Origin of the sequence: Streptomyces sp. DH12 (genome assembly GCF_020873895.1) — a bacterium.
Lineage (GTDB): Bacteria > Actinomycetota > Actinomycetes > Streptomycetales > Streptomycetaceae > Streptomyces.
Window position 1 is genome coordinate 1 of record NZ_JAHWGT010000034.1, and the last position, 56,775, is coordinate 56,775.

47 protein-coding genes, 1 pseudogene and 1 riboswitch (1 of these 49 only partly in view) are annotated in these 56,775 nt (G+C 75.3%); of the genes and pseudogenes, 25 read left to right on the forward strand and 23 right to left on the reverse strand.

All coding sequences use genetic code 11. The annotated features are described in order from the left end of the window. Positions 1–121 precede the first annotated feature (121 nt). The 4 genes from LPA54_RS25990 to LPA54_RS26005 all read left to right on the forward strand — a co-directional run bounded on the left by LPA54_RS25990 (position 122) and on the right by LPA54_RS26005 (position 4,275). Entirely contained in the window at positions 122–376 is a 255-nt protein-coding gene (locus LPA54_RS25990) for a lasso peptide biosynthesis PqqD family chaperone (protein WP_228982007.1), read from the forward strand. Next, a complete protein-coding gene (locus LPA54_RS25995) occupies positions 373–810 on the forward strand; it encodes a lasso peptide biosynthesis B2 protein (protein WP_228982008.1) in 438 nt (145 codons plus the stop codon). The genes LPA54_RS25990 and LPA54_RS25995 overlap by 4 nt, the downstream gene beginning before the upstream one ends. A 29-nt stretch (positions 811–839) precedes the next feature. Further along, positions 840–2,699 carry an ABC transporter ATP-binding protein gene (locus LPA54_RS26000; protein WP_228982112.1) on the forward strand — a complete coding sequence of 620 codons (1,860 nt, stop codon included), beginning with the start codon at positions 840–842 and terminating at the stop codon, positions 2,697–2,699. A 130-nt stretch (positions 2,700–2,829) separates the two neighbouring features. Then, positions 2,830–4,275 (forward strand): glyceraldehyde-3-phosphate dehydrogenase, encoded by a 1,446-nt coding sequence (locus LPA54_RS26005; protein WP_228982009.1) that lies wholly within the window; start codon positions 2,830–2,832, stop codon positions 4,273–4,275. A 127-nt stretch (positions 4,276–4,402) separates the two neighbouring features. Here LPA54_RS26005 and LPA54_RS26010 read toward each other — a convergent pair whose 3' ends face one another. Continuing rightward, positions 4,403–5,143, reverse strand: a complete 741-nt coding sequence (locus tag LPA54_RS26010) for a restriction endonuclease (protein WP_228982011.1) — start codon at positions 5,141–5,143, stop codon at positions 4,403–4,405. Positions 5,144–5,509: 366 nt separating this feature from the next. After that, positions 5,510–5,691: riboswitch (cobalamin riboswitch) on the forward strand. Between the two features lie 29 nt (positions 5,692–5,720). On the opposite strand from LPA54_RS26010, the gene LPA54_RS26015 reads away from it, so the two are divergent. The 5 genes from LPA54_RS26015 (at position 5,721) to LPA54_RS26035 (ending at position 10,790) form a co-directional block, all read left to right on the forward strand. Then, on the forward strand, positions 5,721–6,767 hold the full coding sequence (locus LPA54_RS26015) for an ABC transporter substrate-binding protein (protein ID WP_228982012.1): 1,047 nt from the start codon (positions 5,721–5,723) through the stop codon (positions 6,765–6,767). After that, the gene (locus LPA54_RS26020; protein ID WP_228982014.1) at positions 6,764–7,885 is read left to right on the forward strand and encodes an iron ABC transporter permease; all 1,122 of its coding nucleotides are present in this window, start codon (positions 6,764–6,766) and stop codon (positions 7,883–7,885) included. The genes LPA54_RS26015 and LPA54_RS26020 overlap by 4 nt, the downstream gene beginning before the upstream one ends. Next, positions 7,882–8,688, forward strand: a complete 807-nt coding sequence (locus tag LPA54_RS26025; RefSeq protein WP_228982015.1) for an ABC transporter ATP-binding protein — start codon at positions 7,882–7,884, stop codon at positions 8,686–8,688. The genes LPA54_RS26020 and LPA54_RS26025 overlap by 4 nt, the downstream gene beginning before the upstream one ends. Positions 8,689–8,790: 102 nt before the next feature. After that, positions 8,791–9,885, forward strand: a complete 1,095-nt coding sequence (locus LPA54_RS26030; RefSeq protein WP_228982016.1) for a magnesium and cobalt transport protein CorA — start codon at positions 8,791–8,793, stop codon at positions 9,883–9,885. A 65-nt stretch (positions 9,886–9,950) separates the two neighbouring features. Beyond that, on the forward strand, positions 9,951–10,790 hold the full coding sequence (locus LPA54_RS26035) for a DUF1206 domain-containing protein (RefSeq protein ID WP_228982017.1): 840 nt from the start codon (positions 9,951–9,953) through the stop codon (positions 10,788–10,790). A gap of 116 nt (positions 10,791–10,906) precedes the next feature. On the opposite strand, the gene LPA54_RS26040 is transcribed toward LPA54_RS26035, so the two are convergent. The 5 genes from LPA54_RS26040 to LPA54_RS26060 form a co-directional block, all read right to left on the reverse strand. Then, positions 10,907–11,407 carry a DUF1360 domain-containing protein gene (locus tag LPA54_RS26040; RefSeq protein ID WP_228982018.1) on the reverse strand — a complete coding sequence of 167 codons (501 nt, stop codon included), beginning with the start codon at positions 11,405–11,407 and terminating at the stop codon, positions 10,907–10,909. Positions 11,408–11,651: 244 nt separating this feature from the next. After that, positions 11,652–11,984, reverse strand: coding sequence for a hypothetical protein (locus LPA54_RS26045; RefSeq protein WP_228982020.1), 333 nt, complete (start codon positions 11,982–11,984; stop codon positions 11,652–11,654). Next, the gene (ctaD, locus tag LPA54_RS26050) at positions 11,981–13,744 is read right to left on the reverse strand and encodes a cytochrome c oxidase subunit I (protein WP_228982021.1); all 1,764 of its coding nucleotides are present in this window, start codon (positions 13,742–13,744) and stop codon (positions 11,981–11,983) included. Before ctaD ends, LPA54_RS26045 begins: the two co-directional genes overlap by 4 nt. A 168-nt stretch (positions 13,745–13,912) precedes the next feature. Beyond that, entirely contained in the window at positions 13,913–14,749 is an 837-nt protein-coding gene (locus LPA54_RS26055) for a cytochrome c oxidase assembly protein (protein ID WP_228982023.1), read from the reverse strand. Then, positions 14,746–15,321: a DUF2243 domain-containing protein gene (locus LPA54_RS26060; protein ID WP_267487638.1), complete on the reverse strand. Its 576-nt coding sequence runs from the start codon at positions 15,319–15,321 to the stop codon at positions 14,746–14,748. Before LPA54_RS26060 ends, LPA54_RS26055 begins: the two co-directional genes overlap by 4 nt. 269 nt (positions 15,322–15,590) lie before the next feature. On the opposite strand from LPA54_RS26060, the gene LPA54_RS26065 reads away from it, so the two are divergent. Both LPA54_RS26065 and LPA54_RS26070 read left to right on the forward strand, forming a co-directional pair. Then, positions 15,591–16,790, forward strand: a complete 1,200-nt coding sequence (locus tag LPA54_RS26065; protein ID WP_228982025.1) for a hypothetical protein — start codon at positions 15,591–15,593, stop codon at positions 16,788–16,790. 9 nt (positions 16,791–16,799) lie between these two features. Further along, complete coding sequence (locus tag LPA54_RS26070) at positions 16,800–17,393, forward strand: hemerythrin domain-containing protein (RefSeq protein WP_228982026.1); 594 nt, start codon at positions 16,800–16,802, stop codon at positions 17,391–17,393. Positions 17,394–17,544: 151 nt separating this feature from the next. Here LPA54_RS26070 and LPA54_RS26075 read toward each other — a convergent pair whose 3' ends face one another. From LPA54_RS26075 to LPA54_RS26095, 5 genes are all read right to left on the reverse strand, one after another. After that, positions 17,545–18,054 carry an SPW repeat protein gene (locus tag LPA54_RS26075; protein ID WP_228982027.1) on the reverse strand — a complete coding sequence of 170 codons (510 nt, stop codon included), beginning with the start codon at positions 18,052–18,054 and terminating at the stop codon, positions 17,545–17,547. A gap of 71 nt (positions 18,055–18,125) precedes the next feature. Beyond that, entirely contained in the window at positions 18,126–18,863 is a 738-nt protein-coding gene (locus tag LPA54_RS26080) for a phosphodiesterase (protein ID WP_228982028.1), read from the reverse strand. Between the two features lie 10 nt (positions 18,864–18,873). Beyond that, positions 18,874–19,407, reverse strand: coding sequence for a hypothetical protein (locus tag LPA54_RS26085; RefSeq protein ID WP_228982029.1), 534 nt, complete (start codon positions 19,405–19,407; stop codon positions 18,874–18,876). Positions 19,408–19,456: 49 nt separating this feature from the next. Beyond that, positions 19,457–21,487 carry an NAD(P)/FAD-dependent oxidoreductase gene (locus LPA54_RS26090; RefSeq protein WP_228982030.1) on the reverse strand — a complete coding sequence of 677 codons (2,031 nt, stop codon included), beginning with the start codon at positions 21,485–21,487 and terminating at the stop codon, positions 19,457–19,459. Between the two features lie 180 nt (positions 21,488–21,667). Further along, positions 21,668–23,524, reverse strand: a complete 1,857-nt coding sequence (locus LPA54_RS26095) for an NAD-binding lipoprotein (protein ID WP_228982031.1) — start codon at positions 23,522–23,524, stop codon at positions 21,668–21,670. Positions 23,525–23,901: 377 nt separating this feature from the next. Between LPA54_RS26095 and LPA54_RS26100 the strand changes: the two genes are divergently transcribed. Further along, a complete protein-coding gene (locus LPA54_RS26100) occupies positions 23,902–24,162 on the forward strand; it encodes a GlsB/YeaQ/YmgE family stress response membrane protein (protein ID WP_228982032.1) in 261 nt (86 codons plus the stop codon). Positions 24,163–24,319: 157 nt separating this feature from the next. On the opposite strand, the gene LPA54_RS26105 is transcribed toward LPA54_RS26100, so the two are convergent. The 4 genes from LPA54_RS26105 to LPA54_RS26120 all read right to left on the reverse strand — a co-directional run bounded on the left by LPA54_RS26105 (position 24,320) and on the right by LPA54_RS26120 (position 30,642). Continuing rightward, positions 24,320–25,273: a sensor histidine kinase gene (locus tag LPA54_RS26105; RefSeq protein ID WP_228982033.1), complete on the reverse strand. Its 954-nt coding sequence runs from the start codon at positions 25,271–25,273 to the stop codon at positions 24,320–24,322. Beyond that, positions 25,270–26,127 carry an MEDS domain-containing protein gene (locus tag LPA54_RS26110; RefSeq protein ID WP_228982035.1) on the reverse strand — a complete coding sequence of 286 codons (858 nt, stop codon included), beginning with the start codon at positions 26,125–26,127 and terminating at the stop codon, positions 25,270–25,272. The genes LPA54_RS26105 and LPA54_RS26110 overlap by 4 nt, the downstream gene beginning before the upstream one ends. A 100-nt stretch (positions 26,128–26,227) precedes the next feature. Continuing rightward, the gene (locus LPA54_RS26115; RefSeq protein WP_228982037.1) at positions 26,228–26,578 is read right to left on the reverse strand and encodes an STAS domain-containing protein; all 351 of its coding nucleotides are present in this window, start codon (positions 26,576–26,578) and stop codon (positions 26,228–26,230) included. Next, entirely contained in the window at positions 26,578–30,642 is a 4,065-nt protein-coding gene (locus LPA54_RS26120) for a SpoIIE family protein phosphatase (protein WP_228982116.1), read from the reverse strand. The genes LPA54_RS26115 and LPA54_RS26120 overlap by 1 nt, the downstream gene beginning before the upstream one ends. A gap of 453 nt (positions 30,643–31,095) precedes the next feature. On the opposite strand from LPA54_RS26120, the gene LPA54_RS26125 reads away from it, so the two are divergent. Next, entirely contained in the window at positions 31,096–31,452 is a 357-nt protein-coding gene (locus LPA54_RS26125) for an STAS domain-containing protein (RefSeq protein ID WP_228982039.1), read from the forward strand. Positions 31,453–31,616: 164 nt separating this feature from the next. Here the strand turns inward: LPA54_RS26125 and LPA54_RS26130 are convergent, their stop codons facing one another. The 4 genes and pseudogenes from LPA54_RS26130 to LPA54_RS26150 form a co-directional block, all read right to left on the reverse strand. Then, positions 31,617–32,732: a S1 family peptidase gene (locus LPA54_RS26130; protein WP_228982119.1), complete on the reverse strand. Its 1,116-nt coding sequence runs from the start codon at positions 32,730–32,732 to the stop codon at positions 31,617–31,619. Positions 32,733–33,201: 469 nt separating this feature from the next. Next, the gene (locus tag LPA54_RS26135) at positions 33,202–34,272 is read right to left on the reverse strand and encodes a glycoside hydrolase family 43 protein (RefSeq protein WP_228982041.1); all 1,071 of its coding nucleotides are present in this window, start codon (positions 34,270–34,272) and stop codon (positions 33,202–33,204) included. A gap of 396 nt (positions 34,273–34,668) precedes the next feature. Next, a pseudogene (locus tag LPA54_RS26145) lies at positions 34,669–35,550 on the reverse strand (family 16 glycosylhydrolase). Positions 35,551–35,688: 138 nt separating this feature from the next. Further along, positions 35,689–37,113: a DEAD/DEAH box helicase gene (locus LPA54_RS26150; RefSeq protein ID WP_228982044.1), complete on the reverse strand. Its 1,425-nt coding sequence runs from the start codon at positions 37,111–37,113 to the stop codon at positions 35,689–35,691. 545 nt (positions 37,114–37,658) lie between these two features. Here LPA54_RS26150 and rox point away from each other — a divergent pair. From rox to LPA54_RS26170, 4 genes are all read left to right on the forward strand, one after another. Then, positions 37,659–39,140 carry a rifampin monooxygenase gene (gene rox / locus LPA54_RS26155; protein WP_228982046.1) on the forward strand — a complete coding sequence of 494 codons (1,482 nt, stop codon included), beginning with the start codon at positions 37,659–37,661 and terminating at the stop codon, positions 39,138–39,140. Positions 39,141–39,278: 138 nt separating this feature from the next. Continuing rightward, positions 39,279–40,034, forward strand: coding sequence for a (Fe-S)-binding protein (locus LPA54_RS26160; RefSeq protein WP_228982048.1), 756 nt, complete (start codon positions 39,279–39,281; stop codon positions 40,032–40,034). Further along, positions 40,031–41,500 (forward strand): lactate utilization protein B, encoded by a 1,470-nt coding sequence (locus LPA54_RS26165; RefSeq protein WP_228982050.1) that lies wholly within the window; start codon positions 40,031–40,033, stop codon positions 41,498–41,500. The genes LPA54_RS26160 and LPA54_RS26165 overlap by 4 nt, the downstream gene beginning before the upstream one ends. Beyond that, positions 41,497–42,171, forward strand: a complete 675-nt coding sequence (locus LPA54_RS26170) for an LUD domain-containing protein (protein WP_228982052.1) — start codon at positions 41,497–41,499, stop codon at positions 42,169–42,171. Before LPA54_RS26165 ends, LPA54_RS26170 begins: the two co-directional genes overlap by 4 nt. Positions 42,172–42,254: 83 nt before the next feature. Here the strand turns inward: LPA54_RS26170 and LPA54_RS26175 are convergent, their stop codons facing one another. After that, entirely contained in the window at positions 42,255–43,160 is a 906-nt protein-coding gene (locus LPA54_RS26175; RefSeq protein ID WP_228982054.1) for a universal stress protein, read from the reverse strand. A 290-nt stretch (positions 43,161–43,450) separates the two neighbouring features. On the opposite strand from LPA54_RS26175, the gene LPA54_RS26180 reads away from it, so the two are divergent. Together LPA54_RS26180 and LPA54_RS26185 are read left to right on the forward strand one after the other, a co-directional pair. Continuing rightward, entirely contained in the window at positions 43,451–44,329 is an 879-nt protein-coding gene (locus tag LPA54_RS26180) for a universal stress protein (protein WP_228982056.1), read from the forward strand. Between the two features lie 225 nt (positions 44,330–44,554). Further along, positions 44,555–45,019 carry a pyridoxamine 5'-phosphate oxidase family protein gene (locus tag LPA54_RS26185; RefSeq protein ID WP_228982057.1) on the forward strand — a complete coding sequence of 155 codons (465 nt, stop codon included), beginning with the start codon at positions 44,555–44,557 and terminating at the stop codon, positions 45,017–45,019. 103 nt (positions 45,020–45,122) lie between these two features. Here the strand turns inward: LPA54_RS26185 and LPA54_RS26190 are convergent, their stop codons facing one another. Further along, positions 45,123–47,507, reverse strand: coding sequence for a phosphoketolase (locus tag LPA54_RS26190; protein WP_228982059.1), 2,385 nt, complete (start codon positions 47,505–47,507; stop codon positions 45,123–45,125). A 178-nt stretch (positions 47,508–47,685) separates the two neighbouring features. Next, on the reverse strand, positions 47,686–48,696 hold the full coding sequence (locus LPA54_RS26195) for a 2-hydroxyacid dehydrogenase (protein WP_228982061.1): 1,011 nt from the start codon (positions 48,694–48,696) through the stop codon (positions 47,686–47,688). Positions 48,697–49,245: 549 nt separating this feature from the next. Between LPA54_RS26195 and LPA54_RS26200 the strand changes: the two genes are divergently transcribed. The 5 genes from LPA54_RS26200 (at position 49,246) to LPA54_RS26220 (ending at position 55,443) form a co-directional block, all read left to right on the forward strand. Next, positions 49,246–51,240: a TrkA family potassium uptake protein gene (locus LPA54_RS26200; protein WP_228982121.1), complete on the forward strand. Its 1,995-nt coding sequence runs from the start codon at positions 49,246–49,248 to the stop codon at positions 51,238–51,240. Between the two features lie 341 nt (positions 51,241–51,581). Beyond that, positions 51,582–52,844, forward strand: coding sequence for a sodium:proton antiporter (locus LPA54_RS26205; RefSeq protein ID WP_228982064.1), 1,263 nt, complete (start codon positions 51,582–51,584; stop codon positions 52,842–52,844). A 377-nt stretch (positions 52,845–53,221) separates the two neighbouring features. Then, positions 53,222–54,268 (forward strand): glucose 1-dehydrogenase, encoded by a 1,047-nt coding sequence (locus LPA54_RS26210; RefSeq protein WP_228982065.1) that lies wholly within the window; start codon positions 53,222–53,224, stop codon positions 54,266–54,268. Positions 54,269–54,325: 57 nt separating this feature from the next. Next, positions 54,326–54,838 (forward strand): DUF421 domain-containing protein, encoded by a 513-nt coding sequence (locus LPA54_RS26215; protein ID WP_228982070.1) that lies wholly within the window; start codon positions 54,326–54,328, stop codon positions 54,836–54,838. A gap of 92 nt (positions 54,839–54,930) precedes the next feature. Continuing rightward, positions 54,931–55,443 carry a gluconokinase gene (locus tag LPA54_RS26220; RefSeq protein WP_228982071.1) on the forward strand — a complete coding sequence of 171 codons (513 nt, stop codon included), beginning with the start codon at positions 54,931–54,933 and terminating at the stop codon, positions 55,441–55,443. 6 nt (positions 55,444–55,449) lie between these two features. On the opposite strand, the gene LPA54_RS26225 is transcribed toward LPA54_RS26220, so the two are convergent. Next, a complete protein-coding gene (locus tag LPA54_RS26225) occupies positions 55,450–56,154 on the reverse strand; it encodes a hypothetical protein (protein WP_228982073.1) in 705 nt (234 codons plus the stop codon). 283 nt (positions 56,155–56,437) lie between these two features. Here LPA54_RS26225 and LPA54_RS26230 point away from each other — a divergent pair, with 283 nt between their 5' ends. Then, positions 56,438–56,775 carry the 5' portion of a DUF488 family protein gene (locus tag LPA54_RS26230; RefSeq protein ID WP_228982076.1) on the forward strand. The gene runs 262 nt beyond the window's last position, so the window shows 338 of its 600 coding nt (coding positions 1–338); it begins with the start codon at positions 56,438–56,440; its stop codon lies off the right edge, out of view.

Below are 56,775 nucleotides of genomic sequence, written 5' to 3' on the forward strand. Positions count from 1 at the left end.
CCACCACCCATCCCATCCCCACCACCCATCCCGTCCCGGCCACCCGGGCGGCGTCGCCCCACCCCGGCCGCTCCGGGCGCCTCCGGCCGAGCCGGGCGCCCACCACCAGGAAGGACCTCGCATGGCACTGCGGTTCTCGGCGGACGTGTCCACCGCGGAGACGGACTACGGCACCGTCCTCCTGGACGAACGCGGCGGTGAGTACTGGGAGCTGAACCCGAGCGCGACCCTGGTCGTCGGCGTCCTGATGGCGGGAGGCGACGAGGCCGCCGCCACCGCGGCGCTGGTCGACGAGTTCGACATCGACCCGGAGGGCGCGGCGCGGGACGTCGCGGCCCTCGTCGGGGAGCTGCGGGCCGCGGGGCTGGCCGCATGACCACGCCGTCCGCGATCGAACGGCCCGAGGGCGTGCCGTTCGCCCGGCGGACCGCCGCCCGGCTGGTGCTGCTGCCGGCCCTCGCCCTCTCCCTCCTGCCGCCCCGCCGGATCCGCGCCGTCCTCGGCCTGCTGCGGCGGGGCGCCGCGCCGGCGAGCGCGGCGCAGGCGGCCCGCGCCCGTGACGCGGTGTGCGCGGTGAGCCTGCGCTGCGCCGGTCCGAAGGGCTGCCTGCCGCGGTCCCTCGGCGCGGCACTGCTGTGCCGGCTCGGCGGCACGTGGCCCACGTGGTGCACCGGTGTGCGCGTCGTCCCCCCGTTCACGGCCCACGCGTGGGTCGAGGCGGAGGGGCGCCCCGTGGGCGAGGACGCGCCGGACGACTACTTCACCCGCCTGATGGCGATCGGGCCCGCACCCCGGCCGTCCCGACCGTGAGCGGCGCGCGGGGCCCCGACGGTGCCGCCGTGGGGACGGCGGCGGCCGCGCGGGCGACGTCCACATGGGCTTCGATCACCACCCTGTACCGGCTCACGGGCGGGCACCGCCGGGCCATCGCCCTGGCGTCCGTCCTCAGCCTCGCGGCGGCGGCCCTCGGACTCACCCAGCCGCTGCTCGCCCGCGAGGCCGTCGATCTGGGCGCCGGGGGCCGGGCGGTGGGGCCGGTCCTGCTGCTCCTGGCCGCCGTGTTCACCGCCGAGGCGGCCACGGGCGCCGTCGGCCGGTACCTCCTGGAGCGCACCGGCGAGGGGGTGGTCCGCCAGCTCCGCCACGGGCTGGTCGACCGGTTCCTGCGGCTGGAGATGCGCGAGTACCAGCGGCACCGCGCCGGCGACCTGACCTCCCGCGTGACCGCCGACACGACCGTGCTCCGCGAGGTGGTGTCGCAGGCGCTGGTCGACCTGGTCACGGGGGTGCTGGTGGCGGCCGGGGCCATCGTGCTGATGGCGTGGCTCGACCCGCTGCTGCTGCTCCTGGTCGCGTCCACGGTGGCGGTCGCGGCGGTGTTGGTGGCCTCGTTGCTCAGGGGGATCCGGGCGGCCTCGGCGCACATGCAGGACTCGGTCGGCGCGGTCGCGGCGGAACTGGACCGGGCGCTCGGGGCCCTGGCCATGGTGCGGGTGCACCGCGCCGAGCGGCGCGAGGGGGCCGCCATCGGGGCCCGCGTGGAGTCCGCGTACCGGTCCGGCGTGCGCACCGCCGGGCTCGCCGCCGTGATGAGCGTGGCCGTGGAGCTGGCCGTGCACGGCTCGTTCCTCCTCGTCCTGGTCGTCGGCGGGCTGCGGGTGGCCGGTCACGGCACCTCGCTCGGCGACCTGGTGGCGTTCCTGCTGTACGCCTCCTATCTGGCGCTGCCGCTGTCGTCGGTGTTCCGGGCGGTCGGCCTCATCCAGCGCGGGGCGGGTGCCCACGCGCGCGTGCGGCAGGCGCTCGACCTGCCGGCGGAGCCGCCGGAGCCGCCCGCCCCGGCCTCCGCCCTGCCCGCGGCCGCCCGTACCGGCGCCGCCGGCCCGGCCCGGCGGGCGGACGCGGTCGCGCCGGCGGCGCCCGTACTGGCCCTGCACGACGTGCACTTCGCGTACACCCCCGGGCGGGCCGTCCTGCGCGGGGTGTCGTTGACGGTGCCGCCCCGGCGGCAGGTCGCCCTGGTCGGCAGCTCCGGAGCGGGCAAGAGCACCCTGTTCGCCCTGGTGGCGCGGTTCTACGAACCGGACGCGGGGGCCCTGTCGTTCGACGGCGTGCCCGCGACGGAGCTGGGCCGGGCCGACTGCCGCGCGCGGATCGCGATCGTCGACCAGAACACCCACGTGGTCCACGGGACCCTGTGGGACAACATCACCTACGGGGCCCCCGACGCCACCGAGGCGGAGGTCCGACGCGTCGTCGACCTCGCCCGGCTCGGATCCGTCGTCGAACGGCTCCCCGGCGGCCTGCGCGGAGCTGTCGGCGAGCGCGGCGCGACCCTGTCGGGGGGCGAGCGCCAGCGCGTCGCCCTGGCCCGGGCCCTGCTCACGCGCCCGTCCCTGCTCCTGCTCGACGAGCCGACCTCGCACCTGGACGCCGTGAACGAGGCGGCGCTCACCGGCGTGCTGCGGGACCTGGCCCGGGAGTGCGCCGTGCTGGTCATCGCGCACCGGCTGTCGACCGTGCAGCACGCGGACCACATCGTCGTACTGGAGCGGGGGCGCGTCGTCGCCGGCGGGCCGCACGACCGCCTGCTCCTCGAAAGCCCCGCCTACCGCCGCCTCGCCGCGGCGCAGATGCTCCGCCCCGCGGCGACGGCGGGCGCGCCCCGACAGCACCTCCATCAACCAGGACAGAACTGACCATTCCGGTACGAACGCAGGGGGCTTTCATCCCATTTGAGCCCGCCGACCGCTCAGGTGGGCACCGCTGGCAAGATCAAACGGTCATGGGGTTAGCATATGAGCACCGCCTAGCTCGAAAGATGAACCTGTGACTGTCAATGAGGACTCGTTCACCAGCTGGAAGAACCGCGAGGAGATCGCGGAGTCGATGATCCCGATCATCGGGAAGCTGCACAGGGAACAGGACGTCACCGTCCTGGTCCACAGCCGCTCCCTGGTGAACAAGTCGGTGGTCAGCATCCTCAAGACCCACCGGTTCGCCCGGCAGATCGCCGGTGAGGAGCTCTCGGTCACCGAGACGATGCCCTTCCTGCGGGCCCTCACCACGCTCGACCTCGGCCCGTCCCAGATCGACATCGGCATGCTCGCGGCGACCTACCGGACCGACGACCGCGGCCTGTCCGTCGAGGAGTTCACCGCCGAGGCCGTCGCCGGCGCCACCGGCGCCAACAAGATCGAGCGCAGCGAGCCCCGCGACGTGGTCCTCTACGGCTTCGGCCGCATCGGCCGCCTCGTCGCGCGCCTCCTCATCGAGAAGGCCGGCTCCGGCAACGGCCTGCGCCTGCGCGCCATCGTGGTCCGCCGGGGCGGCGAGCAGGACATCGTCAAGCGCGCCTCGCTGCTGCGGCGCGACTCGATCCACGGCCAGTTCCAGGGCACGATCACCGTCGACGAGGCGAACAGCACGATCGTCGCCAACGGCAACGCCATCAAGGTGATCTACGCGGGCGACCCGTCGGAGATCGACTACACGGCGTACGGCATCAAGAACGCCATCCTCATCGACAACACCGGCAAGTGGCGCGACCGCGAGGGCCTGTCGAAGCACCTGCGCCCCGGCGTCGACAAGGTCGTCCTGACCGCCCCGGGCAAGGGCGACGTCCCCAACATCGTCCACGGCGTCAACCACGACACCATCAAGCCGGACGACCAGGTCATCTCCTGCGCCTCCTGCACCACGAACGCGATCGTCCCGCCGCTCAAGGCGATGGCGGACGAGTACGGCGTCCTGCGCGGCCACGTGGAGACCGTCCACTCGTTCACCAACGACCAGAACCTGCTGGACAACTACCACAAGGCCGACCGCCGGGGCCGCTCCGCGCCGCTCAACATGGTCATCACCGAGACCGGCGCCGCCTCCGCCGTCGCCAAGGCGCTGCCCGAGCTGAAGGCGCCGATCACCGGCAGCTCGATCCGCGTTCCGGTGCCGGACGTCTCGATCGCGATCCTCAGCCTCCGGCTGGGCCGCGAGACGACCCGCGAGGAGGTCCTCGACTACCTCCGCAACGTCTCGCTGACGTCGCCGCTGAAGCGTCAGATCGACTTCATCACCGCCCCCGACGCGGTGTCGAGCGACTTCATCGGCTCGCGCCACGCCTCGATCGTCGACGCCGGCGCGACCAAGGTCGACGGCGACAACGCGATCCTCTACCTGTGGTACGACAACGAGTTCGGCTACTCGTGCCAGGTCATCCGTGTCGTGCAGCACGTCTCCGGGGTGGAGTACCCGACGTACCCGGCGCCCGCCGTCTGATCCGACGTCACCTCCCGGCCCGCGTCGCGGCGGCCGGGGCGGCGCGGCGGGCGGTGCCCGGTCCCATCGGGCTCCCCCGCTCCCCCGCCCCGCCCGCCCGGCGCGGGCCGCGTGCGCTGCCCTCGCGTCAGGCGGTGGGTGTCGTCGCGGCGCCCTCCCACGGCGGGGGTGTGCGGCCGTCCGTCCAGGCGGCGAGTGCCTCCCCGTCGACGCAGACGATGCCGATCGCCGCGGCGTACTCGGCGGCCGGCGCGGTGAAGGTGCTGGTCGTCACGACGACCGCCACCTCCGCCTCGTGGACCGCGAAGCAGGTGCCGCCGAAGCGCTGGAGGTCCTGCGACCCGACGGGGTTGTCGGCGGCGTACTGCTTGCACTGGACGACCAGCCGGCGTCCGTCGGGTGCCGTCGCCACGACGTCCGCGCCGAGGTCCCCGGGGCCGCCCGACACCTCGGTGCGCGTGCAGCCGTCCCGTACGCACAGCGCGGCCACCGTGTGCTCGAAGCCGTACGGATCGACGTCCTCGTGGTCGACGCTGTCGCCGTCGAGCCGCGGCACCGGTGGGGCCTGCGCGGCGCCGCCGGCCGGGAGCACCGCCGTCACCTCGTCCGGGGCCGCGGCCTGCGCCGGGACGGGTGCCCGCGGCACCCGGCCGGGGGTGCGGCGGGCGGCGCCCCGGCCCGCCACGACGGCCGCGAGGACCACCGTGACGAGCAGCAGGCCCGGGCCGAACACCCCGTCCGGCGGCGCCCACGCGGTGCGCACCCACACGGCCAGCCCGCCCACGGCGACCCCGACCAGCCCCACGGCGAGCACCACGTCCCGCCAGCCGGCGCGCGGCCTCCTCGTCGTCCTCTGCGGTACGGTCACCCGGCACCCCCTCCCTGACACCCCGTCTGGCCCCGCAGCCCGCCGCCAAACCCCCTTGGGCCAGGCCGAAGGCGGCTCCGGGCGGCGCCCGGCCCGGCGGCGACGAGCACGCGGGCGCGAGGGAACGGGCGGGCCCGCGGCCGGTTCGCGCCTTCTTCCGCGGGGTGTCGCACGAGGGGGCCCGGGTGGGCGTGCGGGGCCGTGCCGGGGCGACGGGCGGGGGCCGGAAGCCGTCAGAAGCGCCGGCCCCGAGGGCCGGCCGCACGGCCGGGGCGCCGAGGGGCTGGTCGTCCGGGCGGTGCGCGAGCGCCGACGGACCGGTGGGGCGCACGGTTTCGGCCATGCGCCCTTTCGTCCCCCTCGTCGCGAATCGTAGGATCACCTGGTCATCACCGCGACGGGAGACAGGAAGCCGGTGCGATTCCGGCACGGTCCCGCCACTGTGACCGGGGAGTGGACCCCACCGGTAGGCCACTGCGTACGCGCGGGAAGGCCGGGGGAACGTCGATCCGGGAGTCAGGACACTGGCCTGTCGCGGGCCCGATCCGAGGAGCGCGGACTCCGCAGGAGGCTTCACGTGTACGACGGCTCGTCCCGTCCCCCCTTCCCCACCCCTGCCAGGGCGCGCAGGCGCGCCCTGGGTGCGGCGGCCCTGGCCGCCGTCCTCTCCGTGACCCTGCTGTCGGGCTGCGGCGCCTCCCGCGGCGGGGACGACCGCCCGTCCGCGGCGGCGGCCCGCCCCGCGAAGGGGTTCCCCGTCACCGTCGACAACTGCGGCACGCGCACCACGTACGACAGGCCGCCCGAGCGGGTGGTCACCATCCACCAGCACCCGGCGGAACTGCTGCTGGCCCTCGGCCTGAAGGACCGGATGGTGGGGACCGCCTTCCCCGACTCGGCGGTCCTCCCCGAGTACCGGAAGGACTTCGCGGCCGTCCCGCAGCTGGCGGAGAAGGAGCCGTCGTTCGAGACGGTCCTCGACGCCGAACCGGACTTCGTCTACGGCGGCTACGCCAGCGCGTTCGACGACAAGGAGGGCCGCTCCCGGGCCGCTTTCCGCGACGCCGGGATCGACACGTACCTGAACCGCGAGTACTGCGGCGGCAAGAGCGTGTCCATGCGGGACACCTACGAGGAGATCCGTACCGTCGGCTCGATCTTCGGCGTGCCGGAGCGGGCCGAGGCGCTCGTCGCCGACCTCCGCGCGCGCGTCGACGAGGCGGCCCGGGCCGTGAAGGGCGCCCCGCAAGTGCCGGTGTTCGTCTACGACAGCGGCGACAAGGCGGCGTTCACGGCCGGCGGCAAGGGCCTCGGCACGGAGATCATCCGGCTGGCCGGCGGGCGGAACGTCTTCGCCGACCTGGACGAGGTCTTCGGCGACGTGTCGTGGGAGCAGGTCGTCGCGCGCAAGCCCGAGGTCATCGCGATCTACGACTACGCGGGCGCGGGCGGCGTCGAGCAGAAGAAGCGGTTCCTGCTGGCGCAGCCGGCGCTCGCCGACGTCCCCGCGATCAGGAACAAGCGGTTCGTGGTGCTGCCGCTGACGGCGACGCTCGTCGGCGTCCGCCCGCCGCACGCGGTCGGGGACCTGGCCAGGGCCCTGCACCCCGAGCGGTTCCGGTGACGGCCACCGCCCGGAAGGCCCCCGCCGCACCGGCGGCCCCCGTCACCGGGGGCCGGGCGGTCGGCGGCGGGCCCCGCCGTACGCGCTTCGCGCTGACGCTCGCGGTCCTCGGCGGCCTGCTGGTGCTCTCCGCGACGGCGGGCATGGCCATCGGTTCGGTGCACGTACCCCCGGGCGAGGTGTGGGGCATCGTGACGCACGCGCTGGGCGCGGACTGGTCCGAGCCGACGTGGTCGCGGGCGCGCGAGACGATCGTCCTCGACGTACGGGCGCCGCGGGTGCTGCTCGGCGTGGTCACGGGCGCGGGCCTGGCGGTGGTCGGCACCGCCCTGCAGGCGCTCGTGCGCAACCCTCTCGCCGAGCCCTACCTGCTGGGCGTGTCGTCGGGGGCGGCGCTCGGCGCCGTCTGCGTCATCGTCCTCGGCTTCGGGGCGCTCGGGGCGCTGTCCCTGTCGGCCGCCGCCTTCGCCGGTGCCCTGCTCAGCCTGCTCGTCGTGTACGTCACCGCCCGCGCGGGCGGCCGGATCACCTCCGTACGGCTGGTGCTGTCCGGGGTGGCCGTCGCGGCGGTCCTCACGGCGGTCACGGACCTGCTGCTGCTCACCTCCGGCTCCGGCAACGAGGCCCGCGCGGTCCTCGCGTGGACGCTCGGCGGCCTGGGCGGCGTCCGGTGGGGCGCCCTGTGGCTGCCCGCCGCGGCGCTGCTGGTGGGGATCGGCGTGCTGCTGGTGCAGGCCCGGTCGCTGAACCTGCTGCTGTCGGGCGAGGAGGCCGCCGCGACGATGGGCCTCGACGTGGCCCGGTTCCGAGCCCGGATGTTCGTGCTGCTCTCCCTGGTGACGGGGGTCATGGTGGCGGCGACCGGACCGATCGGCTTCGTCGGGCTGATGCTGCCGCACATGGTGCGGGTCCTCGTCGGCGGCGACCACCGCCGGGTCCTGCCGACGGCCGCCCTGGCCGGTGCGGTCTTCCTCGTCTGGGCCGACATCGCGGCGCGGACCGTGGCCGCGCCGATGGAGATCCCCGTCGGCGTGCTGACGGCCCTGTGCGGCGGGCCGTTCTTCCTGTGGCTGATGCGCCGCGACGCCCGGCGCGCCACCGACCGAGGAGCGGCATGAACGCGACCGAACTCGCCGTCGAGGGCGTCACGCTCACCGCCGGCGCGCACCGGCTCGTGCGGGACGTCTCCCTCACGGCCCGCCCCGGCGAGGTGGTCGGGCTGGTCGGGCCCAACGGCAGCGGCAAGTCGAGCCTGCTGCGGGCCGTCTACCGGGTCCTGCGCCCCGACACGGGGCTGGTCCGCGTGGACGGCGCGGACGCCTGGCGCCTGCCGCCCCGGAGCCTCGCCCGTACGCTCGCGGCCGTCGTCCAGCAGTCCGCCGCGGACTTCGACCTGTCCGTGCGGGACGTCGTCGCGATGGGGCGGACCCCGCACAAGCGGCTGCTCGACGGCGACGACGCCGAGGACGTCCGGCTGGTCGAGACGGCGCTCGCGGCCGTGGACGCCGCGGCCCTCGCCGACCGTCCCTTCGACCGGCTGTCGGGCGGTGAGCGCCAACGGGTGCTCATCGCACGGGCCCTGGCCCAGCAACCGACCCTGCTGGTCCTCGACGAACCCACCAACCACCTCGACGTGCGGCACCAGTTGGACGTGCTCGGCCTGCTCAGACGGCTGCCGGCGACCGCCCTGGTGGCCCTGCACGACCTGAACCTCGCCGCGTACTACTGCGACCGCCTGTACGTGCTGCGCGACGGCGAGGTCACCGCCGCCGGGCCACCGGTCGAGGTGCTCACCCCGCGCCTGCTGGCCGACGTGTACGGCGTGCGCGCGGAGGTCGACGTCCACCCGCGCACGGGGGCGCCGCACGTGACCTTCCTCCCCGACGCGCCGGCCCCGGCGCGGGAGCACACCGGCTCGTGAGGCCCGGCGCCGGGAGCGAGGCGTACGGGCGGAAGGCGCGCGGGCGGGCCGCGTACGGGCGGGTGGTGGCACACTGTGCGGGTCCCGGCGAAGGAGGTCCGCGTGTCCGTGGTCGGCAGCTTGCGCAAGGTGGCCCGCCTCGCCCGCGGCGGGCGCCGGGTGGACCTCAGCCACCCCGCGAGGTCACCGCTCGGCAGCGCGGTCGTCAACTGCGTCGTCTACCGGGGCGGGGTGCGGCAGGAGTGCGCGGAGGGTGTCGCGGAAGCCGTGCGGCGGGTGCGGAAGCAGGGCGACGGGTTCGTGTGGCTGGGCCTGCACGAACCGGCCGGGGAGGAGATCGCGGAGGTCGCCGAACTGTTCGGGTTGCACCCGCTCGCCGTCGAGGACGCGGTCCACGCCCACCAGCGGCCCAAGGTGGAGCAGTACGAGGACGTGCTGTTCGCCGTCTTCAAGACCGTCACCTACGTCGAGCACGAGGCGCTCACCTCCGTGAGCGAGGTGGTCGACACGGGTGAGCTGATGGTCTTCACGGGCCCGGACTTCGTCGTCACGGTCCGGCACGGCCGCCACGGCTCGCTGGGGCCGCTGCGCGAGGCGCTGGAAGCCCTCCCCGAACAGCTGGCCAAGGGACCTTCGGCGGTGCTGCACGCCATCGCCGACCACGTCGTCGACGAGTACCTGGCGACCGTCGAGGCGGTGCAGGGGGACATCGACCAGGTGGAGATCGACGTGTTCGCGCCGCGCGGCTCCAAGCCCGTCGACCCGGGCCGCATCTACCAGCTGAAGCGGGAACTCCTGGAGCTCAAGCGGGCCGTGGTCCCCCTCGGCCGCCCGCTGCACCTCCTGTCGGCGGGGACGAGCCGGGTGGTCGACCCGGAGATACGGGCCTACTTCCGTGACGTCGCCGACCACCTGGCCCGCGTCACCGAGCAGATCCAGGGCATCGACAGCCTGGTCGACTCCATCCTCCAGGCACATCTGGCGCAGGTGACCGTCGCGCAGAACGAGGACATGCGCAAGATCACCGCCTGGGCCGCGATCATCGCGGTGCCGACCATGGTGTGCGGGGTGTACGGCATGAACTTCGCCCACATGCCGGAGCTGCGCTGGCGCTTCGGCTACCCCCTGGCACTCGCCGTCATCGCCGCCGCCTGCCTCCTCATCCACCGCGGTTTCCGGCGCAACGGCTGGCTGTGACGCCCCTACCCGCCGGTACCCGTTTCCGCGCGTGCGGCGGGGGCAGGCGGCCACGGGAGGAAGACATGAACACACGTACGTTCTCGTTGCCCGGCCGGACGTCGGCGCGCGGCGCGGCGAAGGGCTCGGCGGTCGGTGTCGCGGCGCGGTGGGGGCTCGCCGCCAGGGGTGTTCTGTACGTGCTCATCGGGCTGCTCGCCCTGCGGATCGCGTTCGGCGAGGGCGACGAGCAGGCCGACCGCGGTGGTGCGCTCGCCGAGCTGTCGCAGCAGCCGATGGGCTCGCCCCTGCTGTGGGCCGTCGGCGTGGGCCTGGTGGGCATGGCCCTGTGGCGGCTCTCGGAGGCCGTCTTCGGCGCGGCGGGCGAAGGCGGGCACAAGGCCCGCAAACGTCTGATGTCGGCGGCCCGCTGCGTCTTCTACGGTTTCGTCGCCTACTCGGTGCTGGCGTTCGCCGGCGGCGAGGGCGGCAGCGGGAGCGGCTCGGGCGACCGGCAGTCCGAGGACGTCACCGCACGGGCCCTCGACCTGCCCGGCGGCCGGTGGATCGTGGGGCTGGCCGGGCTCGGCATCGTCGCCGCCGGGCTGTGGATGGCCACCCGCGCGGCGCTGCGCAAGTACCGCAAGCACCTGAGGACCGGCACGATGTCGCACCGGGCCCGGCGCTTCACGGACGTGACCGGGGTGGGCGGCGGTGTGGCGCGCGGCGCCGTGTTCGCGGTGGTCGGCGTCTTCATCGTACGCGCCGCCCTGACGTACGAGCCGGACGAGGCGAAGGGGCTGGACGACGCCCTGCGGTCGTTCGCCACCACGCCGGTCGGCCCGTGGCTGCTGGTGCTGGTGGCGTCGGGGCTGACGCTGTTCGGACTGTTCTCGTTCGCGATGGCGCGGTGGCGCCGGGTGTGACCCGCGGACCCGGCACCGCGCGCGAGGGGCCCGGCCGTCGACGGCCGGGCCCCTCCGCTTCCCCACCTCGCCCCCTCGGCCGCCCCGCGGGACGCCGCCGGACGGGGCGGACTGGCTCATTCCCCGCCCGTGACCTTGTCCATCAGTCCGCTGTAGGCCAGCTGGAGGGCGTCCGCCCCGGCCAGGGACGCCATGACGGCCGTGACGGTGCGGGTCGCCCGCGGCCATACGCAGCGACCCGCGGTCAGCGCGGTGCCGACCCACAGGCTCATGCAGAACGGGCAGGTCAGCAGCTCGCCGACGGTGTGGCGGTGCCCCTCCCGCGATTCCTCGCTGACCTCGGCCGGCCCCTGCGGACCCTGGTAGGTGGTGAAGGGGGCGCGCAGCGGGCTGGTGACCGCGCCCTTCGTCACGAGCCTGCTGAAGCGGAAGGTGGCGACCGCCGTGAGGGCGATGTCCAGGGCGTCGTGCCGTTCGGGCAGCCGGCCGCGGCTCCGGATGAGCGCGGCCCACGCCCCGGCGTACGCCGCGTACCCGGCCATCGCGGCCGTGTACCCGCCGAGCGGCCGCTCGGCCTCTCCCTCGTAGGTCTCCCTGATGTCCTCGGCTGCGCCCACCAGTGCCCCTCTCCTCGTTCCGGGCGGCGGAGTCTCCGCGCGCCCTGCTGTCCGGCCGCCCCGTCCCTGACCGGGCCCGGGCGGACTGCGGCCCGGGTGCCCGCGCCCGGCGCGGACACGGTCCGGACGGGCGGGGGCGGTGCCCGCGGCCCGCCTCTCCCCGGTGCCCATGGCGGGTGCGGACAAACGGAACCGGCGGGGCCTGCTTCGCGGCGCCGCACCGGCGGCCCGCCGGCCCGCCGCGTCAGCGGAAGGCCAGGGCCCACCAGGTGCCCGCGCACAGGGAGACGGCGGCGAGGAGGGCCGCGGCGCCGGCACACAGGAGGCGCCGGCGCAGCCTGCGGTAGTGAGCGGCGTACTCCTCGCGCAGTTCCCCGCGGCGGTCGGCGGTCCTGCGCCACAGCCGCGCCGACCGTTCCACGCGGTCCTCCGCGTAGAGCCGGACCACCTCCTCGTGCTGCGCGGTGCTCAGCCACGGCATGCGGCCCGCGAACACCTCGCCCTGCGCGCGGGCCTCGCGCGAGTGCGCCCGGTGGAGCGGACGGCCCTCGCGGCGCGCGGCGCGGTGTGCCGTCACGGCCGGTCGCCCCGCTCGTCCCGCTCGCCCGGCTCGTCCCGCTGGTCCCGGTCGGACGCGGGTGCCACGCCCATGCCGGGTTCGATGACGTCGCGGCGTCCGCCGGTGTCGGCCGCCACCAGCCGGGAGATCGCCGGGTGGTGCAGGTCGAACGCGGGGGACTCGGAGCGGATCTGCGGCATGGTGAGGAAGTTGTGGCGGGGCGGCGGGCAGGAGGTCGCCCATTCGAGGGAGCGGCCGTAGCCCCAGGGGTCGTCGACGTCGACCCGCTTGCCGACCTTGGCGGTCTTCCACACGTTGTAGAGGAACGGCAGCGTGGAGATGCCGAGCAGGAACGCGCCGATGGAGGAGAGGGTGTTGAGGCCGGTGAAGCCGTCGGCGGCGAGGTAGTCGGCGTACCGGCGGGGCATGCCCTCGGCGCCCAGCCAGTGCTGGACGAGGAAGGTGAGGTGGAAGCCGACGAAGAGGGTCCAGAAGTGGATCTTGCCGAGCCGTTCGTCGAGCATCGTGCCGGTCATCTTCGGCCACCAGAAGTGGAATCCCGCGAACATCGCGAACACGATCGTCCCGAACAGCACGTAGTGGAAGTGCGCGACGACGAAGTACGAGTCGGTGACGTGCCAGTCCAGGGGCGGGGAGCCGAGGATGACCCCGGTCAGGCCGCCGAAGAGGAACGTCACGAGGAAGCCGACCGACCACAGCATCGGCGTCTCGAAGCTGATCGACCCCTTCCACATGGTGCCGATCCAGTTGAAGAACTTCACCCCGGTCGGCACGGCGATGAGGAAGGTCATGAAGGAGAAGAAGGGCAGCAGCACCGCGCCCGTGGCGAACATGTGGTGCGCCCACACCGTCGCCGACAGGCCCGTGATGGCGATGGTGGCCCCCACCAGGCCGATGTAGCCGAACAGCGGCTTGCGGCAGAAGACCGGGATGACCTCGCTGACCACGCCGAAGAACGGCAGGGCCAGGATGTACACCTCCGGGTGGCCGAAGAACCAGAACAGGTGCTGCCACAGCAGCGCGCCGCCGTTGTCCGGGTCGAACACCTGCGCGCCGAACCGCCGGTCCGCCTCCAGGGCGAAGAGGGCGGCGGCGAGGACCGGGAAGGCCAGGAGCACCAGGACCGAGGTCAGGAGCACGTTCCAGGTGAAGATCGGCATCCGGAACATCGTCATGCCCGGCGCCCGCATGCAGATGATCGTCGTCATGAAGTTGACCGCGCCGAGGATCGTGCCGAAGCCGGACAGGGCGAGCCCCATGATCCACATGTCGCCGCCCACGTACGGAGTGCGCTCCCCGCCGCTGAGCGGGGTGTAGGCGGTCCAGCCGAAGTCCGCCGTCCCCTGCGGGGTGAGCAGGCCGGCGACGACGATGAGGCCGCCGAAGAGGAACAGCCAGTACGAGAACATGTTCAGCCGCGGGAAGGCGACATCCGGCGACCCGATCTGCAACGGCATGATCGCGTTGGCGAAACCCGCGAAGGTCGGCGTCGCGAACAGCAGCAGCATGACCGTGCCGTGCAGCGTGAACGCCTGGTTGTACTGCTCGGCGGAGACGAGCTGCAGGCCGGGGCGGGCCAGCTCCGCGCGGATCACGAGGGCCAGCAGGCCGCCGAAGAGGAAGAACGCGAACGACGTGATCAGGTACAGGTGCCCGATCTTCTTGTGGTCGGTCGTCGTCAGCCAGTCGACGGCGATGTGCCCCCACCCCCTCCCCTTCACGGGGACCAGCGTGGTCGGCTCGGTGGTCATGGTCATGCGGGACCTCATCCGGGCTGGAGGCGGGCAAGGGGCACGCGAGCGCGCGTACGGCACGCGTCAGGGGCGCGGTGCTCACCGCCGACTTCCCCGATACGCATCGGTGACACCGTACTGATCGCCGCCTTTTCCGGCGTGGCTGCCGAGCCGTTTCGGTCACAAGACATCTCATGCGACTACCCGGGCGCGGCCGTTCGGCCGTGTCCGCAGCGCCCTCGCCCTGGCCCGCCCGGTGGCGGTGTACCATTGGACCGCGAGCGTGACGGCGAGGGCCGCCTCGACCAGGTCGCCGCCGTAGTACATGAGCTGCGCCCCGGTGTGCAGGTCGGCCGCGGCGTAGGCGGTGCCGGGCGGCGGGGCGGCGTACAAGCTCTTGGCGAGGACCGCGTGGGCGGCGCCGGCGGCCAGCAGCGTCCCGCCGCGTACGGCGAGGCCGAACCGGCGACGCGCCGGGTCGAGCTGGCAGACGGCGAGCGTGAACAGCGTCCCGGCCGCCAGGACGTGGACGTGCACGAGGACGTGCGGCAGCGTCTCGCGCTGGGTGGTGGCGAACAGGTCGCTGCGGTACAGCACCCACAACCCGCCGAGGTCCAGGAGCGCCGCCACCGGCGGGAGGACGAGCAGGCCGACCGGGCCCGAGTGGAGCAGGGCGAGCAGGCGGCGCCGGGCCGGGCCGGGCGGCAGGAGGCGCAGGGCGAGCGTGAGGGGGCGGGCGAGGACGAACAGCAGCGGGGCCGCCATGCCGACGACCAGGTGCTGGGCCATGTGCGCCGTGAAGGGCCCGCCCGGCAGGTCCCCCACCGCCGCCCAGGCCAGCGCGGCGCCGCCGCAGGCGAAGGACGCGTCCCGGGCCCGGGGCCAGGCGTCCCCGCGGCGGCGCAGCCGGGCGGTGGCCCACAGGTACGCGAGGGCGGCCAGCACGGCCGCGGTGGCCGTCAGTTGCTCCGGCAGGCCGGGGCCGGCGTGGGCGGCGACCGGCCCGGTGTGCCCGTGCAGCGGCGTCACGCGCCCCCTCCCCCACGGCCGGAGGGGCCGTCCGGGCGGTGCGCCGAGGGGCCGTCCGGGCGGCGGTCCGTACGGTGGCCGGGGCGGCGGTCCGTACGGTTGCCGGTGCGGTGGGCGCGCACGGCGAGAGCGGCGCCGACGAGGAGCAGGAGCAGACCGGCGAGGTTCCACGCCCAGTCGTAGGGGGTGACGTCCACGCCGTAGCGGATCTGGTGCACCCGCAGCACCTTGTGGTCGACGAGCCCGTCGAACAGCTGGAACCCGCCCAGGCCGAGGAAGAACCCGGACCAGGCGTGGGCGCGGGCGAGGGCCCCGCGGCGGCGCAGGTCGGCCAGGAGGAAGAAGCCCGCGACGAGGCCGAGCAGTTCCGCCGTGTGGAGCAGCCCGTCGGAGAGCAGGCCGATCCGGGGCGTGGAGCGGTCGTAGAAGTGGTGCCAGGCCAGGATCTGGTGGAAGACGATCTCGTCCACCGCCGCCATCACGGCCGCTCCGAGGAGCGCGCTGACGGCCGTCGAGGCCCGGGGGCTCGCCGGCTCCCGGTGGGTGGTGGGGGGCGGAGCCTGCCGGCTCATGGGTTCCTGCCTTTCTGCCCGGCGGGGAGGGCCGCCACGGGCGAGGAGGGGGTGCCGGGACCATGTACCCCGGCCGGGAGGTGTCCGACCGGCGGACCGGACGTGTGTGCGCCGCCGGCGGGCGGCCCGGGGCCGTCCGGGTGGTGTGCGACGACCCGCCGTTGCGCGAGGCGCCCGGGTGGCTAGGGATGACCACGCCCCCGCACCTGTGCTGTTCCATCGGCGCCATCCGGGGTACCCAGCCGTGCAACCCCGACAAGGAGGCGCGAATGACCTTCAACCCCCTGCAACAGCGTGGTATCCCGCTGGACCGCCAGCTGCGGAACTGGCGGGAGCTGAACGTGGCTCCCATCGACCCCGACCACTGCGACCCGTACACACGGTGCCGCATCATCACGATGAACGGCATCGAGGTCGAGGCGATCCTCTTCAGCCACCAGTTGGCGCGGAACACCGTCGACCCGGAGGTGAAGCGCCAGTTGGCGCAGACCCGCTACATCGAGGCGCAGCAGCAGAAGGTGGTCAACTGGCTGCTGCCCGGCGTGTCGTCGGTGCTGGAGACGACCATCGCCTACGAGCAGGTCGCCGTGGACCTCACCGCGTGGGTGGCCCGGATGGAGCCCGACCCGTACCTGAAGCAGGCGTACCAGTTCGGCGTGCTGGAGGACTTCGACCACCTGTACCGGTACGCGAACCTGTACGAGATGATCGAGCACCGCAAGGCCGAGTCGATCGTCGACAACCTCACCGAGGTCATCCCGGGCCGGCCCACGAAGTACCACCACCGCCACCCGTTCGACAACGTGCGCGACCCCTACGACCGCGAGACCACCGACCCGCTGTCGAAGCTGCACGCCCTGACGATCATGTCGGCCGAGCAGCAGACCATGAACTTCTACATGAACACCGGCCCCACCTACATGGAGCCCATCGCCCGCCAGCTGTACCAGGAGATCGGGCTCATCGAGGAGGAGCACGTCACGCACTACGAGTCGCTCGTGGACCCGGGTGAGACGTGGTGGGAGCAGCTGGTCAACCACGAGTACAACGAGTGCTACCTGTACTACTCCTTCATGGAGCAGGAGAGCGACCCGAAGGTCAAGGCCATCTGGGAGCTGCACCTCAACATGGAGCTGGAGCACCTGCACCTGGCGTGCGACCTGATGCGCCGTCACGACGGCCGCGACCCGGAGTCCGTGCTGGCGCCGGAGCTGCCGAACGTCCTGACGTTCGAGCCGAACAAGGCGTACCTGCGGGAGCTGCTCGACACGCAGATGGACCTGACGACGCTGGGCGCCGGTTACGTGCGGGAGGCGCACGAGCGGTTCGAGCAGATGCAGGCGGGGATCCACGGCGGCGAGGAACCGCCGAGCGAGCGGGTCATCACGCAGCACGACGAGATGTTCGGACGCGAGTACCGCGTCCAGACGGAGGGCGAGCACCCCGACCCCGCGATGCGCGAGAAGTAGGAGGCCGGCATGGACCGGATCGAGACCCCGCACGCCGGTGACGACCACGCCGCGGACGACGACGTGGTGTCCTTGCTGATGCGGCAGCACGGAGACATCCGCAACCTCTTCGACGAGGTCGAGCGGACCGCGGGCGACGAGCGGCGGGACGCCTTCCGCCGGCTGGTGCGCCTCCTCGCGGTGCACGAGACGGCGGAGGAGGAGGTCGTCCACCCCTTCGCGCGCCGCAACCTGCCCGGCGGCGAGGAGGTCGTCGAGGACCGGCTCGCCGAGGAGCGGGCGGCCAAGGAGACCCTGTCCGCGCTGGACGACATGGACCCCGACGACCCGAAGTTCCTGCCGCGGCTGCTGGAACTGCGCATCGACGTGCAGGAGCACGCTCGGGCGGAGGAGCGCTACGAGTTCACCCACCTCCGGCGCGGCGCGGACGCGTCGGCGCTGGCGTCCATGGCCAGGGGGGTCAAGGCCGCGGAGGCGATGGCGCCCACCCGGCCGCACCCCGGGGTCGAGTCGGCCGCGGCGAACATGGCGCTCGGCCCGGTCGCGGCTCTGATGGACCGGACGAGGGACGCGGTGCGCAAGGCGATGGGCAAGGACGGCTGAGCCGCGGGCGCGGCCGTGGCACGCTCACGGCCGCGCTCGCCGGTGCACGCGCGGACGCCGGCCCTCGACGGAGCCCCCGGGCCCGTCGAGGGCCGGCGTCTTCCCGTACCGGGGGGCGTGCCCGCCCGGCTGCCGTGGGGCGGACGGGCGGTCAGTCGTCGGAGCGTTCCTGCCGGTGCTCGGGCTTCGGGTCGTCCGCCACGGCCGGGCGGTAGAGCACGAACGAGACGGCGGACAGGACGATCAGGACCGTCCCGGCCGCCACGTCGAAGACGTGCGCGCCGTCGGCGAAGACGACGGTGTCCTGCAGGCCCAGCAGCCAGGGCGAACCCACCAGCCAGGCGCCCGCCGCCAGCGTCAGCAGGTCCGCCCGGCGGCCGAGGTGCCACCGGAGGCGGGCCATCGCCGTGAAGACGACGACCATGCCGACGGCGAGCTCGTTGCGGTGCGCGTCCTTCGCCGTGTCGGGCTCCCCGGCCACCCAGGGGGCGACGAACAGGGCGATCGCGACCAGCCCCATCAGCAGGCTGATGATCTGATCGCGCTGGCCTTCCCGCAGTATCCGCCTGGCGGCCTCCGGCGTCGGCTGCCGGCCTCCCGCCGACGAGGTCGGGGTCCGTGCCGACGTCGCCGCCACAGTGGTTGTCGCTTTGTGTTCCATGCGCGTCGGGTAGCCCGCCCCACGGCGGGGAAACACCGCCCCGCCTCGGGCCTCGCGGACCCGGGTCCGGGTCAGCCGTCCTGGCCGCGTCCGGCGCGCGACCCGGCGTAGGCGGCTTGCCGGAGCGGTCCGAGCCGGGCGCTCGGTCGCAGGCCCGGGGCGGTGTGCCGGTACGGGTCGTAGCCGAGGGACGTGCCCGTCCAGGGCAGCCGCGGGGTGAGGACGAGGACGCCGACCGGCCGCCACGGCTGGCCGCGCGCCGCGACGCACAGGTCGAGGACCACGTCGGTGCGCAGCAGGTGCCGCCGCAGGGCCGGCAGCCCGCCGCGCACCGCGTGGTGCGGGTCGCGGGGCACGGCGGCGAACCAGCAGGTGCGGGGCCCTACCCGGTAGGCGGTGAGCGACCCGTACGGCCCGGCCAGCGGGCGGTACCGCGGGAGGGGGACGTGGCGCAGCACCCGCCCCCGGCCGCTGGTGGTGAGCAGCAGGTCCCACGGCTGTCCCGGGCCGCCCGCGTCCTCCACGCGCAGCGCGAGGCCGAAGCCGTCGGGGAGGGACTGCGGCAGGCCGAGCGCGCGCGACCAGCGGGCGGTCACCTCGTACGTGCCGGGGTCGTCGAGGAGCGGGACGCCCCAGGCGCGGTGGGGCGATCCGGGGACGCTGAGGAGGGCCGAGCAGTTGACGCCGTCCGGGTGCAGGGCGGGGGCGCGCCGCAGTCGCGCCACGCTGCGGGCGGCGGTCCGGGCGAGCCGGTGGGTCGCCGCGGCCGCGGCGTCCCGGGCGGCCGGGGGTGCGGTGAGCCGTCGCATGCGCCGCCCCCTACCTGCCGTACGCCGCGCTGCGGGGCAGCGGGCCCACGTCGGACCGGCGCCCGGGCCTGAGCGCGGCGTGGCGCTGTCCGGGGCCGGCGCCGTCGCGGGCCGCCAGGGCGTCCGCGACGACGCCGGTGACGAAGGCGTACACGGCCTTGTGCGCCAGGTCCACCACCAGTTCGCGGCGGGGCCAGGTCTGCGGCGGGGCGCCCACGCCGGTCGCGTTCTCCAGGATCTGGTCGTTGGTGAGCCGGACCACGGCGAACTTCGCCGAGGCGAGCGGTCCGCGCAGCCCCGCGTGCGCCATGACCGAGCGCAGGACGCCGAGGGCGGCGGCCTGGCCGTAGTGCATGGCCAGGTTCACCGGCCTCGGCTGCCGGCCGGGCCGCTCGGGCAGCCCGGTCAGGCGCTCCAGCACCCGGGCCGGGACGTGCGAGTCCGGGCGGCCCGTGAGGCGCTGCTCGGCCTTCTCACCCAGTGTCATGACGACGGCTCCGGCCGTGCCGGCGAGGAGCCCCTGCCACAGTGCGCTTTTCCTCATGGCGCCACGGGTACCCGGCCCGGCTCCGGACAGACCGCCGGGCGCGCGGTCAGGCGGTGTGGACCTCCAGCGCGGCGCGGACGGCCGACTCCAGGGCACCCTCGATCCAGGCGGGCTTCACGGAGGTGTGGTCCCCGGCGAAGTGCAGGGGTCCCTCCGGTTCGGGGATGGCGGGCAGGAGCTCCGTGTGCTGGCCGGGCAGCAGGACGGACGCCTCTCCGTACGCGTACGGGTCGCGCAACCAGCTCTGGGTGCGGCCGGCGCCGGTGTAGAAGACCTCGACGCGCTGTCCGTAGACCTGCTGCAGTCCGCCGAGGGCGTGCGGGTAGCGGGCCTCGTCGGGGAGGGAGTCCCAGCGCAGGGCGTCGTCGGCCCAGCTGTAGGAGGCCAGGACCACGCCGCCGTCGCTGCCGGGGACGGGGTGCGAGGGGTTGAACATGAACCGGTTGGCGTTGTCCGACACCGATCCCCCGCCGATCACCCCGGCCGCCTCGGGCTGGTCGCGGGCGGCGTGCCGGTTGGCGGCGTAGTGCACCCGCTGCGCCGGGGTGATGTACCCGCGGGGCACGGAGGGGTGGGCGCCGAGGAGGCTGCCGTCGGTCGCGGCGCCGCCCGTGCGGTACGCGTCGTACAGCGCGGGGTCGATGCGGTCCAGCTCGCGCTTCCAGTCGGCTTCGGTGAACTCCCACCAGCGGCGGCTGAACTCCAGCAGGACCTTGGTGGCGCAGTCGTAGTGGAGCTCGGCGACGGCGCGGCGCTTGGTGTACGACATCGGCGGGGCGACCTGCACGTGCCGCAGCCCGGAGAAGGGCACGGTGACGACCGCCGCGTCGGCGGTGAACTGGCTGCGGGTGGGGGGACCGTCGCGGCCCTCGGAGACCGTGTCCACCCATACGCGGGGGCCGCCGGGGCGGACGTGGTCGAGGTCGCCGGCGGGCCGGTCGGGGTGGAGGTACTCGATCCGCGTCACGCGGCGGTCGAAGCGCACGCTGTCGCGGACATGCCGCAGCAGCGCGTCGGGCAGGACGGCGGTGCCGCCGACCAGCTCCCAGAACGTGGTGTCGGGGCTGATGAGGGAGGAGCCGGTGAAGCTGTGGAGGAAGGAGAGCGGCAGCCGGGAGGTGAGGTTCTCCAGCGTCCCGATGAGGTCGACGGTGCGCTCGTCGAGGCCGGCGTGCTCGGTGAGGAAGCGGAACATGGACCAGTCGCCGAAGCGCTGGATGACGCGGGCCCAGCCCTGCACGCGTTCCGGTAGCGGCTTGTCCACGCGCCTGCCGTCCGGCCCGACGGTGCTGAACTCGTCGCGCACCGGGTCGAGCACGCCGCGCAGGATGGCGCCGGCGGGCGTGTCCCAGTACGCCTGCGGCACGCCGAAGGACCGGTTGACGCGGCGGGGGGCGCGGGCGTAGTCGGCGCGGCGCACGCGGACGCCGTTGACGTGGATCCAGGTGCGGTTGGCCGGGCGGCCGTCCCCGTCCACGTCCACGTAGTGGAAGCGCCGCTTCTCCAGTTCGAGCCGGTCGATGAGGTCCATGACCAGCGGGTGGCTGCCGGGGATGCGCATGGCGCCCGCCTCGGCGTACTGGCGGGGGTCGGCGAAGGGCTGCGCCGCGCCCTCGTGGCCGCCGGTGCGGAACGTCTTGACGCGCCCGCCGGCGCGGTTGCCGTTGGCCTCCAGGACGGTCACGTCGTGCCCGGCGCGCAGCAGCAGCCAGGCCGCGACCAGGCCGGCGGGGCCGGCGCCGATGACGAGGACCTTCCTGCCCGTGCCGGGGCGGCGCCGGGGCAGGCCGTCGCGCAGCACACGTTGGTAGTGGGGTACCAGGGGCCGGTCCTGCTCGTCCACGACGAGCAGGGCGCGGGCCACGGCCAGGCAGCGGTCGAAGTCCGCGCCGCGCGGCGCGGGGGCCCGGGGCGCGGGGGCGGGGGCGGGCGGCGCGGCGGGGGTGGCCGCCGACGCCGGTCCCGCGGTGGTGGCGGCGAGGGGCGCCGCCGCGGCGACGGCCCCGGCCACCGTGGTGAACCGGCGCCGCGACAGGGAGGCGTCGGAGGGGCGCACCTGGTGTTGATCTTCGGTCATGCGCCCTTCCTAGCGGTTGGGCGCACCCGGGCACGGAGCCGTGCCCGGGTGCCATCCTGATAGGGGAACCCCGCGACGCCGTGTTGACGCCCCCGCCGGCGGCCGCGCCGATGCCCCCGCCGAGGCCCGGCCCTCGCAGGGGCCGGGCCCACGGCAGGAGGTCGGTCGGGCGGCGGGCGGTCAGTCCGCGGCGAGCACGATGACCTCGTCCTGCGCGGACCACCGCCGCACCGCCGTCTTGGCCGGGTTGACGCGCACCCCGTGGTCGACGCCCTCCCGCCGGTCCGGCGCACGGCGGTACCCGACGGCGCACTCGCCGCGGCGCCGGGCCGACTCGACGACCGTGGCGAAGGCGGTCTCGCACCCCGGGCGGACGTAGTGCCCGGCGGGCCGCAGGTGGATGCCGCTGCCCTCCGCGGAGAACAACTCCTCGAACACACCGGCCAGATGCCGGTTCTGCGAGATCTGCGACATGAGCAGCCCGATCAGCTTCCCGCTCACGATGAAGTCGGAGCCGGCGCCGACCGGGGCCAGCACCCTGTTGCGGTCGTCGGTCAGCTCCGTCACCACGGGGATCTCCCGGCCCGACGCCCGCTCGATGGCGCGCAGGAGCAGCAACGTGACGAGCGTGTGGTCGTCGGGGTCGTCGTGGCCGTGCCGGCGGTCGGGTCCGAGGACGATGACGCTGTCGTAGGAGGCGGCGTCGACACCCTCCAGTGTCTCCGGCCGGGTCGGGTCGCCGCGGTGGAGGACGACCGACAGGGACGGGGTGGCCGCGGCCGCGGCCGACCGGACGGCCGCGCCGGTCGGTTTCCCGCCGTCGGCGACGACGTCGAGGACGGAGCCGGGCAGGGTGTAGCGGGCCAGTTCGGTGACGATGCGGGAGGCACGGCGGTTCCAGCCGAGGAGCAGGATCCGCTCGGGGCGGGCGGCGGCCGGGACCCGGTCGACGATGGCGGTCGGGTCGACGGCCGCGGACGCGTCGGACAGGACGCTGGTGTCGTCGTCCTCGGCGATGACGACGAGCTGGTCGCCGGGGCGCAGCAGGGTGTCGGGCGGCGGGTTGAGCGCGAGGGCGCCGTCGTCCCGGACGAGTCCGACGACGCTGGACGAGGCGTACGCGAGGAGCGTCTCGCCGAAGGCGCGGCCGGTGAGGGACGGCTCGGCGACCGTGTAGAACTCGACCCCCTCGAAGTCGAGCAGCTCCTGGTGCACGAGGGACAGGCCCGGCTGGCGCGCGGCCCGTGCGACGAGGCGGGCGGTGATCTCGTCGATCTCCAGCACCGCCACGTTCGGCCCCGCCGCGAGCGTGGCGGCCAGCCGGTAGCGTTCGTCCCGGACCGCCGCGACGACCCGTACCCCGTTGTCGTCGCCCACCGCCGCGCGCAGGGCGAGCAGCGTCTTGACGACCTCCCCGTCCTCGGACGGTCTGTCACGCGGCAGCACCACCACGGAGTCGGCGGTCCCGGGGCCCACGCGGGCCAGGTCGTCGGGGTCGGTGAGGCGTCCGCTCCGGCAGATCAGCCGGGTCCGCCCGGTCGGGCCCACCTTGGCGTCGAGGGCGTCCTGCATCTCCGTCTTGCTCAGGTCGGCGAGGACCGCCACGGCGGCGCGCCGCTGGTTGGCGTTGGCCCTGACCAGTTCGGAGACGACGGTGAACACCTGCTCGGACCAGCCCAGGACGACCGCGTGCCGGCGCTCCAGCACCGGGGAGCGCCCCCTGCGCAGCGCCAGCAGCCGCTCGCTGATCCCGGTCGTGATCAGACTGACCAGCGTCGACACGTACAGCAGGGTGACCAGGGCGAGGAGCACCGACAGCGCGATGCGCGGCGCGGGTCCCACCTCGCCGCCCAGCCGGAGCGTCTGGCCGGTGCTCCGCCACACCTCCGCGAGCTTCCCCGACAGCGACTCGGGCGCCCGGCCGTCCGTCCACACCAGCACGGCGCTCACCGGGAGGACCACGCTCAGGCAGGCCACGACGAGCCAGCCGACCAGGACGTACGTCCCTCCCGCGAGCGTGTTGTCGAACCAGTACACCGCGCGCTGCGCCCACGGCCACCGTCTCCCCCGACCGGGCCCGCCCCCCGCGTCCCGCCCTGACGCGGCACCGCGTGCACCGCTCCCATGCCGGTGGCGCGCCACCGGTTCCGTCCGCTCGGCGGACCCGTCACTCGTCTTGTCCACGGCAGCAGCGTGGCGCCCGGCCCCGCCCGGTGATCACCGGAAGGCCGGGATTCATCCCATCGAGACCCCGGCCGGCCCGCCCGGCCCGTACCGGGCCCGTACCGCGACCGGTCCGGAGACCCGCTCCGCGGCCCCGGGACGGCGCCGCGGAGAACGGGACGCATACGGCGGCGCGCGGCGGGCACGCGGAGTACTACCCGAAGGTCGGGCAAGCAACGTTAGGAGTCCTCGTGTCGTTCCTCTGGGCCATCATCGCGGGTCTGATCATCGGTCTTCTGGCCAAGCTCGTCCTCCCCGGCCGTCAGCCCATCCCCCTGTGGATGACGGTGCTGCTCGGCATCGTCGGCGCCGTCGTGGGAAACGCGCTCGCCTCCGCCGTCGGGGTGCGGGACACGGCCGGGATCGACTGGATCCGGCACATCTTCCAGATCGGTGTGGCCGCCGTCCTCATCGGTGCCATCACCCCGATGTGGGCGCGACGACGCGCCTGACCCCGGATCGGGACGCCCCGCGCGGGCAGTACGCGCCGGGACACGTGAGAAGCCCCGCGGCCCTCGGGCCGTCGGGGCTTCTCACGTGCGCGGGCGCGTAGTCTTCCGCCGGGGCGGCGCGCTCAGGAGGTCGGGCCGCCGGACCCGCCGGGGGTTCTCACTCCATCCCCAGGTGCAGGCGCAGGACGAGCCCGCGCGCGGTCGACCGGATCTCGACCAGGTCGCACAGCTGGTGCATCATCCACACGCCGCGGCCGCCGGTCGCGGCGAACGGGTCGGGCCGGCGGCGGCCGGTGAGCGGGTCGGCGAGCCGGCCCCGGTCGCGGACCTCCGCGACCAGCCCGCCGTCGGCGCGCCACATGCGCAGGGTCCCCCGCCCGCCGCCGTGGCGCACGGAGTTGGTGACGGCCTCGCTGACGGCGAGGAGCCAGTCCGTCAGGCGGTCCTGCGGCAGTCCCTGCGCCGCGGCCCACCGCTCGGCCTCGTCGCGGGTGCGCGCGAGCTCCCACTCGCCGAAGGCGACGACGACCGCGTCGGCCGGCTCGGGCAGCGGGACGTCGCAGTCGCGGCAGACCTCGTGCGGGTCGGTGTAGCGGTCGCTGGGGCGGTAGGCGCCGGGGGCTCCGACGACCGGGTGGGTGCGGTACGCGTGGGCCAGCACGTCGGCCGGCAGGGCGGTGTCGTAGGGGCAGAGGATGGCGGCCCGGCGGCCCTCGAAGGCGAGGTTGATCAGGGCTTCGTGCCGTGTCGCCTCCCACGCCTCCGCGGGGGTCCGCCCGACCCAGATGGGCTCCCCCACGATCGACACGGGCGCGCTCTCCCCGTGCCGGTCGGCGAAGTCCTGGAGCATGGACAGGATGCGCCCCGGGTTGCGTCCGGCGTCGGTCATGTCCACCCAGGTGACGCGGGGGTGGTCGGCGCCGACGGCGTCCCGCAGCAGGGCCAGCTGCCGGCCGGGGACGGCCACCAGGGAGGTGTGCCCGTCGTCGAGGGCGTCCCGGACGAAGGAGCCGACGCCGGCGAGGTACTCCTCGTCGGTGGCGTAGAAGAGCGCCGGGTGGTGGAAGCCGGGGTGCCGGTCGGCTCTGTCTGCTGTTCGCGTGTCCGTCATCGGCCCACGACCTCCACGGCGGAGCCGAGTTCGGGGAAGAGTTCCAGGAGCCGCCGCACGGGCGGCGGTGCCTGCCGGACCCGCAGGGGCGTGCCGCCCGCCCGGCCGGCGGCCGCGCCGGCCAGGGTGGCCAGGGAGGCTGCGTCGAGGTGGCGCAGGGTCGACAGGTCCAGCTCCACCCGGTCCGCCGGCGCGTTCCGCACGGCGGCGGCCGCGGCGGCGACGACGGCCCGCGTGTCGTGGCCGGCGGAGCCCGACAGCAGCAGACCGGGGCGGTCGGCGAGCGGGGCCACCCGCAGCACCGGCCGGGCGGCGGCGTCCCCGCGGTGCGTCAGGTGGGCGCCCGCCAGGACGTCCACGCAGGCGTCGGGCAGGAGGCGCCGGTCGTAGAAGCACCAGGCGGTCAGCGGCAGCCGGTCGAAGACCTCGTGGTGGACGCGCAGCTCGTACTCGAGGAGCCGGTCCACGCCGGCGACGTCGCGGGCGCCCCACGACATCTCGCCGATCGCGCGAAGCCCGCGGTGCCCCCGCACCGACGCGGCCTCGACCGCCTCGTGCCACAGCCCGACCATGGCGTCCGGGTCGAAGCCGGTGCCGTGGAGGTACGTCCGCGCGGCGGTCATCACGGCCAGCTGTCCGCGGGCCACGGCGCTCGCGGCGTCGATCCCGGCGTCGGAGAGGGCGCTCAGCACCCGCTCCGGGTCGGTGGCGTCGGCGAAGTACTCGACCCGCTCGCCGCGCTCCAGCCCGTCCCGGACGAAGGCGCACAGGTGGTGGGCCCACGCCCGGTCGTCGGAGTAGACGACGCTGGTGTGGCGCCCCCGCGCCGGTCCCGGACCGGGGGGTGCGGCCACATCAGGCACCATCGCCACGCTGCCGCCCCTCGTCCCGTCCTGCTCGCCGCTCCATGGAAGCACACCAGGCCGCGCCGCTCACCGGCCTGCGCCGACCAGCCTACTGCCACTCCTCCGGCGGCACCGGCGGCCCCGGGTCGGGCCCGTCCGACGCGGCGTCCCCCGGCCTCTCCCGGACGGTCGTGAGGTCGGCGAGCCCCGAGACCGTCAGCACCGGGGCGAGCAGCGGGCCGGTGATCAGCTCCATGCGGTCGGCGTGGGAGAAGAGCACGTTGAGACCGGCGCTGTCCAGGTATCCGACCTCGGTGAGGTCGAGGACGACCGGCCCGGGCGCGGTGTCCAACGCCGCGGCGAGGGCGTCGGTGTTGCTCATGTCGATCTCGCCGACGGCCGTCAGGAGGGTCGTCCCGTCGGCCCGCCGGCCCGGGGTCAGGGTGAGCGGAGTGGTCATCACGCGATCCTCGTGTGCATCTCGACGGTGGTGCCGGACGTGTCGGACACGACGGTCACCTGCTGCATCATGGCCTTCATCAGGGTCAGGCCGCGCCCGCGGTGGGCGTCGGCGTCGGGCCGGGGGGTCTTCCACCGCCCGCTGTCGGACACGGTCAGCAGCAGGTCGTCGACGCGGGCCTCGGCCCGCAGCACGACGGGCTCGCCCGGGTTGTGGCGGTGGCCGTGCTCGATGGCGTTGGCGCAGGCCTCGCCGGCCGCGACGAGGACGTTCTGCGCCGTCTGCGGGGGCAGCAGGCACCGTTCGAGCCAGGTGCGCAGGGCCGTGCGGACCGGTGCGAGCTGCGAGGACTCCGCCGGGAAGGTCATCTCCAGCGGAGCGGGGTGGCGGTACAGCAGCAGGGCGACGTCGTCGTCGTAGCCGTCCGCCGGGGCCAGGCGGGACATCACGTGGGTCGCGACGTCGTCGACGGCGGCGTCCCTGCCCTGCTGGACGGCCTCCCCCGCCTGGTCGATGCCCACGCTGAGCGGGCGGCGGCGGCGCTCGACGAGGCCGTCGGTGTAGAGGAGCAGGGTCGAGCGGGCGGGGAGGGTGCACTCCCCCTCGGGGCGCTTCCGGCCCGGCCGGACGGCGAGGGGCAGGGACCGCCCGTCCTCCAGCAGCCGGTTCGTGCCGTCGCGGTGGGCGAGGATGCCCGGCGGGTGTCCGGCGCTGGAGTAGGTCAGCCGGCCGGTCTCCGGGGTGAGGACCCCGCAGAAGACGGTGGTGCACAGCGCCCCGGGGACGCCGGCCGCGAAGTGGTCCAGCGCCATCAGGGTCCGGGACGGGCTGGGGTCCTGGAGCAGCAGGGCGCGGCAGGCGCTGCGCAGCTGGCCCATGACGGCGGCCGCGTCCAGGCCGCGGCCGACGCAGTCGCCGACGACGATGCCGATGCGCCCGTCGGGCAGGGCGACGGTGTCGTACCAGTCACCGCCCACCTCCAGCGGCTCGGTCGCCGGCTCGTAGCGCACGGCGAAGCCGTCGGGCAGGTGGGAGGGGCCGAGGATGGCGCGCTGCAGGGCGAGGGCGGTCCGGCGCTGCTCCTCGAACTGGTGGGCGCGGACCAGGCCCTGCGCGAGGTGCCCGGCGAGCAGGGACAGCAGCAGCTGGTCCTCGTCCGTGAAGGGACGGCTCTCGCCGAGGTCCACCCACAGGACCATGGGCCCGTCGGGGTGGTCGAGGGCGACGCCCGCGCTGGAGTGGTCGGTGACCGGGGTCAGCGCGGGGCATTCGCGCAGCGCGGTGAGCGCGTCGCGGCGGTCGGCGGGCAGCTGCCGCCACCGCGGTGCGCCGTCGGTCGCGGTGAGCACGGGCTCGTCGTGGTGGCCGAAGACGACGGCCAGCACCCGGCGGGCGCGCCACAGCCCCTTCAGCTCGTCCAGGGCGCCGGTGAGGGCCTCGTGCAGGCCCGTGGCGCCCGACAGGCGCAGGCCGAGCGCGGCGAGGGCGCTGTCGCGCTGGATCGCGTAGTGCTCCGCGGTGACGTCCCGGAAGGTGCCGACCGTGACGCGGCGCCCGGTGCCGGGGTCCCGGGCCTGGTTGAAGGCGACGTCGATCCACAGCCGGTGCCCGTCGCGGTGGGTGACGGGGATGGTGTGGCGGCCGTGGCCCCGCTCCATGAGGCTGCTGAACACCTCGCCGACCTGCCGGTGCGCCTCGGGGTCGGTGTCGGCGTCGGGCCACCACGGGTGGATCGGCGCGTACGGCAGGCCGTCGGGGCCGTAGCCGAGGATGTCGGCGAACGCGGCGTTGGTCTCGATGACGGCGCCGCCCTCGTCGCAGACGAAGAACGCCTCCTGGAGGGATTCGATCAGCGCGGTGCGCCAGCGGGCGTGGTGGGTGCGCAGCCGGGACAGCTCCACGTTGGCCCGCACCCGGGCCAGCAGCTCCGCCGCCGCGAACGGCTTGACGAGGTAGTCGTCGGCGCCGGCCTGCAGCCCCTCGATGGAGGCCTCCTGGCCGGCGCGGGCGGAGAGCAGCAGCACGGGGACGGCGGCGGTGCGCGGGTCGGCGCGCAGTTCCCGTACGAGGGACAGTCCGTCGAGGACGGGCATCATGACGTCGCTGACGACGAGGTCGGGGGCGCGGCCGCGGACGGCGGCCAGCGCCGCCCCGCCGTCGCCGACGGCCTCGACGCGGTGGCCGGCGCCCGTGAGGATGCGGGTGAGGTACTCGCGCATGTCGGCGTTGTCGTCGGCGATCAGCACGCGCGCCGGCGTGGCCGTGCCGGCGGTGCCGCCCTCGGCGGCCGTTCCGGGAAGGGTCCCCCCGGTGTCGGGCCCGGCGGCGGGAGCCAGGGGGGCGTCCGTGCCGGGCGGTGCGTCGGGCAGCCAGCGCCGTACCTCCACCACGTACGGCTCGGCGGAGGCGGGGAGCGTCGCGGAGGGCGTCGCGGGAGGCCCGGCGGCGGGTGCGGGCGGGGCGGGTTCGGTCCCGGTGGGTCCGGGCGGGGCCAGGGCGCCGGCGGGCAGGTGCTCCGTGCCGAAGGGCAGCCGGACGGTGAAGCGCGTGCCCTCGCCCGGCGCGCTCTGCGCCGCGATCGTCCCGCCGTGCAGCGCGACCAGCTCCTTGACCAGGGCGAGGCCGATGCCGCTGCCCTCGTCGGATCGGGAGCGGGTGTTCTCGATGCGGTGGAAGCGTTCGAAGAGCCGGGGCATCTCCTCGGCAGGCACACCGACGCCCGTGTCGGCGACGGTGACCGCGGCGTGGTCGCCGTCGGCGCGGACGGCCACGCGGATGGAGCCCTCGAAGGTGAACTTCACCGCGTTGCTCAGCAGGTTGAGGACGACCTTCTCCCACATGCCGCGGTCGATGTAGACCGGCTCGGCCAGCGCGGGGCAGTCGACCTCGAAGGCGAGGCCGGCCCGGTCGACGGCGGAGCGGAAGACGCTGGCCAGTTCGGCGGTGGCCGCCGCGAGTTCCACCGGCTCGTACCGGGCGCGCATCCGCCCGGCCTCGATGCGGGAGAAGTCCAGCAGGCTGTTGACGAGCTTGCCCAGCCGCAGGCCGTTGCGGTGGACGGCCTCCAGCTCCTCGCGCACGCGGGGGTCGGCGCCGTCGCCGAGCCGTGTGCGCAGCTCCTCCACCGGTCCCATGATCAGGGTGAGCGGCGTACGGAACTCGTGGCTGATGTTGGAGAAGAAGGTCGTCTTCGCCCGGTCCAGTTCGGCCAGTTCCTCCGCCCGCCGCTGCTGGGCCTCGTAGCTGCGGGCGCTGGCGACGCCGGCCGCGAGGTGGCCGGCGACCAGCTCGACGAAGCCCCGGTAGCCCGCGTCGAGGAGCCGGTAGCGGTTGAGTCCGGCGACCAGGAAGCCGTAGGGGGCGCCGCCCTGCCGCAGCAGGGGCACGACGAGGGCGTGGGTGGGCGGCTCGGGCCACGGCCCGGCGGGCAGGTGGTCGAACGGGGCGCCGTCGAGGGCGAGTACGGTGCTCTCACCGCGGGCCGGGACGGCGGCCGGCCAGGGCTCGGCCCCGTCGTCGGCCGCCAGTGCGGCCGGCGCCGCCGGGTGGCCGGCGGGGAGCCCCGTGCACGCGGCGAGCCGAGCGGTGCCGTCCGCCCCGAAGAGGTAGGTGAGCGTGAACGGCAGGTCGCGGGGGTTGCGGTCGAGCTGCCGGCCGGCGAAGGCGAGCATCTCCTCCTCGGTCCGCACCACGCTGGGGTCCGAGCCGAGGTCGCGGAGGGTGGCCATCCGCCGCTCGCCGATGACCCGCTCGGTCTCCTCGCTGACGACGCAGAGCATCCCGACGACCGCGCCGGTGTCGTCGCGCAGGGGGCTGTAGGAGAAGGTGTGGTAGCTCTCCTCGGAGTACCCCGACCTCTCCAGGAACAGCAGCAGCGCCTCGTCCCAGGTGGCCCTGCCCGTGGCGAGCACGGTGTCGATGCGCGGGCCGATGTCGTCCCAGATCTCCGCCCACACCTCGTCGGCCCGGCGGCCCAGCGCCCACGGGTACTTCTGGCCCAGGGTGTCGCGGCGGTAGGCGGCGTTGCAGAAGAACGTCAGGTCGGGGCCCCACGCCATCCACATGGGGAACCTGGAGGAGAGCAGGATGCTCACCGCCGTCCGCAGGCTCTGCGGCCAGTGGGCCGGCGGTCCCAGGGGGGTGGCGGCCCAGTCGACCGCGGCCAGGTCGCGTCCGACCGCCTCGTCGGCGGCGAAGACGCCGCCCGCCGCGGTGGGCGGCCGGTCCTCGGCATCCGCGGTACGTGCCACAGGCAACCCTTTCCTCCACGCCGGTCCGACCGGGTGGCGGGGGCGTCGCCCGCACACGCGTCCGTCCGGTGCTCCACCGGCTCGCCCGCCGGTACCGACCTCTCCGTAGGATAGGTCCCCGGGCCAGGGCGCCGGCATCCGGCAGGGGTGCCGTCCGCCGCGGCGCACAGCCGGTGGGCGGGGCTTCCGACCGGCCGGGTACGGGAACCGGCGGGGGCGCCGCCCCGTCCGGGCCCGTACCGCCCGCCTCGTCCCACAGGAGAACCGGTGACCGAGCCCGTCCTGACCGTCGACCAGCGGACCCATCGGGACGGGCCCGTCGTGCTGAGGGTGGCGGGAGAGCTCGACCACCACACCGCGCCCCGGCTCGGCGAGGCGCTGGACGGGGTCCGGTCGGCGGCCGCCGCGGGGCTGGTGATCGACCTGTCCGGGCTCACCTACTGCGACTCGTCCGGCATCACCGTGCTCGTCTCCGCCTACCGCCACGCGGGGGACGACGGCCGTCCCCTGGCCCTGGCCGGTCTCGGCGACGATCTGACCCAGGTCTTCCGCACCGTCGGCCTGGACCGGCTCTTCACGGTGCGGCCCACCACCGAGGACGCGGTGGCGGCGCTCCGCGGCTGACCCCCGGCCGCCCCGCGGGCCCCCGCCGGGCGGACGGGGGCCCCTCCCCCCGGCCGGGGAACCGGCGGAGGCACGGCCCGCCCGGGGGCGGCGGGCTCGGGCTCGGTCTCGGGATGGGCCCGGGATCGGGATCGGGATCGGGATCGGGCTCGGGTGAGGTGGCGTCAGGCGGTGTGGAGCCGCAGACCGTAGCGTCCGAGGATCTCGTTGACCGGCTGGAACCACGTCTCCCCGCCGCCGCGGCAGTTGCCCCAGCCGCCGGAGGTGACGCCCTGCGCCTGGTCGCCGCTGAGGAAGGAGCCGCCGGAGTCGCCGCCCTCGGCGCACACGCTGGTCTTGGTCATCTGGTGGACGGCGCCCTGGCTGTAGTTGACGGTCTCGTTCTTCGCCAGGACGGTCCCGCAGTGCCAGCGCGTGGTGGACCCGGAGCGGCAGACGGAGGCGCCGACGGGCGCCTCGGCCGAGCCGCGCACCAGCTGGTCGGGGACCGTGCCCCAGCCGAGGACGACCGGAACCGTCCACCAGCCGCTGTGGACGCTCACGTAGGCGTAGTCGTCCCCGGGGAACGACGAGCCCTGGAACGTGCCCATCGCGGATCCGTCCCACCCCCGCACGGCCGCCCCGGCGCGCCCGCAGTGGCCGGCGGTGACGAAGCCGCCGTGGACGGAGAAGCCGATGGAGCAGCGGACGTTGCCGGTGTAGTACGGGTCGCCGCCGACGGTCCCCGCGGCGTACGGGGTGGGGGCGGTGGCGCGTTCGGCGACCGTGACCGGGCCGGCCTCGCGGGCGCGGGCGAGGAAGGCGCGTACGGCGGGTTCGTCGCGCTCGGCGCTCACGACGGTGACGACGACCCGGTTGAGGCGGGGGTCGACGTGCCAGCCGGCGACCCCGGCGGGGGCGGGCAGGGCGTCGATGCGCGCCTTGGCGCGGTCGAGGCGGGCGGCGCTGTGGCGTACGAGCCGGGTGTCGGCGCCCGCGGCCGCCACGGCGGGTGCCTTGGCAGGGCTGGTCAGGGCGACCGTGAGGCGGCCCCGGGCGGGGTCGAACCACGAGCCGGCGTACTCCTGTCCGGCGGCCCGGCGGGCCGCCGGCTCCACGGCCGTCGCGGCGCGTTCGGCGGCGAGGCGTGCCTCGGCCTGGGTGCTCGTCAGGCCGAGGTCGCGCTGCATGGCCTCCACCATTCCGGGGGAGGCGGGCGCCTGCGCCGGCGGCGGCGCGGGGGTCGGCGCGGCGGCCGCGGGGACCGGCGCGGTGCCGTGGAGGGCGGCGGTGAGGAGCAGCGCGCCGAGTGCGGCGCGCAGGGCGGGCAGGCGTGGGGATCGCGGGCGCGGGGCGGGGGTGCGACGCACGGCGGAGACCTTTCGTCGGTCGGCCGGGCCGGCGCCGGTCTGGGCGTCGCGGACGGGGAGGCCCCGGCGCGGCGGCCCTTCGCGGAATGGCCCGGAGTACTGGCCGAGAGCGCTGTGAGAGCGCTCTCAGTCGGGCCAGCGTAGCGACCAGGTGTTGTCAGGTCCATACCAAAATCAGCCCCGGCCGCGAGGCCCGGCCACCGTGTGGGGCGGCCGCGTACCCCCGCCGCCCGGGACCGGCGCCCCCTCCCGCCGCCGGCGCGGGGCCTGCGGCGCTGCGCGGTGCCGCCCGGCCGCCGCCGCGGGAGGAGCGAGAGGGGGCGGCACAGACGGCCGCGGCCCCGATCGGCGCACTGTCCCCTGGGCCTGCGGGGAAGCGGCGGGCGGGCCGGCGGGCCGCCTACTCGAAGAGCTTCAGGCTCCAGCCGGTGTCGGTCGGGGCGCCGGGGACGCCGCTGCGGCTGTAGGTGGTGTCGCCCCACCAGCAGAACGTGCCGGTGTACCAGTAGCGGTTGTCCCAGGTGTACGGCTGCCCCTTGGGGACCGCGTGGTACATCAGCGGGAACGTCGGGCCGGCGGGAGGGCTGGTGGCGATGTCGCCGTCGAGGAGCGCGAAGGTGTGGTGGCCGGGGCCGTTGACGTGCAGGGTCGGGTCCCAACCGCGCATCATCGTGGCCCGATCGGAGCCGAAGACGCAGCCGTTGGACTTGTACCAGTCCCACACGTGCGTCGGGTCGCCGCCGGCCCGCAGCCTCAGGTCGGCCAGGCAGTACTGGTCGCTCCAGCTGCCGTTGGCGGAGTACACGATGTGCAGCTGCCCGTTCGGGTCGCGGATCGGCTCGGGGGCCTCGTTGACGAACGGGTGGCCGACGACCCGCTCCCAGCTCTCGCGCGGCTGCGAGATGACGTACCGGGGACCGGTGGTCGTGCTGGGGCTGCTCATCCGGGCGATGTAGAGGTTCTGTTCGCCGTCGGTGTCGCCGGCCCAGCCCGACCAGACGAACCAGCGCTGCCCCTCGAAGGTGAACATCGTGCCGTCGATGGCCCACTTGTCGTCCGGCAGGGCCATCCGTGTCGCGGCGCCGTACCCGCTGTCCGGGCTGGCGGAGCTGATGACGTACATCCGGTGGGCCGACTCGCGGCCGGCGGTGAAGTAGATGTGGTAGCGGCCGCCGTCCCGGACGATCTCCGGGGCCCACACGTCGCCGAGGTCGCCGGTGTCCGACCAGACCTGCCGGGCGGGCGCGGAGGCGAGGGCGGCCGGCGACGCCGCCTGGCGCACCACGATGCCGGTGCCGACGGACTGCACCGCGACGTAGGTGCCGCCGACCCGGAGCACGCTCGGGTCGGCGGCGCGCAGGCTGGTCTGCCCGGCGCGGGCGGGTTCGGTGGACGACAGGGACAGCGCGGTGGTGAGGAGGCCGGCCAGCACGAGGGCGGCGGCGCCGGACAGGCGGCGAGGAAGCTTCATGGTCCCTTCCCTGGTCGGTCCTCCGCGACGGCGCCGGGCGACGGGGGAACACCGGCCGGGGGACGGCGTGCGGTCGGGGGCCGCTGCGCGGAGGATGCGGCGGGACCGGGCGGCACCCGCCGCCGCTCCCACCGGCGCCCGCATCGGCGGCACGCACCGCACAGCGTGCTGACCTCCCGCGGAGCGTGTCAACGCGCCACGCGTCCCGGCCACAGTGCGCCACCGACCGGTCGGAAACCGTCGGGGACCGCCCTGTACCGAGCAACCGCGGACGGTCCCCGACCAGGGCGGGACCACGGACCGATCACCGCCTCCCGGCGCGCACGCGGCGGGCGGGGGCGGTCCCCGGGCCCGGTGGTGTGCCGGACCGGGGACGGGGGGCGGGGGGTGCCGGGGTCAGCGGGTCGCCGTCCACTTCTGGTGGGCCGCGCCGGTGCAGGTCCGGATCTGGAGCCGGGTGCCGTTGGCGGAGGCGCCGCCGGTGGCGTCGAGGCACTTGTCCGCGCGGGGGTTGACGATGTCCCGGGAGGCGGGGAGGGCCCACTGCCGGGGTGCCGTCGGCGCCGTTCGCCCCCGCCACGTCGACGCACTTGCCGCCGACACCGGTGATCGGTCCGCCGCCGGGCCGGGTGCCGCCGCCGGTGACGCGGACGTGGTCGACCAGGAGCTGCTGGGGGAAGGCGGTGCTGCCGTCGGGGTCGCCGGGCCAGTGGCCGCCGACCGCGAGGTTGAGGATGAGGAAGAACGGCTTGTCGAAGACCCACTGCCGGCCGCCGAGGTCGGCGGGGGTGCGCCGCTGGTGGACCGTGCCGTCGACGGACCAGGTGACGGCGTTCGGGCTCCAGTCGACGGCGAAGGTGTGGAAGGCGTCGGCGAACGCCTGTCCGCCGGGCAGGGTGCTCCCGGCGCCGATGCCTCCGGAGCCGGAGCAGCCGGGGCCGTGGAGGGTGCCGTGGACGGTGCACGGTTCGAAGCCGACGTTCTCCATGACGTCGATCTCGCCGGAGGCCGGCCATCCGACCTGGCCGATGCCGTCGCCCCAGGTTGCCCCGGCCGTCCAGGGCGGCGTTGCGGTTTCCGGCGGTGTAGTACTGCCGCTCGTGGTTGTCGACGTTTGTCGCCCGTCTCGACCTGCCACTTGGCGCCGTCGACGGCGGAGCCGGCCCGTCGAAGTCGTCGGAGAAGGTGACGGCGGCGGGGGGGGGCCGCTGCGGGGCGGGCGACGCGGGGCGCGGGATGCGCCGCGGGTGGGGACGCCTGGGCCGGTCCGACGGTCAGGGTCGGCGAGGGCGAGGACCGGGGCGAGCGGGAGGAACAGGGGCGGGTGCGCGGCCGGGGCGGCCGCCCCGCTGCCCCGGCCCCGCTGCCGGCTCCGGTTCCCGGCGACCCCGACGGCCCCGGTCCCGCCTCCGGCTCTCAGCGGCCCCGGCGGACGCGGGCCGCCGCGCGGGCCTCCGCGGCCTTGCGGGCCTCGGCGGTCTTGCGGGACTCCTTCGCGGGCCGGCCCGTACGCGTGCCGAGCCCGCGGAAGGGGGCGTTGCCGGCGGCCGGCTTCGCCGCGGTCGGCGGGCGCTTCGCACCGGTGATGGCGGTCAACTGCTGCTCACCGGAACGGACCTGGGTGACCGTGGGGCGGATCCTGGCGTCGGACATCATCCTGTTCACGTCGCGCCGCTCGCCGGGCGTGACGAGGGTGACCACGCTCCCGGACTCCCCGGCGCGCGCCGTGCGCCCGCCGCGGTGCAGGTAGTCCTTGGCGTCGGCCGGCGGGTCGACGTTCACCACGAGGTCGAGCGCGTCGACGTGGATGCCCCGGGCCGCGACGTCGGTGGCCACCAGCACGGTGACCGCGCCCTCCTTGAACTGGGCGAGCGTGTGCGTGCGCTGCGGCTGCGACTTGCCGCTGTGCAGGGCGGCGGCCCGTACTCCGGCGGCGCGCAGGTGGCGGGTGAACCGGTCCACGCCGGCCTTGGTGTCCAGGAACATCAGCACCCGGCCGTCCCGCGCGGCGATCTCCGTCGCCACCGCGTACTTGTCGGCGGGGTGGACGTTGAGGACGTGGTGCTCCATCGTGCCGGCCGGGCCCGGCTCCCCGTCGACGGACACGCGTACCGGTTCGTGGAGGTACCGGCGAACCAGCTGGTCGACGTCGCCGTCGAGCGTGGCCGAGAACAGCAGCCGCTGCCCCCCGGGGCGTACCCGGTCCAGGACGTCCGTCACCTGCGGCAGGAAGCCGAGGTCGCACATGCGGTCCGCCTCGTCCAGCACGGTGGTGCGCACCTGGTCGAGGTGGCAGTCGCGCCGTGACACGAGGTCGGCGAGGCGCCCCGGGGTCGCGACGACGACGTCGGTCCCCGCCCGCAGCTGCGCCTGCTGCCTGTTGATCGACAGGCCGCCGACGACGGTCGCCATGCGCACGCCCAGCGCCCGCGCGTACGGCTCCAGCGCCTCGCCCACCTGCTGGGCGAGTTCGCGGGTCGGCACGAGGACCAGCCCGAGGGGCCGCTTCGCGTCCGCGCGCAGGCCCGCCGTCCGGACGAGCAGCGGCAGTCCGAAGGCGAGCGTCTTGCCGCTGCCGGTGCGGGCGCGGCCGAGGACGTCCCGGCCGGCCAGCGCGTGGGGCAGCGTGGCCGCCTGGACGGGGAAGGGCTCGGACACCTTGAGGTCGGTCAGCGTGCGCAGCAGCTCGGGCGGCAGGCCGAGCGCGTCGAAGGACGCGGCCGGGGCCGTGGCCGGTTCCGGTGACGGGGTCTTCGGCACGGCGGCGCCGTCGCTGGGCGCGGTCGCCCGCCGCGGGTCTTCCGCGCGGGGGTGATCGGAGGTGGGGGGCTTCGCGTTCATGGGGACCTTCCTCGGTGGAGCGCCCGGAACGCGCCGGGGCCCGTGCCCCTCGGCGCGGGCCCCGGCGGTGCGAAGCGTGCCTCCATTTTACCAGCGGGCCCCGAGGGGCCGGGCGGGCTAGCTGCCCGCGTACCGGCCCTGGGTCCTGTCCGGAAAGTCCCGCCTGGGCCGCGACGCCCGGCACGCACGCTCGCAAGGCGCCGGACGCCGTGGCCCCTGCCCTCCGGGCAGACGGCGCAACCTTCCGGACAGGACCCAGGCGGGGTGCCCGACGGGAGGCGCGCGGCGGACGTCCGCAGCCGGACAAAGACAAAGGCAAGGAGGTCACCGCCGCTCCTTGCCACTCTCAACGTATAGCGCACGGGGGGCCTTGCGGCAAGGCCCCGGTCGCCCCGCAGAATGGCGCACCTCACGCCGGAGCCCGCCGGAACGACCGGTCCGCGAGGTGCGCGGGTGCCCGTCGGCGCGGGGCCGGGCGTGAGGCGCGGCCGCGGCCGCGCTGGGCAGCCGAACGCGCTGCTCCTTACTCGTATGGGGGGCTTCGAATGATCGACGTGCTCGTGGTCGGCGCTGGGCCGACCGGTCTGATGCTCGCCTGTGAGCTGCGACTGGCCGGGGTGCGCGTGGTGGTGCTGGAGAAGCTGACCGAGCCGACCACGCAGTCCCGCGGTCGCGGCCTGCACGCCCGCAGCGTCGAGCTGACGGACCAGCGCGGACTGCTGGACCGGTTTCTCGCGGTGAGTGAGAAGTTTCAGGTCGGGGGTCTTTTCGGGGGCATCGTCAAGCCGTGGCCCGACGGGTTGGACACGGCCCATCCGTACGGTCTCGCCACTCCGCAGACGGTCACCGAGCGGCTGCTCGGCGAGCGGGCCCGCGAGTTGGGCGCCGAGGTCCGCCGGGGCTGTGAGGTGGTCGGGCTGGACCAGGACGACGACGGTGTGACCGTCGGTCTGGCGGACGGCACGTCCCTGCGCTCGCGCTACCTCGTCGGCTGCGACGGCGGCCGCAGCGCGGTGCGCGGGCTCCTGGGCGTCGGCTTCCCCGGTGAGCCCGCCACGGTGGAGACGCTGCTGGGCGACATGGAGCTCACCGAGGACCCGGCGACGGTCGCCGCGGTCGTCGAGGAGGTCCGCAGGACGCAGCTGCGGTTCGGCGCCGTACCGGACGTGGACGGCCAGGCGGGGGTGTACCGCCTCGTCGTGCCCGCCGAGGGGGTCGCGGAGGACCGTACGGCCGCTCCGACGCCGGAGGAGTTCCGGCAGCGGCTGCGGGCCGTCGCCGGGACGGACTTCGGGGCGCACTCGCCGCGGTGGCTGTCCCGGTTCGGGGACGCCACCCGGCAGGCCGAGCGCTACCGGGTCGGCCGGGTGCTGCTGGCCGGCGACGCCGCGCACGTCCACCCGCCGACCGGCGGGCAGGGTCTCAACCTCGGCATCCAGGACGCGTTCAACCTCGGTTGGAAGCTGGCCGCCGAGGTGGGCGGCCGGGCACCGGAGGGCCTGCTGGACACCTACCACGCCGAACGGCACCCGGTGGGCGCGGCCGTGCTCGCCAACACCCGCGCCCAGATGACCCTGCTGGGAACCGGCCCCGGGGCGACGGCCCTGCGCGAGCTGTTCGCCGAGCTGATGGACTTCGAGGAGGTGAACCGGTACGTCACCGGGATGATCACCGCGGTCGACGTCCGCTACGACCTGGGCGAGGGGCACGAACTCCTCGGCCGGCGGCTGCGGGACGTGAAGCTGGAGCGGGGCCGTCTCTACGAGCTGATGCACGACGGCCGCGGCATCCTGCTGGACCGGACCGGCCGGCTCTCCGCGGCGGGCTGGGAGGACCGCGTCCACCACGTCGTGGACGCGGGCGGGGAACCGGACGTGCCCGCCCTGCTGCTGCGCCCGGACGGCCACGTCGCCTGGGTCGGCGAGGACGGGCAGGGCCTGCTCGACGCGCTGTCCCGGTGGTTCGGTGCCGCGAACGCCGCGCACGGGCCCACCCGGGCCGGCACGTCCCCCCTGGGCGTGTCCTGACGGCGCCGCCGCGCGGGACCCGGCGGACCCGGTGGGCCGGTGGGGTGCCGCACGGGACGGGCCGTGACGGCCGCGGCTGGGTACGGTTCCTGACACCCTGTCCGACCGGACCCCACCGACCGAGACGAAGGAGCCGCGATGCGTGTCGCCCTCTTCCTCACCTGCGTCAACGACGCGCTCCATCCGGACACGGGCCGTGCCGTGGTGAGGCTCCTGACCCGGCTGGGCGTCGACGTCGACTTCCCGACGGGGCAGACGTGCTGCGGACAGCCGCACTACAACACCGGCTACCGGCGCCAGGCGGAGCCGCTCGCCCGCCGGTTCGCCGAGGTGTTCGGCGGCTACGACGCGGTGGTCACCCCGTCCGGCTCCTGCGGGGCCATGGTGCGCGAGCTGTATCCGCGCATGGGCGAGCGGGCCCGGGCGGAGGGCCGGGGGAACGGGCTCGCCCTCGCCGTCGCGCCCGTCGTCCCGAGGACCTACGAGCTGACGGAGTTCCTCGTGGACGTCCTCGGGGTCACCGACGTGGGGGCGTACTACCCGCACACCGTGACGTACCACCCGACCTGCCACGGGCTGCGCGGCCTCCGCCTCGGGGACCGGCCGTACCGGCTGCTGCGGGCCGTGCGGGGGCTGCGGCTCGTGGAGCTGCCCGGCGCGGAGGAGTGCTGCGGCTTCGGCGGCACGTTCGCCGTGAAGAACGCCGACGTATCCGCCGCGATGGGCGCGGACAAGGTGCGCCACGCCGCCTCGACCGGCGCCGACGCGCTGTGCGCGGCCGACAACTCCTGTCTGCTGCACCTCGGAGGCATGATGCGCCGCATGGAGGTCGGGGTCCGCCCCGTCCACATCGCCGAGATCCTGGCGAGCACCGCACAGGAGGCCCGCGCGTGAGCGGTACGTACCTCGGCATGCCGTCGTTCCCGCGGGCGGCGCGGCGGGCGGTGCGGGACGCGACCCTGCGCGGGAACCTGCGGCACGCCACCCGCACCATCCGCGACAAGCGCGCCGCCGCCGTCGCCGAACTCGACGACTGGGCCGAGCTGCGCGAGGCCGGGAAGCAGATCAAGGACCGCACCCTGCGCCACCTCGACCACCACCTGCTCCGGTTGGAGCGGGCGGTCACCGCGGCGGGCGGGACGGTGCACTGGGCGGCCGACGCCGCCTCGGCGAACCGCATCGTCACCGACCTGGTCAAGGCCACCGGCGAGACCGAGGTCGTCAAGGTCAAGTCGATGGCCACGCAGGAGATCGGCCTCAACGAAGCCCTCTCGGCGGCGGGCATCCGCGCCTACGAGACGGACCTGGCGGAACTGATCGTGCAACTCGGCGACGACCGCCCCTCCCACATCCTCGTCCCCGCCATCCACCGCAACCGCGCCGAGATCCGCGACATCTTCGCCCGGCACATGGCCGACTGGGGCCGCCCCGCGCCCGACGGCCTCACCGACGTTCCCGCCGACCTCGCCGAGGCCGCCCGCCTCCACCTGCGGGAGAAGTTCCTCCGCGCCAAGGTCGGGATCTCCGGCGCGAACTTCATGGTCGCCGAGACCGGCACCCTCGTCGTCGTCGAGTCGGAGGGCAACGGCCGCATGTGCCTGACCCTCCCCGAGACCCTCATCTCGGTCGTGGGCATCGAGAAGACCGTCCCCACCTGGCAGGACCTGGAGGTCTTCCTCCAGCTCCTGCCCCGCTCCTCCACCGCCGAGCGCATGAACCCCTACACCAGCACCTGGACCGGCACCACCGACGGCGACGGCCCCCGCGCCTTCCACCTCGTCCTCCTCGACAACGGCCGCACCGACGCCCTCGCCGACACCGTCGGCCGCCAGACCCTGCGCTGCATCCGCTGCTCCGCCTGCCTCAACGTCTGCCCCGTCTACGAACGCGCCGGCGGCCACGCCTACGGCTCGACCTACCCCGGTCCGATCGGCGCCGTCCTCACCCCCCTGCTCCGCGGCACGGCCACCCCGCTCGACGCCTCCCTCCCCTACGCCTCCACGCTCTGCGGCGCCTGCTACGACGTGTGCCCCGTCGCCATCGACATCCCGGAAGTCCTCGTGCACCTGCGCGAACGGGTCGTCGAGGGCGGCGAGGTGACCCGGCGCGGCGTACGGACCACCCTGCGGCCGGCGAAGGGCCACGCGGCGGAGCGGGCCGCGATGCGCGCCGCCCGCTGGGTGTTCGACCACCCGGCCGCCCTGCGTGCCGGCGGGCGCCTGGCCGCCGGCACCCGGCGGTGGCACCCGCGGCGGCTGCCCGGCCCCGGCCGGGCGTGGACGGACAGCCGCGACCTGCCCGAGGTACCGGCGGAGCCGTTCCGGGACTGGTGGCAGCGGACGCGGGGAGGGGCGCGATGAGCGGCGACAGGGACCGGGTGCTCGCCCGGGTGCGCCGCGCCCTGGCGGACGTGCCGCGCGGCGAGCGGCCGCAGGACGTACCGGTGGAGCGCGCGTACGCGCGGGCGCACGACGACATGGCGGACGGGCGGAGCGTCGACCTGCTGGCCCGCAACCTCGCCGAGTACCGGGCGGTCGTGCACCGCGTCGCGGACGGCGGCCTGCCGGAGCTGCTCGCGCGGCTCCTCGCCGCCCGGGGCTCGACGTCGGTGCTGGTGCCGCCGGGCCTGCCGCCCGGCTGGTCGGCGGCGTGGGAGGCCAGGCCCGTGCACGACCGGGGGGCGTCGACCGCGCGCGAGCTGGACGCCGTGGACAGCGTGGTCACCGGGTGCGCGCTGGCCGTCGCGGAGACGGGCACGATCGTCCTGGACGGCGGGCCCGACCAGGGCAGGCGGCGCATCACGCTCGTCCCCGACCACCACGTCTGCGTCGTCCGCGTCCCCGACCAGGTCGTCTCCTCGGTGCCGCAGGCCCTCGCCCGGCTCGACCCGACCCGCCCGCTGACGTGGATCTCCGGTCCGTCGGCCACCAGCGACATCGAGCTGGACCGGGTCGAGGGGGTGCACGGCCCGCGCCGTCTCGACGTCGTCCTGCTGACGGCGGACCGCCCCGGTCTGGCCGCCCCCGGCTGACCGGCCCCCGCCGACCGCCACTGCCACCGGCCCCGCTGTCCGGCCCCGCGCCCGGCCCGCTGCCCGGCCCGCGGGCGGCGCGGTCAGTCGTGCGGCACGACCGCGACGGGGGCCGGGCTGTGGTGGACGACGGCGTGGGTGACTGCCCCGATGTGGGCGCCGACGCGCGTGCGGCGGTTCCTGCGGCCCACCACGACGAGTCGGGCGTCCCGCGCGGCCTCCGCGAGGTCCCGCGCCGGCCGTCCGCGGCGGCACGTCCGTACGACGGGCACACCGGGGTACTTGTCCGTCCACGGGGCGAGCGCCTCGTCGAGGGACCGGCACGCGTCCCGGTCGATCTCCGTCAGCAGCAGCGGCAGCGCGGCCATCACGTCGGGCCCGTACAGCGTCGGGACGGCCCAGCTGTGCAGCACCCGCACTCCGCAGCCGTACCGGTCGGCCGCGGCGAAGCCGAAGGCGAGCGGCTCGTCGCACGGCCGGAACACGTCCAGCCCGATGACGACGTCACCCGCGGCGCCGAGGCCCGGGGCCCCCGGCTCCGGAGCGTCCCCGCCGGGCGCGGGACGGGCGTGGTCGTGCGGGCGGACCAGGACGACGGGGCGCCGTGCGCGGGCGAGCACGGCCAGCGAGACGGACCCGGCCAGGAAACCCGCCAGACCGCCCAGCCCCCGCGAGCCCAGCACCAGCGGCTCCGCCCCGTCGGCGGCGGCGCACAGCGCCTCGACCGGGTCGCCGCACGTCCACTCCGTCTCGACGTCGAGGCCGGGGTGGCGGCGGTGCAGCCGCCTCCGGGCCGCACCGAGCGTCCGCTCGCCCCACCCGCGCGCGGTCGCCGGGTCGACCAGGCGGGTCCGCGGGTCGTCGTCGCCGTCCCACACCTGGAGCAGGAGCAGCGGCACCCCCCGCCGCAGTGCCTCGGCGGCGGCCCAGTCCACGGCGGCGAGGCTTTCCCGGGACCCGTCGAGGCCGACGGTGACGGTGTGGGGCATGGCGGGGCTCCTCGGCAGGGCGGGTACGGGGTGCGCCCCCACGGTGGTCGACCCGCGCCGCCGGCACAGGGGGCCGCAGGTCCCTGCCGGGGGCCGATGGTCCCTCCCCCGCCCGGCGGGGGACCCCTCCCGTACGGCGGGACCTGCGGGCGGCCTCCGCGCGGTGGCCCGAACGGCCGTCCCACGAGGGCCGACCGGCCCTCGGCGAGCGGCTCCGCGCCGGGTGATGATCGGCGACGGAGAGCCCGGCCGGAGCGGCCGTGCCCGTCGAACCGTATGGAGGCCATCCCATGACCCGCGCCATCGCCGTAGGAGTGGACGGATCCGCGGAAAGCCTGGCCGCGGCCGACTGGGCGGCGCACGAGGCCGCGCTGCGCGGGGTGCCGCTGCGCATCGTGCACGCCTGGCTCTGGCAGCCGCTGGACGTGCCCGTCGTACAGGACAGGCAGACGCAGGCCGAGGCGGCCCAGGCCGTGCTGCGCGAGGCGCGGACGCGCGTCGCCGACCGGTACCCGGACCTCGCCCTCTCCGTCGAGGTGCTGCACGACACGGCGGTCGCCGCGCTGCTGCGGGAGGCGGCGGCGGCCGACATGTTGGTCCTCGGCTCGCGGGGGTACGGGGCCCTCGTCGGCTTCCTCGTCGGCTCGTACGGGCAGCAGGTGATCGCCGCCGCGGAGCGGCCCGTGGTGTCCGTGCGGGCCGGGGACGGGGGCGCCCTCGCCCTCCGCGCGACGGGCGGAGAGGTCGTCGTCGGCCAGCAGGGCGAGCCGGAGGAGAGCGCCGCGGTGCTCGGCTTCGCCTTCGAGGCGGCGGCCGCGCGCGGCGCGGCCGTACGGGCCGTCCGGGCATGGAGCCTGCCGTCGATCTACGCCTACAGCCCCGGCTCGCTGCGCCTCGCCGACGAGGCGGGAGGGCTGGAGCCGTTCGAGGAGAAGGCGCTGGCGGAGGCGCTCGCCCCGTGGCGGGAGCGGTACCCGGACGTCCCGGTCGTCGAGCACGTCGAGCTGGGCAGCGCGGGGCAGGTCCTGCTCTCGGCGCTGACGGACGCGCGGCTGCTCGTCGTCGGCCGCAGGGCGCGCCGCGGACCGGTGGGGACCCGTATCGGGTCGGTCGCGCACGCCGCGCTGCACCACGCACCCTGCCCCGTCGCGGTCGTACCGCACGACTGACGTCCCCGGGCCCGCCGGGCAGGGATCGTGTGGCCCTGCCCGGCGGGCCCGTGCCTGTGGCCTTCGTACCCCCGGCCGATCGTGCGCCCCCGCCGGCGGGACGTGGGGGCATCCGGCCGGGACGCACGGGCCCTTCGGCCCTGCCGCGCCGCCGGGTGCCGGGGGACGCTGGTCGCCGGGCGCCCGAGTGCCCGGGGGACGAGCACGGAGCCGAAGGTGGACATCATGAAGGACCAGGCCGCGCGACCGACGGTGGACGGGCGCCGTGAGGCCGTGGCGCCGCGGCGGGTGGCGCCACTCGACCGCGCCGAGGCACTGCGGCTGCTGGGCACCGTCTCCCTGGGCCGCATCGTGTTCACCCAGCGGGCGCTGCCGGCCGTCCGCCCGGTCAACCACCTCATGGACGGCGACGACGTCATCGTGCGGCTGCACGACGGCGCGACGCTCGCCTCCCTGGTGGCGCCCGCGGACGCGCCGGGCATCGTGGTGGCCTACGAAGCCGACGCCATCGACCCCGAGACGCACGTCGGCTGGAGCGTGGTGGTCACCGGGTACGCCCGCCGGGTCACCGACGCCGCCGACCTCGCGCGCTTGGCCGCCCGCCTCCGCCCGTGGGCGCACCACCCAGCCGTCAACGCCGCCCTGCGCATCCGCCCGGACCTGGTGACGGGCCTGCGCCTCGTCCCGTAGCGGCCCGGGCCCGGCCGGCGGCGACCGGCGCCCGCCCCCGCGCTCCCCGGCCGCGGCAGGGGAGACCCGGGGGCAGGCCGGAGGCGCGGGGGCCGGCAGGTGGTCAGCCGGTCCACGTCCAGTCTGCGACCTCGGGCATGTCGGTGCCGTGCTCCCGGATCCAGGCGTGGTGGCGGACGCGCGCGTCGGCCATGGCCTGCCGCACCCCGGCGGCGCGTACGCCGAGGCCGGGGACGCGGTCGATGACGTCCATCACGAGCCGGTAGCGGTCGAGGTCGTTGCGGACGACCATGTCGAAGGGGGTCGTGGTGGTGCCGACCTCCTTGTACCCGCGCACGTGCAGGTGCGGGTGGCCGGTGCGGCGGTAGGCCAGGCGGTGCACCAGCCAGGGGTAGCCGTGGTACGCGAAGACCACCGGCCTGTCCGGGGTGAACAGCGCGTCGTACTCGGCGTCGGACATCCCGTGAGGGTGCTCCTCCCGCGGCATGAGCCGGGTCATGTCGACCACGTTCACCACCCGGACCGCGAGTTCGGGCAGGTGGCGCCGCAGCAGGGTGACCGCCGCCAGGACCTCCTCGGTGGGTACGTCGCCGGCGCAGGCCAGCACCACGTCGGGCTCGCGCGTGCCGTCCTCGCTGCCCGCCCACTCCCACACCCCGGCGCCGCGGGCGCAGTGGGCGTGGGCGTCGTCGAGGGAGAGCCAGTCGAAGCAGGGCTGCTTGCCGGCGACGATCACGTTGACGTGGTCGCGGCTGCGCAGGGCGTGGTCGGCGACGCACAGGAGGGTGTTGGCGTCCGGGGGGAGGTGGACGCGGACGACTTCGGGGCTCTTGTTGAGGACGTGGTCGACGAAGCCGGGGTCCTGGTGCGAGAAGCCGTTGTGGTCCTGACGCCAGACGTGGGAGGTCAGCAGGTAGTTGAGGGAGGCGACGGGGGCGCGCCAGTGCAGGGCCCGGGAGGTCCCGAGCCACTTGATGTGCTGGTTGACCATGGAGTCGACGATGTGGACGAACGCCTCGTAGCAGGAGAACAGTCCGTGGCGGCCGGTGAGGAGGTAGCCCTCCAGCCAGCCCTGGCAAGTGTGCTCGGAGAGGATCTCCATGACGCGGCCGTGCCGGTCGAGGTGCTCGTCCGTGTCGAGGACGGGCTCCTGCCACGCCTTGCCGCTCGCCCCGTACACCGCCTGCAGGCGGTTGGACGCGGTCTCGTCGGGGCCCACCAGCCGGAAGTCGCGGCGGTCGGCGGTGGCCGCCATGACGGCCTCCAGCAGGTCCCCGAGGACCCGGGTCGGCTCGTGGCGGGTGCCGCCCGGCCGGTCCACCGGCACGGCGAAGCGCTCCAGGGGCGGCATGGGCAGGTCGCGGAGGAGCAGACCGCCGTTGGCGTGGCGGGTCGCGCCCAGCCTTCGTTCGCCGTCCGGGACGCAGTCGAGCACCTGCGGCCGCGGCCTGCCGTCCTCGTCGAAGAGCTCCTCGGGACGGTAGGAGCGCAGCCACGCCTCCAGTTGCCCGCGGTGCGCCGGGTCGTCGCGGACGCCGGACAGGGGCACCTGGTGGGCGCGCCAGGTGCCTTCGACGGGCAGGCCGTCGACCTCGGCGGGCCCGGTCCACCCCTTGGGGGTGCGGAGCACGATCACGGGCCACCGGGGCCGCCCTCCCCCGCCCCCGTCGCGCGCCTCGCGCTGGATGTGCCGGACGCGGTCGAGCGCCGTGTCCATCGCGGCGGCCATGGCCCGGTGCACCCGGTGCGGCTCGTCGCCGGTGACGTGCAGGGGGTCGTGTCCGTATCCGCGCAGCAGCTCGTCGAGCTCCTCCTCCGGGAGCCGGGCGAGCACGGTCGGGTTGGCGATCTTGTAGCCGTTGAGGTGGAGGACGGGCAGGACCGCTCCGTCCCGGACCGGGTCGAGGAACTTGTTGGAGTGCCAGGAGGCGGCGAGCGGCCCGGTCTCCGCCTCGCCGTCGCCGATGACGCACGCCACCACGAGGTCGGGGTTGTCGAACGCGGCGCCGTAGGCGTGGGAGAGCGCGTAGCCGAGCTCGCCGCCCTCGTGGATGGACCCGGGGGTCTCCGGCGCCACGTGGCTCGGCACCCCGCCGGGGAAGGAGAACTGCCGGAAGAGCCGGGTCATGCCCTCCTCGTCCCGGCTCACGTCCGGGTACGTCTCGGTGTAGCTGCCTTCGAGCCAGGAGTTGGCGAGTACCGCAGGACCGCCGTGGCCGGGGCCCCAGACGCACAGGGCGTCCAGGCCGCGCCGCCGGATCACCCGGTTGAGGTGGGTGTACACGAGGTTGAGGCCGGGGGACGTGCCCCAGTGGCCCAGCAGGCGCGGCTTGATGTGCGCCGCCTCCAGCGGTTTCCTCAGCAGCGCGTTGTCCATGAGGTAGATCTGCCCGACCGACAGGTAGTTGGCCGCCCTCCAGTGGGCGTCGACCGCGGCGAGTTCCCCGTCGGTGAGCGGGGAGCCTTCCGGACGCTCGTCGTTGCTCATGCTTCCTCCGTCTCGTGGGGGCCGCCGGCGCGCCTTGCCCCGGGGGGGTGCCGGCGCCGCACGGCCCGGCACGGACCGCGGCTCTCCCGGGCGGCCCCCGCCTCATGGTCGTCCGTGTACCGCCCGCGGGCACCGTGACACCGGCCGCGCGGCGGCGGGAAGGGCCGGATGGGCCCGGTCACGGGGCCGCGGGTCCCGGCGGCACCAGGACGTCGTCGCCGGTCCGTCCGGCGAGGTAGTCGTCGATGTTGCGGACCGTGGTGCCGACGATCTGCGTCACGGCGTCCCGGGTGAAGTACGCCTGGTGGGAGGTGATCAGCACGTTTCGGAAGGTCATCAGCCGGGCGAGGACGTCGTCGGTCATCACCTCCAGCGACTTGTCGAGGAAGAACACCCCCGCCTCCTCCTCGTAGACGTCGAGCGCGACACCGTCGAGACGACCGGCGCGCAGGGTCTCCACCAGGGCGCGGGCGTCGATGAGGCCGCCGCGGCCGGTGTTGACGAGGATGGCGTCCCGTCGCATCAGCGCGAGCGCCGCGGCGTCCACCAGGTGGTGGGTCTGCGGGACGAGCGGTACGTGCAGGCTGATCAGGTCGGACTCCGCGAAGAGGCGGTCCCGCTCGACGTACTCCATGCCGAGTTCCCGGCACGCGGGGTTCTCGGTGACGTCCCAGCCGAGGAGCCGCATGCCGAAGCCGTGCGCGATCCGCGCGAACGCCGTGCCGATCTTGCCGGTGCCGAGGACGCCGACGGTCCTGCCGCGCAGGTCACGGCCCATCAGGCCCGCGAGGCGGAAGTCGAACTCCCGGGTCCGCCCGACCGCCCTGACCAGCCGGCGATTCACCGCGAGGGCCAGCGTCCAGGCGAACTCGGCCACCGAGTACGGCGAGTAGGACGACACCCGGGCCACCCCGACGCCGACCCTGCGGGCCGCGTCGAGGTCGATGTTGTTGTAGCCGGTGGAGCGCTGGACGACCATGCGGGTGCCGCCCTCGCGCAGGACGGCCAGGACGGCCGCGTCGAGGACGTCGTTCACGCTGCTGCAGAGGATCTCGTACCCGGCGGCCGTAGCCGCGGTGTCCCCGTCGAGGAAGAAGTCGAGGCACCGGATCCGGTGGCGGTCGGCGAGCGCCGCCTCCAGCAGGGGACGTTCGTCGGGGACCACCCCGTACGCGACGACCTCGACCATGCGCGGCTCCTCTCCCGTGCCCGTGCCCGCCCCCGCGACCGTGGCGCCTGCCCGTCGCCGGGGGTCCGCCGCGCGTACGCGGCTGCCGTGGTCGCCGCGCGGGACGGCGGCCCGCTGTCCCTTCCTACGGCACCCGGGGCACCGCCCGCCACCGGTCGCACGCACCGGGAGCCCGGGCGGCCGGCGTGCCGGCGCCGCCCGCGCCGGTGGCCGGCGTGGCGCTCCGGCCGGACCGGCCCCGGCCGCACGGCGGCGACACACGACCGCGGCGGCACGGCGGCGGCACGGGCCGCCCGGGAACACTGCCGGACGCCGGCAGTGTCGCTTCACCCACCCAGGTGGGACGATCCCCCGGACGGCACGGCCGTGCGGCGGCCGACCCCAGCACGCGGAGACCGGGCACGCGCCGGCGGTGGTCGCCGTGCCCGGCGGGGGCCTCCCGCCTCGCCCGGGTGCGGCGGGCCGGGCCCGGCCGGGCGGCGGGAGGGGAAGGGGGGAGACATGGCGGAGTCGCCACGGCGGAACCAGGAGGCGCAGCCCACCGGTCACATGGTGGTCTGCGGCGACGACGGGCTCGCCCACCGCCTGGCCGGCGAACTGCGGAACGTCTACCGCGAACCGGTCGTGCTGGTCGTCCCCGGCGGCCGTGCCGAGGGCCGCCCGGAGGGGCGGCCCTGCCCCGTGTCCCGCGCGGCCGGCCCGGTGGGCGGGTCCGGCCCCGCGGCCGGGGGCCCCGCCGGCGCCACCGCGGACGACGACGCCGGCGGACGGCCCCTCCCGCCGATCCGGGAGGTCCTGTCCGACTCCCCCACGGAAACGGCCCTCCTGCACGCCGGGATCGGCCGTGCCGCGGCCCTGGCCCTGCTGTACGAGGACGACGAGACCAACCTGCGCGCGGCGCTCGCCGCCCGCCGCCTCAGCCCCGGGCTCCGGCTGGTGGTCCGCATGTACAACCGCAAGCTCGGGCAGCACATGGAGGAACTCCTCGACCAGGCCGCGCTCCTGGCCGAGCCCGGCATGGACCGGGCGGCACTGGAGGCGTCCACGACCGTGCTCTCCGACGCGGACACCGCCGCCCCCGCGCTCGCCGCCACCGCCGTCGCCGGGACGAGCAAGGTGGTCCAGGCCGACGGCCTGCTGCTGTGCGCGGCGGAGCGGACCCCGCCCGGTCGCGGCCGGGTACCGGACCCCGGTCTGTGCACGCTGGCGCTCCTGTCGTCGACCGCGTCCGACCCCGCCGGTGCCGAGGGCTCCGACGCGAGCGGCTCCCAGGGGCCGCTGATGCTCCCCGACGACCGGACCGTGCGGGCGGCCGCGGGGCGCGGCACCGTCGTCCTGGAGACCGTCCGGCACACCGCCCCCGCCCGGCCGCCGCGCCGCCCCTCCCGCAGGGGCGCTCCGTTCGGCGAGCTGTTCTCGGGCAGGCTGCGGTGGGCGCTGGCGGGCATCGTCGCCTCGGTGCTCGCCCTGACGGTGACCACCACCGTGCTCACCGACGCCGACCCCGTGCACGCCGCCTACCTGACGCTCCTCGACCTGTTCTCGATCAACGACCCCGCCGTCGACGAGCCGGTCACGCGCCAGGTCCTCCAGTTGCTGGCCGGCCTCGTCGGCCTCGCCCTGCTCCCCCTCCTCGTGGCCGGCGCCCTCGAAGCGCTCGGCACCTTCCGCGCCACGGGGGCGCTGCGCCGGCCGCCGCGCGGCCTCTCCGGCCACGTCGTGCTCCTCGGCCTGGGCAAGGTCGGCGCCCGCGTCCTGTCCCGCCTGCGCGAACTCGACATCCCCGTCGTGTGCGTCGAGGAGGACCCCGAGGCCCGCGGGCTGCCGCTCGCCCGCCGTCTTGGCGTACCGGTCGTGCTCGGCGACGTCACCGAGGAGGGCGTCCTGGAGTCCGCCAAGGTGCACCGCGCGCACGCGCTGCTCGCGCTCACCAGCTCCGACACGACGAACCTCGAAGCCACCCTCTCCGCCCGGACCCTCAAGGCGGACCTGCGGGTGGCGCTGCGCCTGTACGACGACGACTTCGCCACCGCCGTCCACCGCACCCTGCGCGCCGCCCACCCGACCGCGCTCACCCGCAGCCGCAGCGTCACCCACCTCGCCGCACCCGCGTTCGCCGGCGCCATGATGGGCCGGCAGGTCCTGGGCGCCATCCCCGTCGAACGGAAGGTCCTGGTCTTCGCCGCCCTGCTCGTGGCCGGACACCCCCGGTTCGAGGGCCGGACCGTCGCCGAGGCGTTCCGGCCGGGCGCCTGGCGGATCGTCGCCCTCGACACGGCCGACCCGGCGGCCCGCCGCCCCGACCTGGCCTCGGCCCACCGCGACGGCGAGCAGCCGCAGCTGCTGTGGGACCTCCACCCCGGCTACGTGCTGCGGCCCGAGGACCGCGTCGTGGTCGCCGCGACGCGCGGTGGCCTCGCCGACCTCCTCGGCCGGGGCACGGCGCCGCGCGGGACGCCCCCCGGCCCGCGGCGGCGGCCGGCGGGCCCCGGCCGGAGGGAGGCGCCGGGAGACACACCTGGGGCCTCGGCGGCGGGGACGTGAGTCGCGGGGCCGGTACACGGGCGGGGCCGGTACCCACCCGGGGCCGTCACATGCCCGGGGCCGGTACCCACCCGGGGCCGGTGCGCCCCGGGAACCGGTCGCCGTCGGGGCGGTGAGGCGCGCCCTCCCCGCCGTCCGCCGCCCGGGCCCCGTCATGACCAGGCCGTCAGCGGGTAGGCGCGCGGTCGTTGCCGAGGGCCCCGGTGTGCCGCGGGACCGCGCGCACCCCGGGCTGTCGTCAAGGGCGCGGAAGCAGGGTGTGAGGTCCGCACCGGAGTGCCGGGCAGCCTGGTCGGCGAAGCGGCAACACAACCGATCTCGCCGGAACGGGAGTCTTTCGTATGGTGCTCGTGGCCGTCTTCGGCGCCGCCCTGCTCATCGCGGTGCTGCTCTCCGGGCTCGCGGCCCGGACGGTGCTCTCCACGTCGTTCCTCTTCCTCGTCGGCGGCGCGCTCGTCAGCGACGGCTTCCTGGGGCTGATCCACATCACCCCGGACAGCGGGATCGTCGCCGTCACCGCCGACCTCGCCCTGTTCGCGGTGCTGTTCACCGACGGCATGCACGTGTCGTTCCCGAAGCTGCGCGCGAGCTGGAAGAGCCCGGCCCGGGCGCTGGGCCTCGGGATGCCCCTCGCCTTCGTCGGCATGGCGCTGGTGACCCACTACCTGGTCGGTCTGGACTGGACGACGTCGTTCCTCGTCGGCGCCGTCCTGGCACCGACGGACCCGGTGTTCGCCTCGGCGATCGTGGGCCGCAAGGAGGTGCCGGCGAAGCTGCGCCAGCTGCTGAACGTGGAGAGCGGCATCAACGACGGACTGGCGCTCCCGGTCGTCCTGGTCCTCATCGCCGCGGCCGGCCCGAGCAACGGCGGCACCGAGACGTCCCTCGGGATGATCGCCCTGGAGCTGGGGCTGGGGCTGGCGTTCGGCGTGCTGCTGCCGCTGCTGGTCAACGGGCTCGTGCGGTTCCGTCTGCTCGGGGCCGAGCCGAAGCTGCAGCCGATGCTGCCGCTGGCCACCGGCATCCTCCTGTACGCCGTGTGCCACCTGACCCACGCCAACCCGTATCTGGCCGCGTTCTCGGCGGGCGCGGTGATCGTCGCCGTGGCGCCCGAGGCCAAGGCGGCCTTCGAGCCCCTCGGGGAGGCGCTGGCGGAGCTGGCGAAGTTCGCCGCCCTGCTGGTCTTCGGCGCGCTGCTGACGCCGCAGCTCTTCGGGGACCTCTCCGTGGGCGGGTACGTCGCGGTGGTCCTGGCGATCGTGCTCATCCGCCCGGCGTCGATGCTGCCGTCGCTCGTCGGCACGCGGTTCGACCGCCGGGAGCGGATGGTGGCCGCCTGGTTCGGGCCCAAGGGGTTCGCGTCGGTCGTGTACGGCCTGCTGGTTCTCCAGGCGGGCATCCCGCAGGGCGAGGAGGCGTACACCCTGATCGCGGTCTGCATCGCCTTCTCGATCATCGCCCACAGCAGCACCGACGTCCCCATCGCCCGGCTGTTCGAGGTCGACGACCTCGCCGGCATCCCGGGCGGCGACGACGACACGTCGACGACGCCGACGGCGGCAGACGGCCAGGCCGGCACCGGCGACGCCGCCGGGAAGCGCTGAGCACGCGCACGCCGTGGGCCGGTGGCGCGTCCGGGCCGGCCGTACCGTACGTCGGCGGGGCGGTCAGGGCCGCGCCGGCGCGCAGGAGGAGCGCGACGGGGTCCGATGTGCGGTGGGTGAGGCGCATGGGCTTCCTGTGTTCCGGTTGGTCGTCGGGGGCCGAGCCGGGGCGCGCGGTGGCGGTGACGCGACCCGGTGGTGTGGACCGGCGCGTGCACCGGGTGCCCCGGAGGTCGGCGGGGCCGGGCGTGCGTACTCGCCGCCGAAACAGGTACACGTCTCGCTGGGCGTGCCGCTCGACATCCCCGCCGCCACCGCGACGGCCGTGATCGGCGCGGCCGACACGACGAGCGAGTGGAGAGGGAGGCGGACGACCGATGCGCGCCTTGACCGTACGGCCCGGCCGGAAGGACTCGTTGGAGGTGCGGCGGCTGCCCGACCCCTCCCCCGCGGACGGGGAGCTGCTGGTGCGGGGGCTGGCGGTGGGCGTGTGCGGCACGGACCACGAGATCGCGGACGGCGAGTACGGATGGGCGCCGCCGGGCCGCGACCGGCTCGTCCTCGGGCACGAGTCGCTGGGCCGCGTGGAGCGGGCCGCGCCGGACAGCGGGTTCGCGGCCGGGGACCTGGTGGCCGGGGTGGTGCGCCGACCGGACCCCGTACCGTGCGGCGCGTGCGCCCGCGGGGAGTTCGACATGTGCCGCAACGGCCGCTACACCGAGCGCGGCATCAAGGAGGTCGACGGCTACGGCTGCGAGCTGTGGTGCGTGGAGAGCGACTACGCGGTGCGCCTCCCCGCGCACCTGGAGTCCGTCGGCGTGCTCGTCGAACCGACCTCCGTGGTGGCCAAGGCGTGGGAGCAGGTGGAGCGCGTGGGCGGCCGCTCCTGGTTCGAGCCGCGGCGGGTCCTGGTGACCGGCGCCGGCCCGATCGGGCTGCTGGCCGCCCTCCTCGGCACGCAGCGCGGACTGGAGGTGCACGTCCTGGACCGCGTGACCGACGGGCCGAAGCCTCCGCTGGTACGGGACCTGGGCGCCGTCTACCACACCGACGACGCGGCACAGGTGATCGAGAAGGTCTGCCCGGACGTCATCGTCGAGGCCACCGGGGCCGGCGGCGTGGTCCTCGCCGCGCTGACCGGTACGGCCAGGTACGGGGTGGTGTGCCTGACCGGCGTGTCACCCGCCGGGCGCCGCGTGACCGTGGACGCCGGATCGGTCAACCGGGACATCGTGCTGGAGAACGACGCCGTGGTCGGCTCCGTCAACGCGAATCTGCGGCACTACGGGCAGGCCGCCGACGCCCTGGCGAAGGCCGACCCGGCCTGGCTGGAGCGCCTGATCACCAGGCGGGTCCCCCTCGGACGCGCCACCGAGGCGTTCCGGCGGGAGCCTGACGACGTCAAGGTCGTCATCGATCTGTAGGGCACGGGTCGGGTGCTCCGGGTGGGAGGGCCGCTCCCGCGGGGTACCGGTCGGTGCATGTTCTTCGACACCTGGAACGGACTCGCCCGCGTCCTGGTCATGGCGGCACTGGCGTACCCGCTGCTCATCGCGGCGGTGCGGGCGTCGGGCAAGCGGACGCTGTCGAAGATGAACGCCTTCGACCTGGTCGTCACCGTCGCCCTGGGCTCGACGCTCGCCACCATCGTGCTCAACCGCCAGGTCTCCCTCGCCGAGGGCGCCCTCGCGCTCGGCTCCCTGGTGGCCTTGCAGTACGCCACCGCCTGGGCGTCGGCCCGCCACCGCGGGGTGCGGCGCCTGGTGAAGGCCGAACCGACGCTGCTCCTCCACGACGGCCGCATGCTCGGTGAGGCCATGCGCCGCGAACGCGTCACCCCCGACGAGGTCCGCCAGGCCATCCGCACCCAGGGCACCGGCGCGGTGGAGCAGGTACAGGCGGTGGTGCTGGAGACGGACGGCAGCTTCAGCGTGATCCCCCGCTCGCAGTCCGGCTCGGGCACCGCCATGGACGACGTGGCTCCGGCTCCCTAGGTCCTGTCCGTGACGCTCTCTCCGCGCGGGCGCCGGAGCGGCGACGGCCGTTGACCGGCCGTCAGTTCACCCTCCTGCGTTAGCCTGAGGTGATGGTCTGGGAAGAGGACGCTCCGCTGGTCGTGGTGATGGGTGTGTCGGGCACCGGCAAGACGACGATCGGGCAGTCGCTGGCGCGATCTCTGGAGGTGCCGTTCGCAGAGGCGGACGACTTCCACCCGCCGGAGAACGTGGCCAAGATGCGCGCCGGCATCCCCCTGGACGACGAGGACCGCGGCCCGTGGCTGGACACCATCGCGCGGTGGCTGCGGGACCGGCGGGGCCGGGGCGGGGTCATCACCTGCTCGGCGCTCAAACGGCGCTACCGGGACCGTCTCGTCTCGGCCGCCCCGTCGGTGTTCTTCGTCCACCTGCACGGCTCGGCGGAGCTCATCGCCGAGCGCATGGCGGCACGCCGGGGCCACTTCATGCCGCTGTCGCTGCTCCGCTCGCAGCTCGACGCCCTGGAACCGTTGGCGGCCACGGAGCGCGGGGCCCGCGTCCCCGTCGACGGCACCGTCGAGGAGACCACCCGGAAGGCCGTCACCGCCGTACGGGGGTCGTAGACGGCGTCATGCGCCGGGCCGGTCCGCGCGGCCCTCCGCCGGAGGGGGGACCGTCCCGCGTCTCCTGCGGTCGTCGACGAAGTAGGCGCCGAAGGCGCCCGCCAGCGTGGCGAACACCGTGACGGAGTACAGGGCGAGCACGAGTTCGACGACCTGCCCGTAGGGCGTGACCGCCCCCACCGGCTCGCCGCTGACCGCCATCAGCGCCGTGGCGTGCAGCGTACGGGCGAACGACACCGTCCGTTCGTCGAACTCGTGCAGCAGCTCCCCCGCGGCGACCACCACGATGACGGTGACCATGCCCAGCCACGCGAGACGGTCGCTGAGCAGGCGCCCCGCCGACCGGGAGGAGCGGACGGTCGAGGAGAGCACCCGGCCCGTGCGCAGCAGGCGCAGCGAGCGCATGAGGCGCAGGACGCGCAGGAACGGCAGGGCGAGGAAGACCACCTGCCACCAGTTGCGGCGCAGGAACCGGCCGCGGTGCGGGGCCAGGACGAGTCGGACGGCGAACTCCGCGACGAAGGCGCCCCACAGCAGCCAGCCGACGACCGCCAGGGCGATGTGCAGCGGCGTTCCGGGCCTGGCCATCCGCTCGCCCACCACGATGAGCAGGAACAGCAGACCGAGGCCGCTCATCACCGGCGTGAGCCGGTCCAGCAACTCCTGCGCCAGACGCTCACGCGTCGCCTCGTGCTCGGAACCGCCCGTCACGCCATCCGCCCCCTCGGTTTCCCCACGGCGCTGCCCCTGCCGGTCCCCCGGCGCCCGCGGCTCCGCCCGCGACGCCGTGGCGCTGGCCGGAGCCCTACCCCGGTGACGGTGGTGCACCCGGAAAGGTCTGCCAGTCGGACCACGGCCCTCCGTTTGCGCCGGGCCGGGCGGTGATACCCGTCCTGGGCCGGCGGCGCTCCGCCGCGCCGGCCGCAGTGGCGAGCACGGCACGGCACAGCACGGCACAGCACGGCACCCGTACGCGGAACCCGGGAGCGGACCCATGACGCAGCTGATCACCTTCGGTCACGGCACGGCCGGCCGGTCGGCGTTGGCGGAGCTGCTGCGCCGGGCCGGCGTCGCGGCGGTGGTGGACGTCAGGACGGCGCCCGGCAGCCGCCGGGACCCGGACATGTCACGGCAGCGGCTCGCCGAGTGGCTGCCCGAGGAGGGCGTCGCGTACCGGTGGGAGCAGGACCTGGGGGGATTTCGCAGAGCGGCACCGGACTCGCCCGACACGGTCTGGCGCAACGCCTCCTTCCGGGGCTACGCCGGGCACACCCGCACCCCGGAGTTCGTCGCCGGCGCGGAACGGGTGCTGGAGCAGGCGGCGCGGGAGCG

What these genes read in the sequence shown, in the direction of transcription:
- LPA54_RS25990 (WP_228982007.1), top strand. Translation starts at nt 122, where the DNA reads ATGGCACTGCGGTTCTCGGCGGACGTGTCCACCGCGGAGACGGACTAC.
- LPA54_RS25995 (WP_228982008.1), top strand. Translation starts at nt 373, where the DNA reads ATGACCACGCCGTCCGCGATCGAACGGCCCGAGGGCGTGCCGTTCGCC.
- LPA54_RS26025 (WP_228982015.1), top strand. Translation starts at nt 7,882, where the DNA reads ATGAACGCGACCGAACTCGCCGTCGAGGGCGTCACGCTCACCGCCGGC.
- LPA54_RS26035 (WP_228982017.1), top strand. Translation starts at nt 9,951, where the DNA reads ATGAACACACGTACGTTCTCGTTGCCCGGCCGGACGTCGGCGCGCGGC.
- ctaD (WP_228982021.1), bottom strand. Translation starts at nt 13,744, where the DNA reads ATGACCATGACCACCGAGCCGACCACGCTGGTCCCCGTGAAGGGGAGG.
- LPA54_RS26060 (WP_267487638.1), bottom strand. Translation starts at nt 15,321, where the DNA reads ATGAGCCGGCAGGCTCCGCCCCCCACCACCCACCGGGAGCCGGCGAGC.
- LPA54_RS26065 (WP_228982025.1), top strand. Translation starts at nt 15,591, where the DNA reads ATGACCTTCAACCCCCTGCAACAGCGTGGTATCCCGCTGGACCGCCAG.
- LPA54_RS26070 (WP_228982026.1), top strand. Translation starts at nt 16,800, where the DNA reads ATGGACCGGATCGAGACCCCGCACGCCGGTGACGACCACGCCGCGGAC.
- LPA54_RS26075 (WP_228982027.1), bottom strand. Translation starts at nt 18,054, where the DNA reads ATGGAACACAAAGCGACAACCACTGTGGCGGCGACGTCGGCACGGACC.
- LPA54_RS26080 (WP_228982028.1), bottom strand. Translation starts at nt 18,863, where the DNA reads ATGCGACGGCTCACCGCACCCCCGGCCGCCCGGGACGCCGCGGCCGCG.
- LPA54_RS26085 (WP_228982029.1), bottom strand. Translation starts at nt 19,407, where the DNA reads ATGAGGAAAAGCGCACTGTGGCAGGGGCTCCTCGCCGGCACGGCCGGA.
- LPA54_RS26090 (WP_228982030.1), bottom strand. Translation starts at nt 21,487, where the DNA reads ATGACCGAAGATCAACACCAGGTGCGCCCCTCCGACGCCTCCCTGTCG.
- LPA54_RS26105 (WP_228982033.1), bottom strand. Translation starts at nt 25,273, where the DNA reads ATGACGGACACGCGAACAGCAGACAGAGCCGACCGGCACCCCGGCTTC.
- LPA54_RS26115 (WP_228982037.1), bottom strand. Translation starts at nt 26,578, where the DNA reads ATGACCACTCCGCTCACCCTGACCCCGGGCCGGCGGGCCGACGGGACG.
- LPA54_RS26120 (WP_228982116.1), bottom strand. Translation starts at nt 30,642, where the DNA reads ATGTGGATGGCGTGGGGCCCCGACCTGACGTTCTTCTGCAACGCCGCC.
- LPA54_RS26135 (WP_228982041.1), bottom strand. Translation starts at nt 34,272, where the DNA reads ATGAAGCTTCCTCGCCGCCTGTCCGGCGCCGCCGCCCTCGTGCTGGCC.
- LPA54_RS26150 (WP_228982044.1), bottom strand. Translation starts at nt 37,113, where the DNA reads ATGAACGCGAAGCCCCCCACCTCCGATCACCCCCGCGCGGAAGACCCG.
- rox (WP_228982046.1), top strand. Translation starts at nt 37,659, where the DNA reads ATGATCGACGTGCTCGTGGTCGGCGCTGGGCCGACCGGTCTGATGCTC.
- LPA54_RS26160 (WP_228982048.1), top strand. Translation starts at nt 39,279, where the DNA reads ATGCGTGTCGCCCTCTTCCTCACCTGCGTCAACGACGCGCTCCATCCG.
- LPA54_RS26170 (WP_228982052.1), top strand. Translation starts at nt 41,497, where the DNA reads ATGAGCGGCGACAGGGACCGGGTGCTCGCCCGGGTGCGCCGCGCCCTG.
- LPA54_RS26175 (WP_228982054.1), bottom strand. Translation starts at nt 43,160, where the DNA reads ATGCCCCACACCGTCACCGTCGGCCTCGACGGGTCCCGGGAAAGCCTC.
- LPA54_RS26180 (WP_228982056.1), top strand. Translation starts at nt 43,451, where the DNA reads ATGACCCGCGCCATCGCCGTAGGAGTGGACGGATCCGCGGAAAGCCTG.
- LPA54_RS26185 (WP_228982057.1), top strand. Translation starts at nt 44,555, where the DNA reads ATGAAGGACCAGGCCGCGCGACCGACGGTGGACGGGCGCCGTGAGGCC.
- LPA54_RS26190 (WP_228982059.1), bottom strand. Translation starts at nt 47,507, where the DNA reads ATGAGCAACGACGAGCGTCCGGAAGGCTCCCCGCTCACCGACGGGGAA.
- LPA54_RS26195 (WP_228982061.1), bottom strand. Translation starts at nt 48,696, where the DNA reads ATGGTCGAGGTCGTCGCGTACGGGGTGGTCCCCGACGAACGTCCCCTG.
- LPA54_RS26200 (WP_228982121.1), top strand. Translation starts at nt 49,246, where the DNA reads ATGGTGGTCTGCGGCGACGACGGGCTCGCCCACCGCCTGGCCGGCGAA.
- LPA54_RS26205 (WP_228982064.1), top strand. Translation starts at nt 51,582, where the DNA reads ATGGTGCTCGTGGCCGTCTTCGGCGCCGCCCTGCTCATCGCGGTGCTG.
- LPA54_RS26210 (WP_228982065.1), top strand. Translation starts at nt 53,222, where the DNA reads ATGCGCGCCTTGACCGTACGGCCCGGCCGGAAGGACTCGTTGGAGGTG.
- LPA54_RS26215 (WP_228982070.1), top strand. Translation starts at nt 54,326, where the DNA reads ATGTTCTTCGACACCTGGAACGGACTCGCCCGCGTCCTGGTCATGGCG.
- LPA54_RS26220 (WP_228982071.1), top strand. Translation starts at nt 54,931, where the DNA reads ATGGTCTGGGAAGAGGACGCTCCGCTGGTCGTGGTGATGGGTGTGTCG.